This window comes from Streptomyces sp. NPDC046939 (assembly GCF_040644575.1).
In the GTDB taxonomy this organism is placed as follows: Bacteria; Actinomycetota; Actinomycetes; order Streptomycetales; family Streptomycetaceae; genus Streptomyces.
Genome location: NZ_JBEYWV010000042.1, coordinates 1 through 55,842 on the forward strand (window position 1 = coordinate 1; position 55,842 = coordinate 55,842).

Genomic DNA, 55,842 nt, shown 5'->3' on the forward strand with positions numbered 1-55,842 from the left:
CCGGGGTGACCGTCTCCTTCACCCGCTGTTCGCCCCAGCCGGTGAGCTGGGCGGCGCGGCCGATACGGCCGTGCGGCGGGCGCCCGGTCACGGGGCCGCGGGGCACGTAGGTGCGCAGCGCCTCGACGACGCGGGCCTCGGCCGCACGCAGGGCGGTCACGGCATCGGCGAGTTCACGCTCACCGTCTCTCCACGCGGGCCGCGGGCTGCCAGGGCTAAAAATGGCAGACGCGTGACGGTGCAGTGGCCTCTGCCGTGGAGGGTGAGCGCCAAGAGGGTGTGATTCCGGGCGAGGACGGGGAGGCCGTCCGGTGTCCGGCGGGAGATCAGGGAGCGGTACTGGCCGCTGGTGCGCAGTCTCCCCAGGATCAGATGCACGTCCCCGCGCTTGGCGCAGCCGGGGCTCAGGCGCGGCTCCTCCAGCGGCACCTCCGCGGAGCGCACGTACGTTGCCTGTGGCATGAGCGTATCCCCTGCTCGGTGTCCTGGGCGACGGAAAAAGATAAGCGGAGGCGCAAGTTCGGCCCTGGGGGTTGTTCAGCGCGCGCACAATGGCTCTCGTGGCGGACTGGATAGCGGCGGTAATCGGAGTCGCCGGTACCGGCGTTGGAGCCGGGGCGGCTATGTGGGGAGCCCGGACGGCGGCCCGGACCAGCCAGACAGCATTGGCGGTGCAGCTCCGCAAGGAAGACGAGCGCTGGAAACGCGACCAGCGGCACACGGCCTATCAGGCGATGATCCGTGCCGACATGGCACACATGGCGGCCGGGCAGGCAGTACGCGGGGAGAGAGTTACGCACGCCGATGTGTTGGCTCCGGAGTTGGTGGGCCAATGCGAGAGAGCGCAGGAGGAGTCGACGGCGGCCGTGTCCCTCATCGAACTGTGCGGGCCACTAAGGGTGCTTGAGGCTGCGCGGGAACTGCACTGGGCCGGAGAGGAGGTAATGCACGTTTTCGCCTTTCCGACGTCGCAGGTGGGCTATGAGTCCGCTGAAAGCGCCGTCATTGCGCGACAATACGAGGCGGTGAAGGCGTTCCGAAGCGCCGCCAGAGACGCCCTTGGGTACAGCGCATCAGAGGACTGGGCCCCTTCCCAGCCGCCTCGCCCCTGAGCTGTTGAGGGGCGCGGTTGGTCGCTTGCCCGCGCCCTGGGACCGCCGGCGCAACGAGCCCGGACGCGGCGATGGCAGTCCTTCGGCTTCCGGGTACGCGTGGCCACCACAGCCACCCGATAAGCGTTGGGACGCTCACCCTCACTACCACTTCCAAGCACGCAACCGTCGCGTAGACAAGCGCTGCGCCCGTAGCTCACGCGACAGCCACCGCACCGGCGCCGAGGAGCCGGAAACCTGTCGACCATCCATTCGGCCTGGAACAGGTTCTCCCACTGGGGCTTGGGCCTGGCCGGGACTTCACCTATGCGGCGGGGGTCATCGGCAGGAGCCGGGCGAGCCAGTCGGTGCGGGCTCGGCGGGCTGTGGCCGAGATGTGTGCCTGCGGGTACAGGGCGTCGAATCCGTGGAAGCCGCCTGCCCAGACGTGGAGTTCGGCTTGGCCGCCGGCCGCCCAGATGCGGAGGGCGTAGTCGGTGTCCTCGTCGCGGAAGACTTCGGCGGAGCCGGTGTCGATGTAGGTGGTCGGCAGGCCCGCCAGGTCGTCGGCCAGGGCGGGTGAGACGTATGCGGGTACCTCGTCGTCGGTGAGGTCGCCGAGGAGGCAGCGCCATCCGAATCCATTCATCTCGCGGGTCCAGACGCCGGGCCCCTTCGAGTACTGGAGGCTGGAGGTGGTGGTGTTGCGGTGGTCGAGCATGGGGCCGATCAGGACTTGGGCGGCGATCGTCGGGGTGCCGAGGTCGCGGGCCAGCAGGGTGACGCCGGCGGCGAGGCCGCCGCCCGCGCTGGCGCCTGCGACGATGATCCGGGCGGGGTCGATGCCCAGTTCGGCGGCGTGGTCGGCGATCCAGAGCAGTCCTCGGTAGCAGTCGTCGACCGGGACGGTGCCGGTGGACTCGGGCGCGAGCCGGTGGTCGACGGAGACCACGACGGCGCCGAACTCGTCGAGCCACTCCAGCGGGATGTCGATCTGTGAGAAGCGATCGCCCATGACCATCCCGCCGCCGTGCATCCAGTAGACGCAGGGTGCGGAAGCGGTGCGATCGCCGGTCGCGGGGCTGAAGACGGACAAGGGGATCGGGGTGCCGTCCGGACTCGCAACGGTGACCTCGCGCCGGTCGACAGCGCGGCCTTCGAGGAGGGGTTCGACGGGCATCGAGGAGAAGGGGCGTACCTGCGCCAGCACTTCCGGGCTGAGCCGGGACATCAGCGGCATGTCGGCCAGGAGTTCCTGCAGTTCGGGATCGAGGGAGGGGCGTGCTGTGGTCATGCTCGTTGCCTCTCGTGGGTGGTGGCGGGGCGGTCGGGCGAGGACGGAGCCGCCTCGGTGGGCACCGAGGCGGCAGAGGCCGGGGTGCGAGGTGTTCGACGGTTCAGAGGGCGAATTTGCCGCGGACCGGAACGTAGTCGGTGTACTCGGGGTCCTTGGTGAGCAGCGGGTCGACCTGCGCCACGATGGCCTGTGCGGTCTTGCCGGCGAAGACGCGGTGGTGGTCCTCCTCGCTGGTCCAGCCTTCGGCGACGTGGACGACGTCGGGGTCGGACGCGGAGCGGGAGACGAGGTAGACGAGGCAGTGTTCGCTCGCGCCGGGGCTGCCCTCGTTCAGTCCGGTCGGCAGCAGGTCGACGAGTTGGTCGCCCATACCGGGCCTGGCGGTCAGGGTGGCGCTGAAGCCGTACTCGGCAATCATTGATTCTTTCTCTTCCTCTTCGGTGAGGGTGCTGGAGTGCGGTGATTCCATTTAAGTGCGTTGAGCTGCGGAAACGTTAGACCGATGCTCGTTCGCACTTGCACGATCCTCTCGACTTCGGGAACCGCAGAGCGCAATGGTGCTGCAATGGACACATGGACCTCGAAGAACTCCGCACCCTGCTGGCCCGCCATGCGCGGCCCGACTGGACCACCGCCGTCGACGGCGTCCTCATCTCGAAGGTCGACCGCCCTGATCCGCCGACGCCTTCGATGTCCGGCACGCTCCTGGCGGTCATCGCGCAGGGCGCCAAACGCCTTGCCCTGGGTGAGCGGGTGTTCGAGTACGGGCCCGGGCAGTACCTGGTCGCATCCGTCGATCTGCCTGTCACAGGGCAGTTCACCCAGGCCGACCCCGAGCAACCGGCGCTGGGATTCGGTCTCGTCCTGGAACCGTCCGCCGTTGCCGAACTGCTGCTTGAGGCCGGGCCCGGAGGCGCCCTCCGGAGCAGCGGGGGCGCGCCATCGGGGATCGCCGTCAGCGACGCTCCGGCCGCGCTGCTGGACGCGGTGGTCCGGCTGTTGCGGCTGCTCGACGAGCCCCGCGACCGGGACGTACTGGCCCCCTTGGTCAAGCGCGAGATCCTGTGGCGTCTGATCACCGGCGAGCAGGGTGCGACGGTGCGCCAGCTCGGCCTGGCCGACAGCAGCCTCAGCCACATCTCGCGGGCCGTGCGCTGGATCCGCGAGCACTACGCGCAGCCCTTCCGGGTCGAGGACGTGGCACGGCAGTCCGGCATGGGCGTCTCCGCCTTCTACCGCAACTTCCAGGCGGTGACCGCGATGAGCCCCATCCAGTTTCAGAAGCAGATCCGGCTCCAGGAGGCCCGGCTGCTGCTCGCCACCCGCCCCAAAGACGTCACCGGAGTCGGCCGGCGCGTCGGCTACGACAACCCGTCGCAGTTCAGCCGGGAGTATCGCCGCCAGTTCGGCGCGCCCCCCAGTCAGGACGCCGCCCGCCTGCGTCAGGCCGTGCGTGCGCCGGCAGGTCTCCTGCCCTGAGCTGGATGGGCTTGCTGGAGGATCGTGCACGGAGCAGCGAGGATAGTTCTACTATCCCCGCAGGTCAGAGCGGTTCAATGGGATCACCGGTTCTCCCGTGGAGCAGGAAAGTGCCTGCCCGCCCGTATGGATCCCACCACATCGCAAAGGGGCTCGACATGAAGACAGTTCTGATCACTGGTACCTCGTCCGGGTACGGGCGGGAGACCGCCCTCCACTTCCACTCGCAGGGGTGGAACGTCATCGCCACGATGCGTACGCCGCGTCCGGGCGTCCTTTCTGAGTCGGACCGGCTCCGCGTCATCGAGCTCGACGTGACCATGCCCGAGAGCATCACCGCCGCGTTCCAGGCGGCCGGGCCCATCGACGTCCTGGTCAACAACGCAGGCGTCCCGTCGATCGGCGTGTTCGAGGGCACCCCCATGGCCCGGGTACGGGAAGTCTTCGAAACCAACACGTTCGGTGTGATGGCGGTGACACAAGCGGTGCTGCCCCAGTTCCGTGAGCGCGGCTCCGGGGTGGTGGTCAACGTGACCTCCAGCGTGGTGCTGGGCCACATGCCGCTCACAGCCGTCTACAAGGCGAGCAAAATGGCCGTCGAAGGGTTCACCGCATCACTCGCGCTCGAACTCGCGCCCTTTGGCGTCCAGGCGAAGACGGTCGAGCCGGGCGCCTGCCTGACGACGAACTTCGCAGCCAACGCGGCCAAGGCGGCGCACGGGGCATCGCTGGACGAACTGTTCCCGGCGCCCTACGCGTCATGGGCGAAGAAGGCCATGGGCGACTTCACGGCGCAGGACCTGTTCACCAAGGAGAGCGACGTCGCCGAGACAGTGTGGCGGGCCGTGCACGACACGACCGGCCAGCTACGATTCCCCGCCGGCCCCGACGCGGTCTCGCTCTCCCAGGCGAAGTGATCGGCCAGCGACCACGGCAGGTTATGGCGCCGGCACCCTTCGGCGAGGCAGTAGCGGGCTGCTGTTCGGGGGCCCGGTGCCGGTGGTGCATTTCAGGCTGAGGGTGCTCGGGCGTACTGGAGGTCTGCCATGCCCCGAACGAGTTGGCCAGGTGCCATCAGCTTCGGCCTGGTGACCGTCCCGATCCGGGTGGTGACGGTTACCGAGGACCACAGCATCCGCTTCCATCACCATCGTCGCGCTCCTGGCCACCCCAGAAGCAGCACGGCCCACCATTCCCGCAGCGCATCCGGACGTGATTCCGGTGTGACGAAGCTGAACTCCTTCGCAGAAAACTCACACGGGCTGCCAGTCGCAGGTCGATACCCTGTTCCGGGCAGACCCTGTGTTGGTCACCGCTCACCTAAGCGGTCGAGCTGGCCGACGCGCCAGGCAGCACGCTGGTGGTCAGGACCAACCAGCCGCATCCGAACAACTGGCTGATCGAGTCAGTCAGCGCGGTGGTTCCCTCCACAGTCGCCGACGGCGTCCGCACCGCACGAACCAACGGATGGAATCCCGGGAAACCTGGCTCTCCCTTCCATCTCGCCCCATCAGAAGGTTTTGTCGCGTCGCGCTACTGAAGTGCCTTAAATCGAAGGACTCACTGCTTTGTGACCGGTTAGTCCTTCAGCTTTCCGCTCCCCACGCGCCCCAACTGCCGGGCAGTCACCCGTATGCGGTGCCGTCCGCCGCCGCCCGCAGTCGGCCCGCGCGCAGATACAGGAACGTCTCACGCCGGAACGGCTCGGTGCCGATACGCAGGCCGATGGGCATCTGTACGTCGTCCATGCTGAAGGCGCCGCAGGAGAGCCGCCTACCGTCATCCGCTACCCGCGCCCTCGGGACGGCCGTCGCGGACGCGCACATCGGCGTAGGTCCGTCGCAAGAACTCATACCCGGCCTCCAGATCCGTCGTCTCGAACACGGCCCGTGCCACCGGCATCCGCTGAACCACCGGCACACCCTCCCCTGCACGCGCCCTGCCGCCGGTGGCCGGCCCGCCTCCTCGGGCGGGATCCCGACCCCAGCCGTACAGCATCAGCGGGGTCCGGGCTGACGGGCCATCAGCCCGCCGGCCGGGACCCCACGCCAGTCTCTCCGCCCGCAGCCGTGCGCAATACCCGCCGAACGAAGCGTCAGCAGCCGCACCACCGCCAAAAACACGAAAGGGACGTCGCCGCCGGCTCACCGCGGGCGGACTCAGCGCCGCGAGCTCGTTTCGTTTCCGGGCTGCGCGGCGAGGACGGCTTCGTTCGGCGGGCAGTCGAACCCTGCGGCCGACCGCGCGTACTGCCGCATCCACTGTGCGTTCTGCCGCGTCCGCGCTGCTGGCCTCCATGTCCTCGTTCCTGTCTTGGTATCCGGCAGCTGCGGCTGCCTCCCGTCGGCTGCTCCACTCCTTGCCCCGATCCTGCGGAAGCGTTTCGACCGTCTGCTCGATGAGGACCGTGCTGAGCGCAGGGGCCGGACACCGTCGGGGCCGTTGCCGGAGGCATCGGCTGCACTCCACCAGCAGGGACAGCCCCCATTTTCGCTCGGCTGCTCCGCAGCGTGACGCCCGCTTCGGCGGGTTCGTGGCTCTCAGCCCTCCGTGCTTGCCGGCCGAGGCTGGCGGGGGGCGGGCGGAGGTGCAGGGAGATCGCCGTGCGTGAGGACGTGCCGGGCGACCTCGGTGATCTTGAGGCGGTAGCGGCGGGCGTGCGCGCGCATGGTGGCAAAAGCGTCACCCCCGGAGGTCTCCTGGTGGACGGCGAAGGCGCCTTTGGCCTGCTCGATGGTGATGCGGCTGTGCAGGGCGGTGTGGAGCTGTTCATTGACCGCGACCGCGTGTTCGACGGTGCGTGCGTGTAGCAGGCTGATCGTGGTCGCGTCGGCGAAGGCCTGGGCGAGGTCCAGGTCGGCGGAGGGCAGCGGGTCAGTGGTGGTGCGCAGGAGCAGCAGGCTGCCCAGGCTCTCGTCGCGCAGGCGCAGGGGAACGGCGGACGCGTAGCAGTAGCCTGCGTCGCGGGCGGCTGTGGCGAATGGCTGCCAGGAGGCGGGGGCGGTGGCCAGGCGGCCGGGGTGGACGGCGGCCGCGGTTGTATGGGCGTCCTTCGCCGGCCCGCACGTGAGGGCCCGGTCCAGGACGCTCACCAGGGCGGGGCTGGGGTCACACGGCACCGGGCTGTACAGGTCGCTGCCGGGGTAGGCGAGCAGGACCGCGACGTCGGTGACGTCCAGGATGTCGCAGCAGTGCGCGGTGAGTTGCTGCAGGAGGTCGATGACGTCGAAGTCGCCGATCAGCGTGTCGGCGAGTTCCACGAAGGTGCGGATGATCTTCTCTTCCCGGTTCATGTGGGTGACTCCGTACATCCGGGCAGTTCGTCCAGGATGGTGTGGGCGGTGTCGGTGAGGCTTTGCCCTGAGGCGAACGCGCGGGCTCGCAGGCGCAGCAGTGCTTCGTCGACGGGGATGTCCAGGCGGGCGCTGAGGGCACCGGTGGCCTGGTGCACGGCGATGCGGTGCAGGTCGAAGACTCCGGCGGTCTCGGGCCCGTTGGACGGTCTGTCGCCGACGGGTCGCCAGGCCAGCAGGCGGTGGGCGAGTGCGTCGGCGATCCGCAGCCCGTCGTGGGCCTGACGCCAGGTCAGCGCTCCCGGTGTGCGGCGGTAGCCGGTCAGGTTGCCCAGCCGGGCGTGGCCGGAGCGAACCGGCCACACGAAGACCGCCTCCACCCCCAGAGGGGCGGCGGCGGCGAGGAACTGCTGCCATTCCTCGTGTTCGCAGGCCGGCAGGTCGGGCACCTGCAGCGGCAGCAGTTGGCCCGGTGCGCTGACCGAGGGGCCCTGGCCGAGGGTGGTCTGCAGGTCTTCCAGGCGCGCGCTGGTCTCGTTGCTGTACCAGATGAGTTCTGTGCCCTGGCTGACCGACATCGCCAGCCCGTGCAGCTGCAGCGCGGTGGCACAGCGGCGCGACCACGCGCCGAGCTCGCGCGCGCCCCGGCAGAGGTTGAGTTCGCTCAAGAGTGTCTGCACGCTCATAGGCGGCCGCCTCGGTTCTGGTGCCGGGCATGCCGCCGGTGTGCCCGGGTCCGGGCCCGGTGCCTGCCGGACAGCACGCGGAGGCTGGCAGCTGTTCATGACATGCCGGTGGTCCCCGTGCGGTGCGGGTGTGCCGGCGGGCCGGCGGCACCGGGCCAGAGTGTGCGGCGCCGGCAGCATGTGTCCCCCGTTTGCGCAGCGCCGGGCCGGGCCGACTGCGGTGCTGCCGCTCACTTGTCGCATACCGACAGCACACTTCGCGAACCCCTCCCCCGCCAAGCCGCATTGCGTCATGCTGGACCGGAAAGCGGCACCCCAGCCGCTGGAGGGGCCATGCCCACAGACCCGCTTCCCCATCCGCCGCCGGACGCAGGCATCTTCACGGCCCGTTCGCAGGACGTGTCCCAGGCGCGGCAGGTGATCACCTCGACGTTCCAGCTGGCCGTGGTCTACGAGCCGTCGGCGCACCGGGAGTGTTTCGACTTCAACCTCGCCGTGACCCACCTCGGCCCGGTCACTCTCGCCGGGCTGGGCTTCGGCACCGAGAGTCACTGGCACACCGGTCCGCCGGAGGACTGGTACAGCCTCAACATGCCCGCTTCCGGGACGGCGTCGTTTCGCCAGCACAAGAGCAGCAACCACGCCTCAAAGGCCGACGGCACCGTCCTCGCCACCCGCCTGCACGCGCCCCTGGACTGCCATTTCAGCGCGGACTGCTCGATGTTCTGCGTCTACTTCGACCCGCACGCCGTCCGGCAGGAGCTGGAAGCGGAACTGGAGCACTCGGTCACCTCCCCTCTGCTGCTCCCGCTGTCCTTCGACTGCCGCCGGCAAGCGCCGCTGCTGCACGATCTCTTCCAGGCGCTTGGCGCGGAGGCCGCACACCCCACCGGAGCCCTGACCCGCCCCCAGGTCGCCGAGCGGCTCGGCGCCGCCCTGCTGACCACCATGCTGCACACCACCCCACACCAGTACGCCGACGCCCTGGCCACCCCCGCCCCGGCCGCCCCGCGTCAGATCAAACGCGTCACCGACGCCATGACCGCCAACCCCGCCCACCCCTTCCCCACCACCGAACTCGCCCGCATCGCCGGTGTCAGCGTCCGCTCCCTGCAACGCGCCTTCCGCGACCACCACGGCGTCACCCCCCTCACCTACCTGCGCAACCTGCGCCTGGACCGCGTCCACAGCGACCTGCACACCGAACAACCCCCCGGCACCACCCTCGCCGACCTCGCCGCCCACTGGGGCTTCTTCCACTCCAGCCGCTTCGCCGCCTACTACCGCCAGCGCTACGGCACCCTCCCCTCCCGCGACCGCGACCACTGACCGCAGCCCGCGCCGGGCCGTCCGTCATCCGCTGGGCCGCGCGCGGCAGCCTCCGCTCGGCTCAGCGCGCGGGGCGGGGTTCGTCGTGCGGTGGCGGGAGCGCCACCACCGGCCGACATCGCCCGCCGGGTTGTCCACCGCGAGCTGCGGCTGACCGGCGAGGCACCGTAGAGGCGCCCGCACCAGGGGGCGTCGTCACCACGGGTGCGGACGGCCGCGGGCGCGGGGTGTGGTGCCTGGAGCCGCCCTGGCGCGCGCAGGCTGTGCGCGCCAGGGCGGCATCCCCTGCCTACTGACGCATCCGCGCGGCCTGCTGGGTACGCGGGCTGTCTCCTCGGCATGCTCCGGTGTCATCGCTCCCCGCCTCGTGGGCGGGCTGCTGGCCACTGCCGTTCTGCCGGCCGGGCCGGCGGCCATGGCCCTCAGCGACCCTGCGGCCAACGGCGTTGGGTGTCCCTGCGGCGGCAAAGGTGCGCATCGGAGCCGGAAGCGGTCGGTCCCAGGAGGCCGTGGCTTCCAGGTTCTTTCCTGGCCCGCGCGGTGGCCGGGTCCTCGGCAGAGGGTGCGGAGGCGGGAGGTGGGCGGTCGTCGGCGGCGGACGGCGCGTCATGGTCGTGTGGTGGGGCAGGTCTCGTGTGGTGTGGCAAGTCTCGTGTGGTGTGGCAGGTCAGCCGGGATCCAGGTGGAGGCGGTCGGTGACCACCTCGTGGGCGACCTCCCGCAGCGGCCGGCTGTGCGTCCAGGCGTGCGAGCGCAGCCGCAGCAGCGCCGCTTCGATGGGCAGGTCGAGGTGGACTGAGATCATCCCTGCGGCCTGGTGGACCTCGGCGCGCAGCAGGTCGGGGGCGCCGAGGCCGGTGTCGGTGAGGTGGAGGGTGGTGAGCAGAAGGGGGTGGATGAGGGCTGCGGCGAGAGTGGCGAGGGTGGTGAGCTGGTCGGGGGTGAAGGGGGTCGGGGTGGTGCGGCAGGCGGTCAGGACGGCCGGGACGATGACGCCCAAACCTACGGGGAGGGCGGCGATCGCGCGGGCGGTGGAGGCGGCGTGGGCGGCTTCGGCCAGGGCGGGCCATTGAGTGGTGGCGGTGTGCAGGTCGTCGGTGGTGACCGTGTGGTGGGTGCGGGCGGCGTCCCGGGTGGGGCCCTCACCGAGGGTGTACTGCAGATCTTCCAGCGGCACACCGATCACGTCGTCCGGGTCGGCCCACAGCACCTCGGCGGCGCCGCGGGCGGAGAGCAGGGTGAGGGTCAGGCAGTCCGCCGCTGTGTGGCGGGCGAGGGCGGCCGGAGAGAACGCGGACAGGCCGCTGCCGGTGGCGGCGGCCCGGCGCATCCCGGTCAGCAGCGTGGGAAGGTCAGGTGCGTCCATGGCCGGCCCCCGCCCGGTGCGGTGGGGGCCGGCGGGCCGGCGCACGGGCGGCCCGGCGCATCAGCGGGCCTGGTCGAGGAGGGCGTCCGGGAGGTCGCGGTTGGCGATGCGGGTGGCCAGCACGGTCAGGTGCTGCTGGGTGGCGCGGGCGTGACCGCGCAGCAACGTGAACGCCTCGTCCATGGTGAGCTTGAGGTGGGCGGCGAGGACGCCCTTGGCCTGCTCGATGACGATCCGGCTGTCCAGCGCCGTCTGCAGCTGCCGGATGGTCTCCTCCCGCCCCACCATGTCCCGGCGATGGGTGAGGGCCTGGGCGGCGGCATCGGTCAGCACTTGCGCCAGGTGCAGGTCGCGCTGGGTGGGCAGGGGCGGGCCGGTGACGATGAGGTTGAGGGCACCGAGCATCAACTCGGGGGTGTGCAGAGGAATCGCGGCCATCGCGATGACCCCGGCGCCCTGGGCGAGGGGGGTGAACCGCGGCCAACGCCTCGCGGCCTGGCTGCTGTCGAACAAGATGACCGGGAGCGCATCGTGGCTGCGGGCGCTGTCCAGGCAGGGGCCCTCGTCGAGATCGAGCTGGTCCTGCTGGAAGCGGCGGGACACCTCGTCCGAGGCGGTCAGGTAGGTGACGTCCCCGCCGTCGTCGAGGACGGTGATCCCGGCCCTCACGGGCAGGAACGCGGCCGCGTACGCGGTCAGATCGTGCAGCAGTTCCAGTACGTCCAGATCGGGCGGGCGGCTGACCAGGTCAAGGACCGCCTTGGAAGTGTCCAGTTCGCGTGTGGTGACCGCCATGCCCCATCCCCTGCCCCACAGGATTTGTGCTGTCGTCGCGTGCAGCGCGGGGGCAGGGCGGTTGTCCGGCGGAACGGTCCAGCCGCCTCAATCCGCTTCGGTGCAGGGCAGGTTCACGCCGTAAGCCCAGGCTACTCCCGGGGGGGCAGCGGGACCATGCAACGACACCACCGGTTCCGGCACGATGACGGACGAGCACAGCCCCCGCCACAACCGCCCCGCGGCTGTGGCTGGCCGCCATCTGCGGCTGTCTTCGGCAACCGCCCGGCGCCATGACCCCGGTCCGGCACCGGCCAGGTCAGTGCGCATGCCGCTGCAGGGCACGGCCCGCAGCGCGCGTGAGCGCAGACAGCACCACGGTGTCAGCACGACGGGCCAGCCGGTCAGGAGAGTGGTGGTGCAGGGACAGGACGCCCAGGGTCGGTCCGCCCGGCTGCCGCAGGGGCAGCGACAGCACGGCGCGGCTGCCGGCATCCAGCATGGCCTGCCGGCTGTCGTACGTGAACAGGGGGCTGGTGCGCACGTCATCCACCCACACCGCCCGGCCGCTCTCGACCGCCTGGCTGCACGCGGTGTGGCCGTCCACCAGCGAAATACTCCAAACACGGTGCGTCCATGCCGCGGTGGGCCTCAAGCCGCAGCCCCGCACCGGCCGGGAGCGCCTGTTGTGCATAGCACCGGTCCACGTCCACCACCTGGGCCACGCATCCCGCCAGCGCCTCCAGCAGATCCGTCGGCGCTGTGCCCGCCAGGAACTAAGGATCAAGAAAATTCAGGCGCGGAAACCGGCTCCGGTCCCGCGGATGGTCCAGCGCCGTGATCCGGCTCTGGCTGGCGATGTGGCGGGTGAACTGTTTCTCGTCACGCCGAACCGCCTGGGTCGGGCGGGCCACTAGAAGGGCATGTCATGCCCCAATCGCCGCTGAGCCGGACCGAGGACGCCAAGCGCCGCCGCGACTTCACTGGGGAGACCGCCGCCGTGACGGGCGGGCCCAACCGGCTCACCAGGGCGCCGTGGTATCCCGCGCAGGCCGGGGACCAGCTCGCCATCACGATGGAGGCGACCGACACGCTGCCGCAGTGGACCGAGGGCGACGAAGTCACCCAGGACGGGCGCGAGCTGCGGCTCGTCAGCAGCGACGCGCTGCACCCAGGGGATACCACCAGGCTGCCATCGCCCCCCCGCACGCCTGTCCGGCCAACCGCTCAACGCCCGCGTCGATTCGGACGCCGCCAGTCGGCTTGCTCAGCAGCCGGACCGCGGCGCCGGCGCGATGCCGTGCTGGTGGCCGTTCCCCGGCGCCCAGGCATCGCTGCGGGCACACAGTTGCCGGTGCAACTCGGTGCGCACCCTGGCGGGCAGGACGCCGCTCTGGGCCCAGCGGACGGTCAGGAGCGCCACCTGGCGCAGCTTGATGTTCGTACGCTGCGACACCTCCCGCAGCACATCGAAGGCGTAGGCGGGTGACAGGCGGGCGACCCCGATGAGGACACCGACCGCCTGGTCGACGTCCGCATGGGAGACCACCGCTTCCTTCAGCTGCACGACTTCCTTCTCCAGCTCCGCCACCCGCGCATCGGCGTCGTGCGGATTCGGGTCGGCGGGCTGTTGCGCTTCATCGAAGGTCACCTCTCGCCTCCGGGGTCCAGGGGGGCATCAGCGTCAGTCTTCTACCACCGTCCCCTACCCGGGCCCTGTGTCTGCACGCTCACCGTCCCGGCCACGGCCAGGGGCCCACCCCGTTCACGTCGCGCCCGTCGTGGCCCGGCAGCCGGCGCGTAGGGTGTCGAGCTGGTCCCAGCCGCGCTCCGTCAGCCGCTTGTTCAGGTGCAGTTCGGGGTCGGCGGCCAGGCACAGGTACTGCGGCGGGCGCAGGGTGCGGGCGAAGCCCACCAGGGTCACCAGTCCGCTGTCGGAGAGGTGGCCGACGCGCGTGAGGCCGACGGTGATCTCATCGGCGCGCTGCGCGCACTGCGCGATCGCCGAGGCCAGGGGGACCTGGTGGGTGCAGGCGACTTCCCCGGCCAGTTTCACCCCCTTCTCGTGCCGCAACGGGGTGATCATCAGGCGGTCGTCGACGAAGTACTCATCCAACACAGCAATCCCTGCAAAAAGGCCGTGCACCGCCGACACCCAACGAGGGGTGACGAAACCGCTCAAGGACCCGCCCACGGGCCCGAGAGATCGCCGAGAGAAGCGTTCGCCGCGCTGACGGCGATGCATAGTCCACGGACTGCCACCCACGCTACCGCCGCACCGGGTGCCGCGGACAGGATGTGTGGCCGACAGCCCCACCGCCTGCCGCGGTCCGGGTGCAGCACGACACCCGCGGCGGCCGGGCACTTTTTGTGAGCGTCGTTCGCTCGGGCTGGTCGTTGCACTCAATGGCGCAGCGGTGAATCGATTCGCCCCATCCGGCCGGGTGAGCCTTGAGAGTGGGGGCGGGGGCGGTGCGGCGGCCGGTGACAGCTTGGGCGGCGCGAGGGCGCGCCAGGGATGCGTCCCGCGTCCCTCCGAACAAGGAGATTTGCCCTCATGAAGACGTTGACGCGTCTGGTCGCCGTCGCCGCCTGCGCGATCGCGGCAGCACTGACCACGCTGCCCACGGCGCAGGCCGCATCCAGCACCCCCGTGGCACAGGCGGCCAGTGGCTGCCGCTACTACTACACCTCCTACTTCAAGGGTCCCGGCGGCGAGACCAAGGGCAGCGGCGAGTACGCCGAGGGCGACCACGACCCCGAAGGCCGGATCTGCCGCAACGGCTGGTGGGTCTCCCCCTACGACCTGGATGACAACTTCGCCTGACCTGGCGTTTGCGTGGGGCCGCCGTGCGGTGGCCCCACGCGGCTTTCCCGCTCGCCGGCACCTGGACCGCTCTCACAGCGTGCGCCGCCCCTGGGCGGGCAAGGCGCCGCGGGCGCAGAGTCGTTTGCACAGGCGGCAGGTGCCCCGCGCATGCTTGCGCAGGAAGTCTGTACGCCGCCGGGAGGGGCGGTGCACAGTCGGGGCTTGGCGTGACCTGGCTGTCAGCCAGACATTGACGTCAGCGGCTCCCCGCCCTTGCCCCCTCACTCACAGGCAGACCGACGAGCATGTGGGCACGCCCTTCCCGTCCGGCCTCCAGTTGCAGGTCGTCGATAGCGGTGACACCCTCCTGCTGCGTGTGAACGGCGAGCTCGACATCGCCACCGCACCGCTCCTGGAAGCCGCCCTCGCCCCGCTGACGCAGCGGCGCTGCGAACTCGACCCGTCTCTGCCCGAGGACAGGGCAGACCCGTAAGGCCCGCGCACCGACAGCACCACATGAGGGACCACAGCAGGCGTGCAGGCGCTGCACTGGGCGGCTCGGCTGATCGAGTGACCACGCCGCGCCTCGGGCGTGTGGGCCGGGAGGCGGGGGAAGACCGCCGCCATGAGCACAGACGCCGCATCGCCCGCCACGGTCCGCTCAGCGCTGGAGGAGATCGGTGCGGCAGGCGCTGGCGGGGCCGGTGAGGAGGGGCAGCGTCTTGTGGTGTGTCTTGCGCCCGCGTTGCGTCAGCTCCTCACGGCCCTGGAGGCCGCGCAGGGACACTGGGGCCAGGAGCCCGAAGCATGGGAGGCGGCGCGGAGCACGATGGTGTCGCTGGCCTCGGCGGTGGAGACGGCCGAGCGGCTGAAGCAGTCCCTGACAACCGGCCCGCACCCGGACCAGGCCTGACGGGCCGGGCCGGGCCGTGGGCAGGTGGTGCGGGGCGGTGGTGGTCGCCCCGGCACCGAGGCGGGGCGCCGGTCAGCGGGAAGTGACGGTCACCGACTCGATGACCACGTCCTGCAACGGGCGGTCCTGCCCGTTGGTGTCGGTGGTGGCGATGGCGTCGACGACCCTGCGGCTGGCGTCATCGCTGACCTCGCCGAAGATGGTGTGTCTGTTGGTCAGGTGCGGGGTGGGACTGACGGTGATGAAGAACTGCGAGCCGTTGGTGCCGGGGCCGGAGTTGGCCATGGCCAGTAGATACGGCTTGCTGAAGTTCAGGTCGGGGTGGAACTCGTCGGCGAACCGGTAGCCGGGCCCGCCCCTGCCGTTGCCAAGCGGGTCACCGCCCTGGATCATGAACCCCTCGATCACCCGGTGGAAGACCGTCCCGTCGTACAACCTGTCCCGGGTCCTCTCCCCCGTCTCCGGATTCAGCCACTCCCGCTCACCCTGCGCGAGCTCCACGAAGTTCTTCACGGTCTTGGGCGCGTGATCCGGCAGCAGCCGAAGCTCGATGTCGCCCTTGGTGGTTTTCAGAGTCGCATACAGCTCGCCCGCCATCACGGTTCCTTCCCACGTCATAACCCGTCGCGCCAGTGTGCTGGCCCGCCCGTGCAGCCCAGGGCGGCGACACGGCCCCTCACCCGTATGGGGACAACCTTGGAGCAGTTCGCTCTGGCACCCCCCGTGGCTGCACCGGGTACATTTCGATGCGGCGCAGCACGGCACCCAGGGGGCAGGGGTGAGCCGGGACCAGCGGTGTCGGCCGCAAGCGCTTCCTGCAGCGCGTCGGCCATCGGTGTTCTGGTGACCGGCCGACATCGAACGGGCTGATCTGCTGGTCAGTGGCGAGATGGAGCGGCTGACAAGGGCGGCCGGCGGGCGGATGCTGTGGCCACGCCGCGTGGGGAGGAGCGGGCTGATCAAGGGGCGCACACCACCGACCGCACCGGCCGCCCCCACACAACGGCAGGCCGTCACGGCCGGTGGTGCGCGGCCCAGGCGGCCGTGCCGCAGACGGCCGCGACATCGGGCCGGGGCCACCACGCCGCAGTACCCGACACCGCCCCGGGACGAACACGGCGCAGACGCACGAGACGGCCCTGAACCTGTCCGTCCACGGCCGAGTGCCCTATCTGCCCGCACCACCGCGCCCTGCGGGGAACACTTCGAGCTCCCCCTCGACGCCGACGGCGCCCTGGCGCTGCCACGACGGCGTCCGCCCGGCCTGGTCCGCAAAAAGCCGGGCGGTGATGGCCACACGATGTCCTACGCGCACGGGGTCCTGACTGGATGGTCGAGGCGATGGCCCCCGATACGGCTCTCGTTGTCTGTTCTGGGCGCGCCGTCGGCCCGTTCGGTGCTGCACTGGAGGGACCGTGTCCCACACCAGGGGATGCCGTGGCTGCCTTTGCCGAACTGCCCGAGCGGGCGGCCGCCGAGCTCGCAGAACGTCTGCACGACACCAGCGAGCTCGGCCAGATGATGGCGGTCACCGCCGACGGAGCAGTCCTTGCCGAGCAGGCGGTGCGGACGGTGCTGGACAAACGCGGCGGCATGGACCTCGTACGGGCCACCGCCCGGGCCCCCGCGCACCGCACCACCGTCCTCGACGCTCTGTGGACGGCCCTCTTCCCCGGCCGCGGGCACGGCCCGCACCCTCGCATCCTGTCCGAGGCAGAGCAGGACTTCGACGCCGAACTCAACCGCCGCACCCGCCCCGTCCTCCTGATCGGCGGCGCGCAGCAGCTACGCAGCGAGGTCTGGCAATGCCCGTAGGCTTATTCGGGGAACACGTTCTCCCGGACGTGCTCGAGGAGCCGGTCGGTCTCTTCCTGGCTGTTCTGGATGCGGGTGAAACGGTCGGTAGGCGCGTCGATTTGGTGCTCACTCATCCAGGCGGTGTGGTCGGCGTCCCGGTACGGCACGACGGCGGCCTGCTGATCCTTGTCCTTGGTTGCGGTGCCGTAGACGTCGTGCGGGGCCATGAGGCTGAGGGTGCCGCCGGGTGAGGTGAGCGGGGTGTAGGTGACGTCGGGCAGGTGGGGCTGGACGTGGTTGCGGATCCACTGGCCGTACTGCTGGGTGTTGACCTCGTCCAGGTCGATCCCGACGGGGGTGGTGTCGTGGTCCGTGACGCCGTAGATGAGCAGTCCGCGGCGGGTGTTGGCCATGGCGGCGACGTCCTCGGCCAGTTCGTTCCACTGGCCGCCCTCGGGCAGCCGGGGCAGGGACTGCTTCCAGTCCAAGTCATCGGACTCGGCGAGATTGCTGTCCGCTGCCTCTTTGACCATGTCGAAGGTGACGGGGCCAGGCGGGGCGCCGAGGTGCTGATGAAGTCGTGTCCAGAAACGGGCCGTCCCAGCAGCCTAGGGCTGACCACTGACATCGCCAGCGGCGCAGGCCGCTGCGCAGTGACGCAGGAGACACCGTCGCAGGCGCAGCTAGCAACCCCTAACAAAGCCGTTGGAGGTGTCGGTGGGTGATGACGCATACGGCGAGACCGAGGAGTGCTTCGTGGACGTCGTCGCGTGCGGAAGCCGTGGAGCCAGGCGATGGTGCGCTCGACGACGTAGCGGAAGATGCCCAGGCCGGTGCCGTGCGGCTCGCCCCGCCGTGCGATCACGGGCCGGATACCGCGCTGCCAGAGCAGGCGGCGGTAGATGTCGTGGTCGTAACCGCGGTCGGCCAGCAGAGCCTCCGGGCGCCGGCGCGGCCTGCCAGCGCGGCCCACGACGGGCGGGATCTTGTCGAGCAGGGGCAGCAGCTGGGTGACGTCGCCTGCGGCTAGGTGGCGGCCGGCGAGGTAGCTGTCGGGAGGCTTGTCGTTCCGGGTGGCGATGCCACGCCATGCCTTCATCTTGTTGATCAGCCGCTCGACGGTGTTCCTGTCCTTGGCACGTCAGAGGGCCATGCCTCCCGTTGCGTCGATGACCTGGCCGGTTATCCAGCGTGCGTCGTCGGAGGCGAGGAAGGCCACGATGTCGGCCATGTCTTCCGGCCGCCCGATCCGGCCGAGGGCGGCAAGAGACACCGCTTGCGCCTCGGCCTGCGGATCGCCCAGCAGGGTGGCCGCGCTGGCATCGGTGAGGACGGTTCCGGGGGCCACCGAGTTGACCGTGATGCCTCGGGGGCCCAGTTCCTTGGCAAGGGCGAGACTGAAGTTGTCCAGGGCCCCCTTGGTGGCGCCGTAGGCGATCATTCCCGGCGTGGCCAGGCGGGCCACGGAGCTGGAGATGTTGATGATCCGGCCCCCGTCGCGCAGGCGCGGCAGTCCCTGCTGCGTGACGAAGAACGGTGCACGCACGTTCACGGCGAAGACCTTGTCGAAGGCGTCCTCGGTCAACGACTCCAGGGATGCGAAGTCCCCGATGCCGGCGTTGTTGACGATGATGTCGAGTTTCCCGTCGGGCGCGTGCTCCGTGCCCGCGGCGTCGAAGGCGGCCCAGAGGCGGGCCGCGTCGCCGCGTTCGCCCAGCCCCGCCTGGAGTGCGAAGGCCCGTCCGCCGTTCTTGCGGATGTTCTCGACGGTCTCGCTCGCCGCCGTCTCGTCGCGTGCGTAGGTGACGCCGACGGCGGCGCCGTCCTGGGCGAGCCGCTCCGCGATCGCCCGGCCGATGCCCCGGCTGCCGCCGGTGACCAGTGCGACCTTGTCCTCGAGTGCTCTTGCAGACATGGCGGAAGACCGCCTCCCGTTCGTTGAGTCGTCTCTTGAGTGCTGTGGAGCGCCTAGGCCAGCGGCTTGTGTTCGGGCCACCACCGCTGGACGGCTTCGACAGCCGTCGTCGGGCTGACGTTGAAGCAGAGCTTCGCGCCGGGTGCCAGCTCGTGGGTGGTGTTCACCAGCACCTCCAACAGCGGGGTCAGCTCCGGGTCCAGCCGGACACCGGCGCCGATCAGCACGATGTCGTAGTCCTTGGCGGTCAACGCGGCGCGAAAGACCGCCTCGGCCGTGCGGCCGTAGTCGAGCAGGCAGACATCGACACTGAGGCCGAGCTCCTCGAGCCGAGCCCGGCCCGCGGCCATTCCGGCCCGGACCGCCTCGGCGTCGATCTCAGGGAACGCCGCCCGTGACGAGGGCGCGTCGTCCACCAGCGCTGGATCCAGTCCGACGTTGAGCATGGACGGGGACATGTCGTGTACCTCCGGTGACCTGGGGTTTCTCGGACCCACGATAGGTACCTGGAGGTCGGGCGGCCCTCCCACATTTCTGGGATACCGTGGCAAGGGTGAGTTCCCCGATGGTCCGGCGCGAGACCGTGCGCGACATCGAGGCGATCTGCCGTCTCGACCTCGACTCCCGAATACTGCGCCGCCGGATCGCCGACCGGCTGACACGCCTCATCCCGGCCGACTCCTACTGCTTCAGCACGATCGACCCGATGACGCTGCTGACCGCCGACCAAGTCAGCGCCGGGCTCGTACCGGAGGCGGCCGCGGCCGCCGCGCACAACGAGTACCTGGTGGACGACGTCCTGAAGTTCGCGGCGCTGGCCCGCTCCGAGGTGTCCGCGGGCACGCTCGGTGCGGCCACCGGCGGTGATCCGGAATCCAGCCACCGCTACCGGACCGTGCTGCCGATGATCGACGCACGGCACGAGCTGCGGGCGGGCTTCGTGGTGGACGGCCGCTGCTGGGGCGTCGTCGCCCTCTTCCGCGGCGGCCGGCTGCCCGACTTCACCCCGGCCGACGTCGGCGTCCTGCGGCGGCTGTCCGCCCCGGTCGGTGCGGCCCTGCGCCGCGCCGCCCACCGGGCACCCGACGACACCGCTGCGGGCCCGTCCGAGGCCGGAGTGCTCCTGCTCGACCAGGACTTGCGGCTGTTTTCGCAGAACCTGGCCGCGAAACTCTGGCGGGACGAGCTGGGCCCGTCGCAGGCGGAACTGCCGTCCGCGATCCTGGAGGTGGCCGCCCGGGGAAGAGGCGCTGAGCTGCCGGCGTACGGACGCATCCGCGGCCGCTCGGGCCGGTGGCTCACCGTCCAGGCCTCGCCGCTGAGTGGTGGCCCGCACCCGGCGGCCATCGCCGTGACGGTACATCCGGCGCCGGCCGCCGACGTGGCCGAGATACTGCTGCTCGCGTACGGGCTCACACCGCGCGAGCGGGACGTGCTGGCGCGAGTCGTCGCCGGTCTGCCGTCGCGGACCATCGCCGCGGAACTGCACATCACCGCGGCGACCGTGCAGGACCATCTGAAGAGTGTGTTCGCGAAGACCGGTGTCCGCAGCCGCAGCGAACTGGTGGCGAAGGTTCTGGGCCTGTGACCGGACGAGTGATCACTGAGTTTTTCGTCGGCACTCCAGCAGGATTTCGCTGTCTGACCTGTGGGGTTGGCCGGGCGGCTGGAGTGTAGCGGCCCGGACCATGGTCAGGGACGGTCTCCCGGAGGCAGCCCCTCCAACGGGTGACCCCGTCGCCCGTAATGACAGCGACGAGCGACTGCCTGGCGTCGCCGGCGCCAGTTCGACCAGTTCACCGGCGTGGGCGAGCATGGCCGGGGTGATGCGCCGGTACCAGCTCACGTAACGGCGGAGTCCGTACTGGTCCAGCCCGCATTCGTTCTTCGCTGCCTGGGAACACTCCTCGATGGCCCGCCGCGCCCCGGTGATCCGCATCAAGTCCTGGACGGTGACCTGCAGGGGGCGCTGTAGGCGAGGTAGTAGGCGGTCTCGTCCGGGCGGGACCGGCTGCGGCGGGCCAGCGCCCACCGCATTTGGAACGGTACGTCGCCCTGGTAGTCGAACTCTTCCACGGCGGGCAGACGGACGGCGGCCCAGTGGTAGATGCGCGGTTCCTTCGCCCCGTCGCCGCAGGAGAGCTGCTGCCATGCTTCGGCCGGGGCCTGCGCGACGAGGTGGTCGATGTGGGGACAGCCCACGGTGAACTGGGACTTTGGCACGGCCAGCACGTAGCCGACGCCGGACTGTTTCAGCATGCGGCGGAAGTGATCTTCCTGCCCGTAAGCGAAATCCGCAGTGCCCCAGGTGATGGGCAGGGCTGAGGCCAGGGCCCTCAGTACCTTGCGTCGTGCCAGTTGCCCCTTCGTGGCGAACACCCGGTCATCAGGGATTCTGGCCGCGCGGCAGCGTTCCTGGTCCTCGGTCCAGGACTTGCGAAGATACAACTCCCGGACCAGCAGCACCCGCAGTGCCGGAGTACTGGCGCTGCACCCCGGCAGAGGTGGGTGCAGCGTGTCGAGTTGGCAGCGGCCGAGTCATCGTGGGTGGTGCCGTCGGTGACCGGTCACCGTCTCGTTTCATCACACTGGACGGCTTCACTCCCCCATATTCCTTGACACGAATATTCGTCAAAGGGAATGCTTGCCGTCATGGACGCACTCCTCTCCGCACTGGCCGACCCGGCCCGCTGGCGGCTCGTGAACCTCCTGGCCGAGCGGCCCCGCCCGGTCGGCGTCCTGGCAGAGCTGGCCAGGGCACGTCAGCCGCAGACGACCAAGCACCTGCAGACCCTCGAGCGAGCCGGTGCGGTCACCTCCCAGCGGGTCGGCCAGCGCCGCATCTACGCGCTGCGTCCCGCCCCTCTGCGGGACCTGGCGGCGGCGCTGTCCGTGCTGGCCGACCACGCGGACCGCGCGGACGGACCGCGCGCGACCTTCGACCGGTACGGCCTCGCGGCGCACGCGGAGCGGCTCGCCGCGCAAAGCCCCGGGTGGGCCGACGGCCGTTCGTTCAGGTTCCGGCGAACGCTCACCGTCCCTCCCGGGCCGCTGTGGCGCCATCTGACCGACCCCGGCCTGCTGGCCCGCTGGTGGACGCCGGACGACCTGCGCGTGTCCGAGCTGGTCTTCGAGGCCCGCCCCGGCGGGCGCATTGTGCAGGAGTACCGCGACGCCGAGGACATCGACGGCTGCGAGCCGGTCGTCGGGCGCGCGGAAGGCGTCGTCGACGCTGTCCGTCCCGGCGAGCACCTTGCGTACCGGATCTCACCACAACTGCCCGACGGCAGTACCGCGTTCACCGCCCGCGTGGATGTGGACCTGCGCCCCAGCGACAGAGGCACGGAGCTGGAAGTCCACTACCGGGTCACGGACAGCACCGTCGACGCGGCCGGCTTCATCGCCGGCATCGAGATCGGCTTCGGCCAGAGCCTCGACAAACTCGCCGCAGTCTGCGCGAGCACAGCGGCAGACGGCGACACCGAACACGCCAACCGCGACGGCGATCACGACGCCGCCGACCACACCGACTCAGGGAGCACATCATGACTCAGCCAACCGGCGGCCGCCGCGTCGTTGTGAACATCGCCCTGTCCCTTGACGGCCGCTACGCCAAGCCCGACGACCCGCTGGACATGAGCTGGGTGATGCCGTACGCCGTCACCGACGTCGCCCGCGACCACCTGACCGGCCTGTGGAAGTCCGCGTCGACGGCCCTCCTCGGACGGGTCAACGCGGAGGGCTTCCTGGGCTTCTGGCCGACCGTGATCGGCACCGAGGGCGCCGACCCGCGCGACGAAGGCTTCGCCAAGTGGCTCGTCGCAAGCGACAAGGTCGTCCTCTCCTCCACCCTGCGCGAAGCACCCTGGGAGCAAACGACGCTCGTCGACCGGCCGACCGCCGAGGTGGCCGCGGAGCTCAGGGCGACCGAGGGCGCGGACATCCTCGTCCTGTCCAGCGCCAGCGTCATCAAGGCACTGCTCGCCGCCGACCAGGTCGACAGACTGGCTTTCACCGTCTTCCCGGTCACGCTCGGCGGCGGCCCCCGGCTCTTCGACGACGGCCTGCCCGCGGAGAAGTGGACGCTCGTCAGCCACAGCGCCGGGGAGCACGGCACCCTGGCCCTCATGTACGACCGGGTGCGCTGAGTACGCCAGTCGAGCCTGTACGCTACGCCGGCCCGCCCGAGCAGATCACAGGACGGCTGCGACGACAGCCCCAGCCCATCTTCGGCGGCCAAGATCATGACCGCCAGCGCCGTCGCCATCGCCGAGCGGCAGCGCAGGCAGGCAGCTCCACCCGGCGTCCGAACCATCTGGTGCCGTTGCAGGAACCGATGCACAGGTTTCCGATCCGCGCGGGTATCAGACAATGAGTATTTTCGGAGTGGCCCCCGGGGTGCTCACCGACGAGCGGCGCAAGCTTCTCGATGACGTCGACCCCGGGGAGTGCCCGCCTGGAGCCCCGGTCGGCAGCGGTGCCTTCTGTTGCTGCAGATGCACCTGGCCGGTGGCGGTAGCCTGCCGACGAAGACTCGCGACGTGTGGTCCGGGGCAAGACCTCGGACGCTGGGTACAGGCGCAGCACCTTCGGTTCGAGCAGCTGCCGCTCGTGCAGCAGTGGCTGCTGGCGAACACGCTGGGCCTTGAGCCGGCCACGGAGGCCGAGCGACCGGTGAAGCGGCAACAGGAGCACAAGTGCGCACTTGACCTTGCGGCTGCTTGCCAGGTCCACAGGGAGGAAGGGCACCTGAACGTGTCCCGCACGTCGAAAGCCCTGCCGGTGGGGCTGGCGGACCCGCCCCCACTGAACGCTGGACCACAGTCGACGGCAACGTCCTGTCGACCTGGGCATGTGGACCGCCAACGGCCCGGACCGGTCCAGCCCCGCCCGGGTCACCGCCTCCCGCTGCCGATGCATAATCGTGACTCCGCGCCGCGCAACTTCACGCCACACCTGATGGTCACAGAGGCACACCGGAGGAGCGACTTCCGGCGTCTTTCCGTGCAGATCAGCGCGCGCATGAATACAGAGATCGGGGTTCAGGTGGGGAAGAGGGTTCGGAGAGTCCTTGTGGCTGGCGGGGCGGCGGCAGTGTTCGCTGCCGTTGCGGCAGCACCGGCGGGCGCGGCCGAGGGCGGGGTGTCGTTCTCCCGCATCAAGGTGAACGGCGGCAAGCCCATCGTGATGGGCGTGGGGGCGGTCAGTGCGCCCACCTCGTTCCGTATGACGACCACCCACAAGTGGAAGTGGCCCGCGGTGTTCCTGTACCGGGGCAGTACGGGCAACGCGCTGTGGCACGCTGTCGGGACCAGCGACTGCGTCCCTGCGGGTCCCGGCGTCTGTGACTTCACCGGGACGATGGACTTCGACCCCCGCGTGTGGGACACGCTCAACAGCCAGGCCGGGGCCTGGAAAGTCGGGGCCCAGGTGGTGTTCTCGGGCGGAGGCGGTGACACCGACGGCACGGACCTCACGGTCTACCTGAAGCGCAACAGCCGTCTGACCGTCAATGCGGCCCCCGAACCGGTGGTCAAGGGCAGGACGATCACCGTGACCGGCAAGGTCACGCGGGCCAACTGGGAGACCAAGAAGTATGCGGCCTACGCGGACCGCCTGGTGAGCCTCCAGTTCAAGCCCAGCGGTTCCTCCTCCTACACCACGGTGAAAAAGGTGCACGCAAACAGCTCGGGCGCCCTCAGGACAACCGTGAAGGCGACCAAGACGGGCACCTGGCGCTGGGCCTACTACGGCAACACCACCACCGGCCCCTCGACCTCACCCGGGGACAACGTCGTGGTGAAGTGACGACGTCCGGCTCGCTCCCCGGCTCCCTCGTATGCCTGAGCGGGCGGGGGGGGGTGAGCCGGCAGCCGACCTTGCATACCTGATGCCCGGCGGGCCGCCGCGGTCGCCGGTGCGGCGAGCGGACCAGGTCCAGGGCGGCACGGACCGCCGCATCGGGGGATTCCGTCGCCAGCAGATCCATCCGGTCGCTTGGCCTCGGCATCGAGGCGGCCGAAGCCAACGAGCGGCCGGTGAAGCGGACCCAGGAACACGTGTGGGCCCTCAACCTCGCCGCCGCCCGCCAGTTCCATGCCCGCGAAGGCCACCTCAACATCCCCCCGCAAACACGTCGAGGAGTTGCCGCTGGAGGCGGCCGGGCCCGCCGCCACCGGACGCGAGACCGCCCCGGAGGGCACCGTGCTGGTTAATCTGGGGATGTGGACGGCGAACGTACGCCGCCGCGCCGACAAGCTCGCCGACGAACGGCGGGTGAGCCTAGATCAGCTCGGCATGCGCTGGTAATGCTGGAACAACCACGATCTGGTCTTCGTCCTCGTAGACGATCGTGCCTGGGTTCGAGGATTCCAGGCGGCGACATGCAATGCCGTGTGCGGCCAGAAGTGCCTGGTACCCGTGCACGCGTTCGATGAGGTGAGTGGCCGAAGCCTTGAACCATGCCACGGCGCCCGGGTGCACGGCCGGGTCGTAGATCCTCGCATCGACAGTGGTCGGATTGGTGTAGTTCGCGTCGTACCAGTCGTTGCTGCTCCGCCAGAAGCGGTACTGATCGCCGCTCAGCCGACCGCTGGCGGCCAACTCGTTGGCGAGCACAAAGATGCCGGGGAAGTGCCCCCGCGCATGACGTACCGTCCCCTCAAAACGGACGTACTTCGCCTGTTCCATAGACCCCTCCACGCTGCTGACGACGTGGACAGATCCTAGACGGGGCGCGTCGAACCCTTACGGGCCGCAAGGGGCGCAGGGCATGCGCGATGCCGCCAAACTGGCTCCGGCCAGCAGCCCCCCGAGCACCGCCATGACCACAAATACCGTCCCCACACCGCGTCTTCGTGCGCCCACCGCCATGAACCCACCCCATGAGTCGATGATGCGGGATCATATGCCGCCGGCCAGCCTGGGCAGCGCGCCCGGCCACCGCGAGCACCCCCTCCAACTAGGCGGCTCGGGTTCGGCCTCGGCACGGTGCGCGGATCGTCAGTGATTTCTCATGCGGCTTGTCGCGCCGCATGAGAAATCACTGGCCGTCCGTCCTCATACGAGGCGGTGAAGCCAGGACGGGTCTTAACGAGTTTCTGCTTGTCCAGGGTGCGCTGCAGGACGACGCTCCGGCCTTCGCTGCGCAGGGTGTTCAGGTCGGTCTTGGACTCGGCCTTCTGGCCCTCCAGGGGCGGCTTGGAGTCGAAGTCGGTGCCGCGGGAGCCCGTTTTTTTGCAGCGGGGCGGGCACACGCGTCTTGACCTGCACCTCAATGGAGTTGCAATACCCATGGCGGGCGCCTGGGGGAATAGGCCCCGCGGCTGATCGGCCTCTACAGACAGCCTCACTCCGCACGCAGAGCTGCGTGCCATCGCGAAGCCCACTGAGGAGGCGGCCGGCCCACTCGGCGAGATGGAGAGCAGTCGCCGCTCCAGTGACTCGCGTAGGCGATCGCGAGGACCGATACAAGAACGTACTCGAGCGTCCGAGCGTCGTTCGTCTCCCACCCGTTGCCGATGGCGGCCAACAGGACGGCTAGGACTACGTAAGCCCAGCTCGTCGACTTCCTTGAAGGCTGCTGCGACATGACCCGATCTCCTTTGCGGGGCTTGACTGCGTGGCACCCACGGCACCCACGGCACCCACGGCACCCGCGATGAGATTGATCGAGATAGACCACAGCCGTGACGCCGATCATCCCAGGGGAATCTCGAACAAACCAGAGTTGACCTGGGGCAATGGCACGATTGCGAACGGCTCCTCCTGAACCATTCGGAAGTAGCGTGACACCAGGGGGACCCGCGTCGTTCGGGCAGCGGGGCTGGCAGGGACCGACCCGTCTACTTCTCTTGGTCTGGGAGGTGCCGGGCGAGGATCTCGGCGAGGTGCAGCACCGACCAGCGACGAGCGGTCCTTGATGAGCGCGGCATGCGGTGGTGAGGTGCGGTATTCGGTGCCGGAGGTTCCGTCTGGCAGATGTCTACTGTGCTTGTGGGCGTGCTGTCGTCAGTTGTGCGCCTGGGCAGTCAAGCGCGACACCCTGTGGCTGGTCCCCGCGTCATCGACGAGGAGCACCGACAGGCGCTGGGTCGGTTCGGCGGACGAGGAGTGCACGCGTGAGGGCGGACAGCACCGCCGCTTCGTAGATGGGCGGGAAGGGAAAGTCGGTCGCCAGAATCCGCAAGAGTACGGCTGTCGCGACGACGCATCCGCAAAGAACCGTGGTCCATCCTCTGTGCCGATGCGCAAGCACCCAGGGGGCCGGCGTGAGGCAGAGGATGCCGAGCAGTTTCAGTCCTGCCGCCGGCGAGCCGACCATCCAGAAGAGGGCGATCTCCACATAGCGCAGGGAGACGAAGCAGGCTGCCGCTGTGGCGCTCGCCAGCGCCGCCAGGACGCTGTCCCCCAGGCGGTGGCGGCGCAGGCCGACCGCGAGGCCGATGACGATGCACAGACCGATCAGGGCCCCGTAGACGTACATGCTGGCTCTTTCTGTGGAAATACGGGGGTGGCTCCGCGCAAGCCGCGCTGAACCAGCTCGGGGTGCGCTGGTGAGACTGGCCGCAGGGGGCCGGTGCCTACAAGAGCGAGCCTCGCTCCGAGCGGATCCAGCACTGCTCGGCCAGCATCTCAGCCGCGTCGCCCCGGGCGAGGAAGGTCGCCCATGGCTCGGTTCCTTGCCTGCCGAGGCGTTCGATGCGCGCGGCCTCGCGGGACTGCAGGGCCTCCAGCGCCTCGATCACGGCTACCGGTTGTTCTCCGTAGGCGGTGCAGAGCGCATGGAGGCGGGCCTGCAGGGTGCGCGCGCCAGTGACCGATGCCCGTCGCTGCTGCTCCATGGGTCGCAGCGGGATGGCGTACCAGGCGAGTTGGGCCACGTCGTCGATGGCGTGGCCGGGTGCCGCGAAGTCCCAGTCGATGAAGCCGATGAGCCGGCCGGTGTCCCAGATTGCGTTCCATGGCCCGAGGTCTCCGTGTCGGATCACCATGCCTGGCTGCCACTCCTCCTCCTGGCCCTGCCAGTGGGCATCGGTCGGCCGCCGGAAGGTCCGGACAGCATCGTGGTACCGCCGCAGCCAGCGGCCGAGCTCACCGACTCCGCCTGCGGAGCGCAACGCTTGTGGCCAGGGCGTGAATGCGGGCTCGCCATAGAGCATCGACAGCACCTCCTCGGTGCCGTCGGTCCCCAGCACGCGGGGAGCCCCGCTGAATCCCACCGCCTCCAGGTGGCGCAGCAGTGCGTGTACGGCCGGTGTCCACGCGCCTGCCGGCCTGTGGATCGTCGCTCCGACCCGTCGCACTGTCGTGACACTGCCGCGGTCTGTCGAGCCATCCTCAATCACTGGGCCAGCGTAGTCCGGATACCTCAGCAGGCGCCTGGCTCATCAGCGCGCCCAGCCTGCTTTTCACGTCCGACTGGTGATCAACAACGTGAACAGCAAGCACCAAGACAGCAACGGGACGAAAGAGACCGTCCGCCTGTCCGGCGAATCATCAGGTAAGTGACTCAGCCCGGGGCCGCTGCTTGAGCCGGGCAGGCACCATGGGGCCATGCACTCGAACACACCGGGCGACGTAGTCGTGGAAGCCGGCTGGCAGGCCGTGAGGGACGACGGGCGCGTACGCGCCGAGCTGATCGAAGCGGCCTACGCACAGCCCTGCCTACGGCAGCTGTTCCCCTGGACGGGGATGGGCGAGCTGCACTTCAGCCGCTGTACCAAGTGGCGCTGGACCTGGGACATCCCCTACATCCAGCCTACCGCTGAAGGCGCCTACTGGGTCTCCGGCCCCGCACGCGAGGAGTCGGTGGGCCCGGCCGCCACAGCGCACGAGGCCATCGCCATGGTGGTCGGACGCCTGCCGGCACACTGTGGCCCCGCGTTCGCCGGAACGCCAGAAGAACTCGCAGCTCACGAAACCACAGCCCAGAAGCCGTAGACGGGCTGGAGTACGTCCGCTCACGCTGACGCTGCGCGTACGGCGACAGGAGACCGCTGCCAAGGCGCGCTTCCTGCCGCCTTCATCGGCGCGCGGCGGCGCCGTGGTGCTCAATGGGTGGGAGGTGGCGCCGTGCAGCCGGTCTCCGGGTAGTGCCCGTTGACGTCGATCCAGATCCGGGTGGTGCTGACTGCGCCCGTGACGCAGGCGGTGTCACCGACGAAGATGCCGAAGTCGCTGCCCTCGGCCGGGGTCAGCGCGGTACCGACCATGCGGCCGCTGAGGACGAGCCGACCCGGGCGTGCCAGGCGCTCGAGGACGGGGCGTACCTCCTCAGGGGTGATCTGTCCGCGCTCCTGCTGCACTCGCAGGGCGTGCTGGATGCTGCGGGCCCTGCGCTCGGCCTCCTGCCGGTCGCGGAAGCTCATGCTCCTCGGGTGGCGGACGCGGTTGTTGTCGGCGTAGTTCGGCGGGGCATCGGCCGCGGGCGGCTGGAACCCGGCGGTCGTGGAGGGGGTTGCCGTGATGGGCGGATTCGGGTCCAGGTTCGAGAAGAGGTCGTCAGTGGCGGAGCATCCGGTCGAGGCGAGGATGGCGACGAGGGTTCCCAGGACGGCGGCGGTTCTGCGTGTCGGCATGGTGACAGGCTCTCCGACCCCGCCCGATCACGCCTGAGTACGCGTACCTACCCGGCAGAAGGCCGCTGGCGCGACGGCCTCTCCAACGGCCGTGGCCGTCTGGCTAGTGCTCTGACCGGGAAGGTCACCGGCTTGGTGAAGCCGTGTTGGTGCCGGGTCATCCAGCCCGCCGGATTGCCCGATCGACCAACTGAGTTCAGGTATTCCTAATCGCCGCCAACCGCTCCGGGAATTGATGGTGACCATGCGGATCCACCAAGCCGGCGGACAGCTCCGGGGCGTAGGCGGCTTGGACTACTTCATTTTTGTGCGTCACGCGTCGGGACCAGGTGCAGAAGCTCGCGGTGACCGGTCTTGCTCCGCGATAGCCCCAGCAACCTCTTGGATGGCGCCGCGAAGAAGGTTGCCGTAAGGACCTTGAGGAAGGCTGGGTGCGTGCGTTTTGGCCGCGTTGATGTGCTCGGTGGCGGCTTCAAAGGAGCCGAGTCGGCGGTAGTTGTCGGCGAGGTTGAGGTGCAGGGATGGGTAGAAGCCGGCGATGTGGAGGCCGGCGTGGTGCTCCTGTACGCGCTGTTCGGTCACGGCGTCGGCGGCGTCCAGGGCGCGAATGTCCCAGGCGAGGGCCTGGGCGGGGTCTTCGTGGAGATCTGCCAGGCAGTGGGCGAGCGAGCAGCGGTGCAGAGGGTCACCGGTGACACCGATCGCAGACCACAGGCCCAGCAGTTTCTGGCGGGCGGAAGCACTGTTACCGGCTCGACTCTCTGCGACGGCGTGGCCTATTGCTTCCATGGTCGGGTCGGGGCTGGCGGGTGCGGTGGTCATGGACTGTTCCTCATCGTTCTTTTCAGGCGGAGTCGTCGGACTTGATGGGCATGGCCAGAATGGTGAGATCACCGCGGTCGGCGGAGCGGATCGCGACGGGTCGGTCGTGTCCCCGTAGGTCGAGCAATACGTCGGGGCCGATGGCCGTGCTCACAGCGGAATAGAGCGTGGTCAGCTCGAACCAGATCCGGCGGGCCTGGCCCGTCACGATGGCGGTAAGTGGGACGTCGGGGTGCCCGTCGTCCGCTGACATGACGCTCACTCCGTGGTTGGCAACATGCAGCCCGAGGCGCTCACCGGGGTGCTCTTCCAGGGCTCGTAGGAACAGATCCTTCGAAACCGTCGCGCGAGTCGTGACCTCGCCCAGCGACGCGAGCATCATCCGATAGTCGGGAAACTCCTCGGGCAGCAACCGACAGTGCCGGTCCTCTCGGTCGGCCACACGGAACCAGATGCCGTTCGAGACCGCTTCCAGTCGCACCAGCGGGCTGCGGCGGCTCGCCGCGACCGCAGCACGCAACTCGTCGCCATTGACCGTGCCGGCCCACGTCTGGCTCGATGGTTCAGTCGGCACAAGGGTTCGAGTAGAGAGCCGGTATCGGTCCGTCGCGGTCAGGGTCACCCCCTCACGACCTGCCTCGATGCGCAGACCGGAGAGCGCCGGCATCCCAGACTCATGCGCGGCCGCGGTCAGGACCTGCTCGACCGCATCTGCCAGCACGGGACCTTTCACCACCGCGATGGGAAGACCTGGCGCATTGCCGAGCGCAGATTTGATGGCAGCAGCCTTCTGCTGCACAGCTGCCGCATCCCCGACGACCTTTGCGACATGCTCATCGAGTAGCCGGGAAGCCTCGTCGGCTTCGGAACCAAGTACCGCCCCGACAGCAGCCAGGGGCATGGCGAGCTCGCGAAGCTGACGCAGCGCGGTCGCCCGAGCCACCTGGTCAGTGCTGTAGTAGCGGTAGCCCGAGACTGGGTCGACTTCGGCAGGGGACAGCAGCCCGGAGTCGGCATAGAACCGCAACGCGCTGGAGGTCAGACCACTGCGTTGGGCGAAGGCCCCGATCGGCATCAGCTCATCATTTGGCACCGCGCCATCATCAAGCTTCAACCAACTCGAAGGTCAACACCGATGAGCAGCGACACCCACCTCATGGCCAGCAACATCTAGTTGTAGATATCGCGTCCGGGGGCGCACAGGGGGTCGGTGGGTGCGTAGTCGCGTCGGATGTAGGTGGTCCACTCTCCGCCCTGGATGGGAATGACCCAACAGAGGCGAAAGTACTTGCGGAGTACTGCCCGTTTCGTGGCCTCCGCCGGGGTCTGGTCTTGTGGCTGGCCTGGGCGGTCCCGCAGAACAGTGAGTTCCGGATAGTGGAGCATGCGCCTGCGGATGACCTCCGCAGGTTCCTCGACCCCGTACAGCGTGCCGGAGGCCTGCGGTGTGTGCCGGAGGGCGATGTCGTCGAGCGGGCCGTTGTATGCGGGACGGCCAAGGATCCAGGCCCGGCGCCGTGCGGGCTGGAAGATGACCGGGTTGCGTTCTCCTGGCGCGGTGGCCGTCAGTCCCCAGAAGCTTTCCACGGTGTCGACCCGGCTCGAGGGCAGCCTGTCCTGCCAGTAGCCGGCCCCCAGCACGGATGCTCCGGCCACGGCGCAGGCTGTGACGCACCGCAGGATGCGACGGCGCCGCCGCGGATCCGCCACAGCGCGCAGGGCCAGTTGGCCTTGTCTGAGGGCGGTCCCGGTGAGCAGGGCCAGGCCGGCCATGCCGTAGAGCACGTAGCGGTCGACGTACCAGGGGTGGGCAAGGGAGACGGTGAGCAGGAACCCGGCCGGGGCGATCAGCAGCGGCAGTCCGACCGCCGGAAGGGACACCGGCCCGGCTGCAGCGCGCGGGCTTGGGTGGCGTCGCAGGACGACGGCCAGGGCTGCGGCGGCCACGGCGGGGAGGGCATAGCTGAGCCATTCGCTCAGGCCGGGGCGCCCCAGCCAGTTGAGTTGGGCTGCTGCCTGGCCGGCGCTGATCACGGCGAGCGGGCTCACCGCGCCGACGGCCGCCAGGCTCGCCGTCAGCCACCAGCGGCCGTGCAATGTCCTGCGGCCACTGTGGCATAGGGTTACCGCGTGGGCGAGCAGGACGAGGAGAGCGAACTCGTGCAGCCAGCCGGCCAGGACCAGCAGTCCCGCATACCCCGCCCACCACCAGCGTCGCTCATCTTGCAGGGCTCGTACGAGGAACCAGGTGGCCCACACCACCGCGGCGGTGACCAGGGCGTAGGAGCGGGCCTCCTGGGCGTAGAACTGCACCTGTGGGATGCACAGGAAGGCGGCGCCGGACAGGAAGCCGGTGGCCGGGTCGGCGAGGCGGCGGCCGATCGCGTTGACTCCCAGGACGGCGGTCACCGTGGCGGCCAGGGACACCATGCGCAGGGACAGCGCCCCGCCGTCGACGATGCCCAGGACGATATGGGCAAGGAAGTAGTACAGGCCGTGGACGGCATCGATGTTGTGCAGCAGGTGCCACAGCTCGCCCAGCGAGCGGCGGCCGGCCGCAACGCTGACGGTCTCGTCCCGCCACGACATGCCGTTGCGGTCCAGCTTCCACCAGCCCAGCAGCAGCGTCAGCAGGACCAGCAAACCGGCCAGGGAGGACCGGTAGCGGCGCTCCACACGAACGGGGTCACGCCACGCAGAGTGGAGATCGCCTGTCCCGCGTGTGTGCACGAGCATGAGACGGACAGCGGCTGAGACCGCAGCCCATGTGCTGGTTAACGGCCCGCCCCGTGAACTGTCCGTCCCCAGCCCGGCTTGCCTGCCGTCGCATCCTGCCCTGGTCATCGGCAACCCCCGCCCCTTCCCTGCACCGCAGCGCAGGAAGCTTCTCCTGTCACCGCCCGTTGGCAGCCCGGCGAACCATAGCCGGGCCGGGTCGGCCGGGGGCAAGGACTCAGCCAGGGCCGGCCGCGGCCTGCCCAACCACTACCGCGCCGGTGCAAAAGGCTGCCCGAAAGCGGCAGTTGGTGTGGGACCGGATCCACAGGACGGCACGGCCGGACCCCGATCACGGGGGCCCTGGCCGCTGAACCCTTCGCAGTGCTGTTCGACAGCAGTCGGACCGCTGTGCACCGCACCCTGCTGAAAGTCAGGAAACTACTTAAGGGGCACAGCCTCATCATTGCGCCAGCGGCCACTCCGCCCTGCGCCATGACCGCTCGCGAAGCTCGGGTACGAGAGCTAAACGACAACCCCAGCATGATGATCGAGACGGCGTGTTGGTGATCGTCAGCCCTTAAGTATTGCTAGCCCTAGTAGTACCGAAACTCGCACTCTCCGGGACTCGCTCCTCGGCGCTGAAGGAAACATCATCCTGGGCCTGTCCACGGAATACCCACGTGCGGTAAGCCCAGAAGCGAAATGCCGCCCCCAGCGCAAGACCTACTACATTCTTAGCCACGTTATCGGCCATCGTCGATGTGTAGCCGAAGCCGTAGTGCGACAGAGCGAGCGCGCCGTTCTGGATCACCATCCCAACGCCACTGAAAATAACGAAGGAGACGGCCTCGCGGCTACGGCCGCTCTTGGCGCGGTCACGGTAGGTCCAGTACCGGTTCCCGATGTAATTAGTACCGATCACCACAGTGTTGGAGATGAGCCCGGAACGGACAGACTGCAGATGGGCAAAATGCAGGCACAGGTTGAACACCGCAGTGTCCACTACCCAACCGACTGCACCCACGACACCGAATTTGGCAGCCTCGCTGCCGCCCCGCTGCAGTTTCCCAAGCAGTCCCGTTAAACCACTGGCACTCAAGATTTATGCCTCATCTGTCGACAACCTGGCCAGGTTCATGGTTACCACACGCTTCGCCGCGGCCGTTGACGGCCCCGCCGTGTGCGGTGGTGCGGTCGGCGTCCAGGGTGGGCGGGGCATCGAGGATGCCAAGGCAGTCCACGATCCCGGTCCGTTCGCGTTCGGCCTTCAGCGCGCACACGATCGGCCCCCACGGCCGCACGGTCGGTCGCCGGCCGCGACGTGGACGAGGCCGGAGACCTGCTTGCGCCCGCCCAGGGCCAGCAGGGTTGCGGTGTCCAGGAGGTAGTGATCGAGGATCACGCCGCCTCGCCGCGGCGTGCAGACGGGCCTCCAGGCCGGGCCGACCGATGCCGGTGTCCTCAGGCAGGAAGAGGGGGGCAGAAGTCCATCTCGGTGACGGCGAGGAGCCCGCCCGACCGGCCCAGCCTCCACTCACGAACACTCTGCCCAACAAGCCATCCACCACATCCACATCGCGGCCCGCTGCCGACCAACCCACTGTCGCAACGCCGAGCATTCACGCACCTGGTAGCAGCACGGAGCTGACGGCAGCGCCGAAGTAGCTGCAAACCGAATGGACTTCAAGGGAGGAAGATCAGATCCACCCCCGGGGCTCGGCGCAGGCGCTGCTGCTCTGTTGGGGCAGAGTCGCCGGTCATACGGTCTTTATGCCCCGGTCACGGGTACACGAGCCAGTTCGAGGCCGGTGTCGATGCCGGATGATTGCCAACTGCGACTGAGGTGTCGGGCCATCAACCGTAGGTCCGCCGTGTCCAGTTGCGGTCGAGGTACACCGTCGTGGACCAGGTTAAGTACGGGTGCGAGCAGGTCGGAGAACAGCTCACACCAGTCCGTGAGGGAAGGGGCCTCGCGTCGGCCGATTTCGATGATCCCTTGGGAGAATCCAAGGTACGTGATGGTTTCATCGAGGTCTGCAGCAAGTTCGCCAAGGTCGCGGTTGTCGAATGCCGACGGAGCCGGTGTGTCGAAGATTTCCAGCCAGTCCGGTCCGTCGCGCAAGGCGAGAGTCAGCAGGAAGCGATATTTCGCCAGCTCGAGCTCGGTATTCGCCCAGTTGTAGCTGATGAGATCGTCGAGGTCGACCAGGTCCGTCACCCACCGGTAACGCGGCGCGCGGCGTGAACCGAGACAGACCTCCAGGAACTCCCGGACGTGACGCACCGGGCCGGAGCAAGCGGCGTCCGGCGTGAGGAATACCCCGCGGTCCTCTGTCTCGTGGAGGAAGTCGTCCGGGCTCGGCGCCGATGTGTAGTCAGCGCCGGCGAGCATGATGTGTTCGGGAGTCATCGCCATGCCGAGGCTTGGCTTGTAGAGACTGGCGACCCGGCGCGGGACGACGGTACGGCTTCCTTCGCCGGATTGCCGTGCGTACCAAGTGGGCAGCGTGGTGAGCACCCGGCCGAACATCCACGCCCAGCGCCAGTCCAGCTCTTCGTGGCCGTAGCGGCGGTGGAAAGCCTCGCGGATCTCCGCGAGGCCCTCGAGAACGTCGGGTCAGTCAGCTTGCATGCTGCGCAGCGCTGAGACGTTCATCTCGTAGCCGGATCGGGATCCGGTGTAGGGGCAGCGGCGCATGTCGTACGGGACGCCTTCGCGTACTCGGGCGGCGGCGTATCGCTCGCCGAGGGGGCGGCCGTCGTCGCTGTAGAGCAGCCGGGCGGCATCGAAGCCGAGGATGTAGAACTCGCAGAGTTCCCAGACTCGGTCGGGCGACGGCGGCTGCCCCTGGTTGGTCAGGTTCTGTATTGCGGACACGCGGGTTCCTCCGAGTGGTGCAGGCGCCAGAGTCGGCTGGTTACGGGGGGACGAGGGTATGCCGGGACAAGTCGTCACCGCTGAGCTTCACCGGCATCGGCAGCAATACCCGCTGCCAGGAGCGCGGCGTGAAGCGCCAGAAGCGGCCGTTGCCTTTCGATCGTTCCGTCTCCCCCAGGGGCCTTCACCCGTGAGGAGACACAGGCGCTGCTGGCCCGGCGCGGAGGAGCGTTCCGGAGGTGGTCGATGCCGTGCTGCGCGTGTCCATGGGACTGCCACTGCTGGTGGACCTTCTCGCGCAGACTCGGCCGGTGGTTGTTGCTGCGGTGGAGCCGGGCGGCGATCTGGTGGAGCAGGTCGTCAGACGCTTCCCGCAGTGGAGGATCCGTGCCGGACCGACGGGCGGGAGCCGGTGTCAGCCGGCCGGGGCGGGGGTCAGTCGCCGGATGGTCATGGGCTCGGCGAGGATCAGGTCCAGTACCTGCTGGACGTGGTGGAAATGGTCCGTGGTGAAGTGCTCGGCGAGTGCCTGGGGGCCGGCCCATTCCTCGACAACCACCATGCGGGCGGGCTGGTTGGGGTCGGCGTAGGGCTGGTAGGCCAGGCAGCCGGGTTCCTCCAGGGAGGGTTCGATCATCGCTTCCAGAGCGGTGCGGAGCCGATCCTCCCGGCCGGGTGCGGCGAGGCACTCCGCGATGACGGTGACAGACATGTCGGGTTCCTTTATTTGCTGCTGCGAGGTGCGGAGGTTCATGGGCGGGCGGGACCGGTGCCGGCCCCCGAAGCGGTGATCGCCGCGGTGATCTCGTCGAGGTCGGCCTCTGCCAGCCGCAGGCTTCCCGCCCCGATCCAGCCGTCGACCTGTCCGGGCCTGCGGGCCCCGACGATGGCGCCGGTGATGCCCGGCCAGGCCAGGACCCAGGCGAGGGCGACCTCGGCGACGGCGGCACCGTGGCGGTCGGCGACCGGGCGCAGCGCGTCGGCCAGCCGGAGGTTGGCCGCCAGGTCGGTGGTGAAATCGCGGTGGGCGCGACGCCAGTCGTCGGTCGACAGGTTCGCGGCGCGTTCGGCGGAGAAGGAGCCGGTCAGCAGCCCGGACTGAAGGGGCGAGTAGACGATCACGCCGGTGTCGTGGGCACGGGCCCAGGCGATCTCGGCCGCGGCCGAGCGGTTGATCGCGGAGAATGGCGGCTGGACGACGTCGACGTGGGCGATCCGCTCGGCGGCCTCAAGCAGTTCGGGCGAGTGGTTGGACAGACCGATCGCGCGGACCTTGCCCTCCGCCTTCAGATCGGCCATGACCTGCCAGTACTCCTCGATCGGCGTGGCCTTGGGCGACACCGCGCCATGACCGCCGCCGGCGTACTCCAGCGACTCGCCGGTGTCCGGCCAGTGCACCTGGTACAGGTCGATGCGGTCGACGCCGAGGCGCCGCAGCGAGTCCTCGGCCTCGCGGCGCACACTGTCGGGGCGCATGATCCGGCGCGGCGCGGCCTGCGGGTCGGCCGGGTCCCAGACCAGCCCGGCCTTGGTGAAGAGGTACGGGCGTTCCGTCTCCGGCAGGCCGGCGACCGCCTTGCCGACCAGTTCCTCGGAGTGGCCGAGGCCGTACACGGCGGCGGTGTCGATCCAGTTGACGCCGGACTCGACCGCGTGCCGGATCGCGCTGACGGATTCGGCGTCGTCGGTGGCGCCCCAGCTGAAGCGCCAACCGAGTCCGGACACCGCCCACGAGCCGAAGCCCAACCGGGTGATGTCCATGCCCGTGGTACCGAGGGGGCCGTCGGCAGTTCGGTGGTGGTCATGTCGCAGAACTCCCAGAGGTGTCGGGGGACCGGGTACCCGATGGCTGTCCGGTGCGCCGGCAGTGTTCCGGCGCACCGCCACTGTGCCGGTCCGCGCGGACCTCACCCAGGGCCGGACGGTGCCTGGGCATGGCATGACCAGGCAGACGCCACCACGGCCGGGTCGGTGCCGCGATACTTGCCGCATGCCATTGGACAGACGTAAAGAACTGGGCGAGTTCCTGCGTTCCCGCCGCGCCCGGTTGCGGCCCGAGGACCTGGGGCTGGCGCACTACGAAGACCGCCGCCGGGTGCCCGGGCTGCGCCGGGAAGAGCTGGCGCAGCTGGCCGGGGTGAGCGTGGACCACTACATCCGCCTTGAGCAGGGCCGCACCTTGCACTTCTCCGAGGCCGTCCTGGACGCGGTCGCCCGTGCCCTGCGGCTTGAGACGGTGGAGCGCGAGCACCTCTACCGGCTGGCCCGGCCCTGGTCCGAGGCGGATCGCACGGCGGCGCCGGCGCCCCAGCAGGTGCGGCCCGGTCTGCGCCGGCTGCTGGACTCTGCGGCCGACGTCCCGGCCTATGTCGTCGGCCGAACCACTGACGTCCTGGCCTGGAACCGGCTCGCGGCGGCGCTGATCACCGACTTCGGGGCGCTGCCGCCCGAGCAGCGCAATCTGGCCCGTCTGGTCTTCCTGGACGAGGGGATGCGCAGCCTGTACGCCGACTGGCACGGCAAGGCGAGAGACGTGGCCGCATATCTCCGGGTCGATGCGGGACGCCACCCCGACGATCCGCGTACCACCGAGCTGCTGGGTGAACTGTCCGAGGCCAGGCCGGAGTTCCGCCAGGCGTGGGCCGAGCACGGGCTGAAGGACAAGACGCACGGGCGCTATGTCTACCTCCATCCCGTGGTCGGCAGGCTGGACCTCGGTTTTGAGACGCTGCGCCTGCCCGACGACCCGGACCAGGCTCTGATCGCCCACACCGTCGAGGAGGGCTCGCCTTCGGAGACCGCGCTGCGGCTGCTGGCCGCCTGGGCCGAGGAGAGCGCGCAGTCCACTCCCCGGCCGCCCGGCACGCGCTGATCGCGGCATGCACTGTCAGCGGGTGCGCGGCAGCAGGCTGGCGCCTCGGTCTCGTGCAGCCAGCTTTGTCGGCGGGCGGGTACGGAGGTCGGAGCCGGGCGGGCCTTCACCTACCGCGTTCTCCTCGCCCCGCGCGAACCGCTCACCGGCCTCGAGCCGGATCTGGTCGCGCAAGCGCTGCCGCTCGGCGGTCAGCCCGCCGCCCTGTGCGTACCGCGACCACCGGCCTACCGGTCTACCGCAGGGGGGCATCGCCCGTCATCCACTACGACAACCCCGGTCAGGGCGGCCAGGTTGCCGTGGAGAGTGGAGGTTTCGATCGCGGCGGGCGTGACGTTCGACGAGGGGTGGTCATCCCCCGGGCTGCACCGGGGGCCAGCCGGGGGGCCGAGGGGAGGACAGCTGGATGGGCGTGGGCCTCCGGTGTTGGTGGGATAGGAGAAACGGATGGGGGAAACACCATGCGCGTACCTGTTTCACGCCGGGCTGTCCTGACCTTCGGTATGGCCTCGGCCCTGGCGGGCTTCACCAGGGGAACGACGGCGGCGTCGGCACTCGCCTCCAGGGGCCCGGCCACACCCTCGGCCGCCGCGACGAGCGGCGATCTCCGGAGGCAGGTGAACGCGATCCTGGCCACCGGCGTCGCGGGAGTCGGCGCGGAGGTGATGTCGCCATACGGCCGGCGCCACGCATTCGCCGGGACGCCGCGCGAAGGGCGGTTCCGGATGGGGAGTCTCACCAAGACGTTCACGGCGGTAGTCGCACTCCAGCTTGCCGAGCTGAAACTGGACACCCTCGTACGGCACTGGCTGCCGGAGGTTGCGCGGGACATCACCGTACGCGACCTGTTGCGCCATACCAGCCGCCTGCTGGACCCTGAGATCCCGGCGCTGACCAGCGCAGAGGGCTACCAGGCGGAGCGGCTGCGAAGTTACACGCCGGAGGAGCTGGTGGGCGCGGCATTGCGGCTCGGGACGGCACCTGAGAAGTGGTCGTACGCCAATACCAACTACCTGCTCACCGCGATGATCATCGAGCGGATCACCGGCCGGAGCTGGGCCGCAGAAATCACCGACCGGATCATCCGCCCCTTGGACCTCTACGCCACCAGCGCCCCCGGTAAGTCACCGTTCGTCCCCGGCCCGCACGCGCCCGGCTGGGCATCGTTCGGCACCAGGACGCCGCTCGACGTCACGCTTCTCAACCCCAGCATGGCTGTCGGCTCTGGCGCCCTCATCAGCAGCGTCCGCGACCTCAACGTCTTCTACGCCGCGCTGCTCGGCGGGAAACTGCTGCCCCCGGCGCGGCTCGCCGAGATGACCGCCACCGTACCGGCGCCCGGGATCGGCATCGAGGGCGCGCGGTACGGCCTCGGCCTCGCCGAACTGCCGCTTGCCGGCGGCGGCAGCTTCTTCTCCCACTTCGGCGAACTGCTCGGCTACCACGCCTGGGCCGGTGTCACGGCGGACGGATCGCGCACGGCGGTCGTGTATGTCACCGGGGATGTCACGGGGGCGACCATGGGCGCGATGTCCGCACTCATCGAGGGCGGCGTCGGCGGCATGCGCTGACCGCCCTGATTACGAAAGGGAGACCGACAGACCCCGACCCACAGAGGGCAGTTCGTTGATTTTGGTGGTTCTTTCATTTCCTGAAGCCGCGGGCCCCCATTCGGGCCGGAAGTCTAGGAGTGATCGGTGAGGAGGTTGGCGGCGAAACCGAGGAAAGCCACGCCGGTGATTTGTTCGAGGCGGCGGTGGAACGCGGGACGTTGGATGCGTTCGCTCAGCGCCGAGGCGGCACGGGTAAGAAGCCAGTACCAGACAGCCAGCTCGAACACGTCAATGGCGGTGAAGAGCAGCGTCGCGCTGAACATCTGTGCGTCCCGTGGGACGAACTGCGGGATCAAACTCATATAGAACACGCCCGCCTTGGGGTTGAGGAGATTCGTTCCCAGGCCGACGCGAAATGCCGCGAAGCGGTCGGCCGGGACGGTGGCGCGCCTTGCCGGCTCGGGGTCGGCCGGCTTTCTGGAATGCCAGAGTGCCATTGCTCCCAGGACGACGAGGTAGGCGGCGCCGCACACGCGGAGGGTGTTGTACGCCAGGCGGGACGCGGTCAGCAGGGCCGTCAGACCTGCTGCTGTCGCTAGGCCCCAGCCCATGCAGCCGGTGAGGATACCCAGGACGGCGGCCAGTCCGCCTGGCCTGCCCTGAGTCACGGACGTTCGGACAACGAGCAGCGAGTCGGGACCGGGGGCCATGTTGATGAGCATGGCCGTGCCGGCGAAGGCCAACCCGGCAGTGATCAAGGTGTGCGTTCAGGGGCTCCCAAGGGCATGGTGCGGAGGTACGAAGGAAGTTCATGAGAGCACGGCCGCAATGTACAGGCAATCCGCACAGGGGGTCAGCGAGCAGGTGAAAGCAGCGGTGCCGCGCTAGTGCTCTGATCGCATAGGTCGGCCGGGTCGTTGGTCGTGGCGGTTGGACGTGCGGTGACGTCCGATCCGATCGCTGGAGGCGCGGTGGCTGAGCCTGTCCGTGTGCGCAGACTGACCGACCAGGAGGGCAGAAGCTGCAGCGGATCGTGCGCCGGGGCGGCACCAGCTCGGTGCGCTATCGGCGTGCGATGGTGCTGCTGGCCTCGGTCGGCGGGAACCGGTGCCTGTGAGCGCCCAGCTCGTGCAGGCCGATGAGGACACTGTCCGGGACGTGATCAACCGCACCCGCTGGCTACTCGTCAGATCCCCACCCCCCACAAGAAGTGATCATTCACGACCAAGATCGACTTTCGCGACAAGCCCCAAGGCGGAAGCCGGATGCCCGGGAAGGGGGCAACGTCCAGCTCCAAAGAGACGGCACGTGCTGTCTGCCGCCTCGGTCTCGTGTCGTCCCAGCGTCGGACACCCTCTGACGTGGCAAGGAGGGCTGGCTGTGCTGGAAGCCGTGGGTGTGAGCGCGTTCAACGAGAGCATGTACCGGGCGGTGTTGTCGGAACCACAGTGCACGGTGGGCGATCTCCGTTGCACTACACCTCGGCGGACGGGGACGGAACCGGCGAGTACGGCTGCACGGCCATCCGGTTCGCGGCCGTGGACGCCTCCCTGCCCGGCTCCGTGCTGACCGAGACCGGGCCGCTTGATACGGGGCAACCATCCCGCCGTACGTCCGCCTCTCCCCCGCCCGCTGCAGCCGCACTGGAAGCTGTCCCGTCTCATCGAAGTTCGGCCGGTCTCAACGACGTTCGGCCCGGGGCCAGGGCTTCGGTCCCCCGATCGAAAGATGCAGCTAACCCCCGAGTCGATCAGGGGGTTTAGCGGATGGTCCGGTGCGTCCCCGCGCAGCGAGAGTAAGGCCCATGAAAACGCACGCGGTCCTGCTCACCGCCCTCCTCGTCCCGCTCGGTGCCACCCTGGCCGTCGCCCCGGCCGCCTGCGCTGCCACCCCGTCGGCCCCCGGCGCCGTACCGGCCTCCTCCACCGCGCCCGTCGATCCGGGGGCGGCCTCGTCCGCCGCTTTCCGTTCCCCCGAGGCGGCCCTCGGCCAGGTGGCCCACCCGCTGCGCACCACCGAGCCCCGCGGCAGCCTGACCGACCTCCGCCCGTTCGGCAGGATGGTCGGCGACGCCCGGGTGGTGGGCCTGGGCGAGGCCACCCACAGCTCGCACGAGTTCTTCACCGTCAAGCACCGGGTCTTGCGGTATCTGGTCGAGGAGAAGGGCTTCAGAGCCTTCGCCCTCGAAGCTCCCTGGAGCACCGGGCTGCGCCTCGACGCCTACCTCCTGCGCGGTGAGGGCAACCTGAGGCAGATCATGGACGAGGAGTTCCGGGGCACCTACCAGTTCTGGAACAACGCCGAGTACCGCGATCTGCTCCAGTGGATGCGCGCCTACAACGTCAAGCACCCCGAAGACCCGGTCCGCTTCGTCGGTGACGACAACGGGTTCGCCGGTGCCGAGCTGTACGACAAGGTGAGTGCCTACGCCGCCGTGGCCCACCCTGAACTCACCTCGCGCCTCAGCGAGCTGTACCGGGGCCTGCGGCCCACCACCGACCCCGACACGTACGTCAACGAATACCTGGCCAAGCCGCTGGCCGAACGCAAGCAGCTCGCCGAGCGGACCGGCCGGGCGATGGACCTGCTCAAGCAGCGGCCCGGCAAGGGCGCCGACGTCGACGCGTACGCCTGGGCCCTCCAGCACGCCACCGCGATCCACCAGATGACCACGCTGTACGCCTTCGACTGGGACGACCCTCAGGCCGTCCCCGACGCCATGCGCTACCGCGACCGCGTCATGGCGGAGAACGTCGCCTGGTGGCAGCGGCAGACCGGCGACAGAATCGTGCTCGGCGCCCACAACAGCCACGTCGCCCTCAGGACCTACGCCCCCAGCAGCCATCCGCAGGTGCAGGGTGAGTTCCTGCACGAGCAGTTGGGCCGCGGCTACCTGAGTATCGGCCTCACCTTCGACCGAGGCTCATTCAACGCCCTCGGCCAGGACGGCAGCGTTCACCGCTCCGCCGTGGGGCCGGCCGCGCCCGGCACCGCCGAGCACACCCTCGACCGGGTGCGATACCGCGACTTCCTGATCGACCTGCGCGACACTCCGGCGGCGGCCCGCGCCTGGCTCGCCGCACCGCACACCGTCAAGAACATCGGCGCCACCTACCCCGGGATCGCGGACGCCCCGCAGATCCGGCTCGCGGAGACACACGACATCGTCATCCATCTCCATCAGGTGGAGGCAGCCCATATGCTCCCGTAGCGCCGGGCCCCCGCAGCGCGCGGTGGCGGCGCGGTAGGCCAGCCGGTCCGGTATCCCGCGCCACCGCCGAGCCCTACACCCCCTGCTGCTTTCGCGACGGCCAGCGTCCCGGCCGCAGTGCCGACGTCACGGTACAGGCCCAAGCAGCGCCGGTGACGCCTGAGTGCACAGGAGTTGGTCCGGGCGCAGGGTGCGGGCGAGGCCGACCACGGTGGCCGGGGGCACCTGGTGCGCGAACCTTGATCATGCCTACTTTGAGTGAGGCGGGATAGCCCGCGTCAGCGGTCCCGACGCCGGCGTGCCAGATCGCTCACGGTGGTCGACTGGACCCACCAGCTTGTCCCGGCCCGCTTCCCGTTCACCGAGATCCACGCCTGCGAGGCGTCACCGCTGCCGCGGCGGTCACCGCAGTACCCACGATCAGCGGTGTGATCAGGACAACCAGCAGCCACCTGGGAACGTCCGGGTCGGGGGTAGTGCGCCACATGATCCCGCAGCCCACGAGCAGGGAGAGGCCGATGCAGGCGTTGAGCACCAAGAGCGCCCGCGCCATGCGCCGGGCCGCGGCGCGGCTCGCGGGCCGGTTGAGCACGGAGGCGGAGCGCGTGCCGAAAACGGCGTGCTGCTCGTCCAGTTCATCGCGCGGGGTCGTGCGCAGAACCAGTTCGGCACTGGCGGCTGTCAGCGCCGTCACCCCGACGTAGAGGAAGACCAGCGCGAAGGCGTTGGCCACCGAGCGGCCGGTCCAGGCATCCACCCCGCCGGTGCCGATGTGCTGCGGTATTCGTTCCGGGAGGTCGTCGTAGCGCGCCGTGCCCCAGATTCCCATGACGGCAAGGAGGACGACGCTGGGCAGGAACCACAGTCGGTACGGCGTGGACAAGACCATGGCACCGATCATCCACCCACTGCCTGAGCGACAGCGACCTGTCGGCGCCGTGCGCTCACAAGGTGGCGTCCCTTTCTTGGTGCGGCCGGGGCAGGGCGGTGCGCGGGGTCCCGGGTGGTACTTCGATGCCCCGGCCACTGGTGGGCCTTTCAGCGCGGCGACAGAGGCTGTCGACCCGGACAGCTTCACGGTCCGACCCCGAGCGGCTGCGCCGACCGCTGCGGCTGGGAGGCCGGGAGGCCGGGCGCTGAGGGCAGCGACTCTGCCCCCGCAGCCCTTACCGCTCGCCAAGGCGCGTGGCACGGTGGATCGGGCCTGCCCCACCCGTCCCGCAGGCGATGGAGGAACCGATGCCACGCGCCCGACGTCACCGGGAGGCCGAGCCGCGGGGCGCCGCAGAGACGGGGCGGCGGCAGCCGGGTGCCGAGGTCGAGGCCGGTGCGTCGCACAGTCGGGCGGCGTTCTCTCCCCAGGGCGCCCTGGCCCTGCAGCGGACCATCGGCAACCAAGCAGTGGCGGAGTTGATCGCCACTCAGCGCGCGTCCGGCCCGGCCGCAGCCGCCTCCGAGGTCGCGGACGTCCTCGACCAACCCGGCTCCCCTCTCGACACCCCGCTACGGGAGGAGATGGAGGCGCGGTTGGACGCGGACTTCTCCACGGTCCGGGTGCACGACGGTGTGACGGCGCGGCGGTCGGCCGCCGACGTGGGCGCCCGGGCGTACACCTCCGGCGAGCACATCGTGATCGGCGAGGGCGGTGGCGACCGGCACACGATCGCCCATGAGCTGGAACACGTGAAGCAGCAGCGTCTGGGGCCGGTGGCGGGGAGCGACAACGGCGCGGGCCTGTCCGTCAGCGATCCCTCGGACGCCTTCGAGCGCGCCGCCGAAGCGACGGCGACGGCCGCGCTCGCCGGTCCGGTGCCCGACCGGGGCGCCGCCGCGGCGGTCCAGCGGGCCCCGGCACGGGGGTACGGAGGCGACCCGCGCGGGTTCGCGGTCCAGCGCGCCCGGATCTCCGACGTCCGGCCGGGCCTCTCCCAGGCCGAGACGTCCGCCATCACGAACTGGCTGGCCAGCACGGAACTCGACGTCCCGGTGTCCATCCCCACAGGGAACCCGGGCACCCGGTCCGCGACGGCCAACAGCGGCCGGGCGAGCGACCCCCGGCTGCACCCGGACCTCAGGTTGGCCACGATCACCTGGGACCAACTGCTGCGCGGCACCCCGGTACGCATGGCTTACGGCGTCCGCGACGTGTACGTGACGCCGAACAGCGGTGACTCCCTCGGCGCGGCGGTGAGAGACCTCATGGAGTTGCAGGGCCTCTCGCAGATCGCCGATGACCCGGTCCTGCAGCCGTTCACCGACGCGCTGATGAACTGGCTCGTGCACCAGCGGGGCAACCGCGGCGGTGACCTGGAGGTGGTGACGACCGCGACGACGTCCGACGCGGGCCCCGGGGCCCGCGTCGTGATGGGCGGCCGTCCCGGTTGGGACGACACGGCCAACGAGATCGTCACCGCCGACGACGAGGACCGTCGGCACATCATCGCGTGGCACACCCTGCGTGACGCGTTCCAGAACGTCTTCGACCAGGCGCTGGCGCCCGGCGAGGGCATCCGTGACCGGATGCGCCGGCTCAACGACGTACTGGTGGCGGAGAGCACCTGGTCCGAACTCGACGCCGCGGAGTCGGAGACCGGTTCAGCCGGCGATGTGGAGATGACGAGCGCCCCGCAGTCGCAGGAGGGCGGCTCCTCGAGTCAGCACAGCGCCATGAGCGGCGTCGTCACCGGCCGCAGCCCCTCCCCCTCGGTCTCGGAGACCAGCAGCACGACCTCGGAAGGGCTGCGCAGCCGGTTGACCGAGACCATCACCCGGGTGATGGCCCTGCTGTCGAACAACCCGTACAACCTGTGGGCCGGCGAGAGCCTCGCCAATCAGTCGATCAACCGTGTCGGCCAGCAACTCTCAGCCCGGCTGGGGCAGTTCGAGGACGACGACGAGCTGATCGAGGAGGTACGGAGGCGGGCGGCCGAAGGTGCCGACAACGCCAACCAGGACCAGAACGTGTGGACGCGGGTCCGGGACACCCTGGAGGGCGTGGCCGCCGCCGACGCCCGCACATTCATCCAGTCGATCGTGGACTCCTTCGACATCGACATCCCGGTGACCGGCGAGGACGAGACGTCCAGCACGTACGGCAGTCTGGCGGACCAGGCGGCCGTCGTCCGCAACGTCCTGGCCACCGGCCTCGCCCAGGAGGTGCTGCAGATGAGCGGAGGTACCCTGCCCGACGACTTCGACGACCTGATCGCGCACGTGGGCGACTGGCTGCGGCGGTACCTGCGCCCGCAGACCCTGCAGACCGGCATGAACCGGGGACGCCGCCTGGTAGGCGCACGGAGCCAGCAGGGCGAGACGAGTTGATCCCTCGCCGGCCGCAGCGCCGGTGGCAGCCGAGCGGCGGGCGGACTCCAGCAGCCCTCGCCGGTCGGCGTTCACCGGGTTCGGGGGGCACGGCTGCAGTCGCCCCCGTCCCTCTCCTTTTGTCGCGTCCGTTCATGGACGGATGAGGGCCTGCTCGATCAGATCCTGGCGGTGCCGTCAGCAGTGAGGGCGAGGTGTTTGGCGCGGCGGTCGGTGGGATGCGCGTGGCGCTCGACCAGCCCCTGTTTCTCGAGCTTGTCGACGATGAAGGTGGTGTTGGAAGGCTCGCAGCTCATGCGCTCCGCGAGGTCTCGCATGGTCATCGGCCCGGTCATCTCACGCAGCGCGGTCGCCTGGGCTGCCGTCAGGCCAAGTCTGGGCGGCATTCGCGTACGTGATCGGCGATCTGCTGAGCCAGTCCGCTCACCAGACCGCACGGCTCTCGCTCTTACGGTGGCGTAGTCGCCGCCGGAAGACGCCGCGACGAGCTGACCGTGCCGAACGGGGACGTGCGACTCGCGCCGCGCGGCTGGCCGCCGAACACCACCGACGAGGTGTGGGCCGGACGCCCGGACTTCGCCTACACCGAAGGCGTCGGCAAAGGAGTCAGCCCCCTGCCCCAAGCCTGACAGCGATTTCGCATGCCGTTTCGTGATGACTCCGGGGGCGACGGTGGGGAGGTGGCGCCCGGTGAACGGCAACTGCCTCGTCCTGACCATCCCGCTTCAGGGGTAACGCCCAGTTCCGGCCAAATTATCCGCGTACCCGACTGCGCCACCGGGGCGGCGCAGTCGGGTACGCGGACGTTGAACCAGAACATAACTCGCTCAACCGGACATCCGGCGGAGACCGCGGCAGGCCCGCTTTTCGGACGCCGAGCAACCGCTTCCCTTTGCACGGCGCCTCGTCTCCCCGACGATGGAGGTGACGCCCGGTTCAATTGGTGTTGCTGAGCACCCCGCTCACGTTGAGCACTTCGTGGCATTCCTGCGCACGGCGCCCCGTGGCGGGCGTGCCCGGCTTCGCACAGGTCACCTGGGCCGTCACCGTGTCCTTCTCAGTGATCCTGATGGGGGTGACCCAGTGGTAGTCCTGATTCCGGAACGTCTCCAGCGCGATCGTCGTGATCTTGCGCTCGCCGAAGTTGATGGTCACCACCCCTTCGTCGCCCTGGAAGTTGGCGACGACGATGTCCGTGATGCCGAAGACCTTGCCCTCGGGCACCGTGTAGGTGCCGGTCTCGCTCGCACCGCCGGCGGTCTGCAGGTCGATGGTGGCCGAACTCTGCTGTCCGCCCGCGCTCCCAGTTCCCGTACCCGCACCTGTCCCGGTGCCGGTCCCGGTCCCGTCGCCCGATCCGCCGCCGCCTCCTCCCGGCTGGGAGCCCGAGCCGCTGCCGCCGGGCTGCTTGTCGGCGCCGGTGCCGCTCCCTGTGCCGTTCGAACTGCCTGGTGTCGGGCGCGGCTGGATCACCTCGTCGGCCGCCTCCTTGGCGGTGCTGCGCACGGCGGGCCGCACCAGGGTGAACCAGGCGAGCAGCAGCGCGAGCAGCGCGGCGACCACCGCGAGCAGCCACTTCGGGAAGATCGGGATCTGTACGAACTCGGCGTCCAGCGGCGCCCGGAAGTCCAGCGCGGCTTCGGGCTCGCGGTCGGCGGCGGCCTCACCGGTCTCCGCCACGGTGACCGTGAAGGGCCACACGACGGGGTTGCCGAACCACACCGGCTTCCCTGTCCGCACCCGCAGGCCCACCTCGTCGGACTCGCCCGGCTCCAGCTTCCGTTCCGTCGGACGGAACGCGAAGGCGAGCTCCTCGCCGGGCTGGGCGGGCGTGCAGCCCACCTGCACGGGGCAGTTGCCCTCGTTGCGCAGGGCGATGCGGTAGCGGCCGCGCAGCCAGCCCCGGCGGCGGCGTGGCGCGATCTCGGTACGCAGTTGCCTGAACTCCGCCACCCACACCGTGGTCTCGGGCACCCGGACCGCCTCGGGGTGCTCCGTGGGCAGGACGCGCACGGCGAGCGGCTTCTCGCCGGCCCGCACCTCCGGGGAGCGCGGGGGCGCCAGCGTGATCGTCACCGTCTCGGACGTGCCCGGGTACAGGGAGATGCGCTCCGGTTCCACGGTCGCCCAGGCAGCGCACTCGCCGACGACTTCCAGGCTGTACGCCTCGACGATGTCGCTGTCGTTGCGGACCGTCAGGCTGGTGGATGCGGTGCTGCCGGGCGTGACTGACACCTCGGGGATGTCGAGGCCGGGCGCACCGGGGCTGGGGGAGGCTGCTGGAGACGTCACGCGGCGACGCTATGGCACGGCCGGGGCCCCTTGGAGAGGCGCGAGGGCAAGGCGGCGTGCAGCCGCGGTGCCCCGGGCAACGCTCGCCGGCTCCCAAGGGAACGCCCGTGGATGGCCCCCGCCGGCGCACACCGACTCCCACGGGAACGCCCATGGTTGGCCCCCGCCGACGGCCCGGAGGGGCCGGGCGCCCCCGCCATCGCCAGCGCACCCGCCCCGTCACAGAGACCGGAACCCCACCCCGCCTCACGGCACACCCTCGCCCCCCGCGCAACAAGGAACAGGTAACTGACCATGACCTGCCCTCACGCAAACACCCCTGCCTCCGCCTCCCCCACGCGCCACGCCCGCTGGACGACGCCGACCGAGCAGCCCGAACGGGTGTCGGTCGCCGTGTACGCACCCGATCCCGTCCTGTACGTGGGTGTCGTGCAGCAGTTACGGCAGCGCCCCGAGATCGACCTCCTCGACGACGCCGACGCGGACGGCGCGCGGGTGTCGCTCGTGACCGTCGACACCGTGGACGACGAGACGACCGCGCTGCTGAACCGGCTGCGCCACAACCCCCACACCCGTACAGGGCTCGTGGTCGGCACCTTCGAGTCGGGCGACGCCCTGCAGCGCGCCATCGACTCCGGCGTCGCCGCGGTGCTGCGGCGCGTGGAGGCCGACCAGGACCGGCTGCTGCACCTGGTGCTCGCGATCGCCAACGGCGAGGGAATGCTGCCCGGCGACCTCCTCGCGAAGCTGCTCAGTCACGTCGGCAGCCTCCAGCGCTCCACGCTCGATCCGCGTGCCACCTCGCTGTCCACGCTGACCTCGCGCGAGGCGGAGATGCTGCGCCTGGTGTCGGAGGGCCTGGACACTTCGGAGATCGCCCGCAAGACCTCGTACTCCGAACGGACCGTCAAGAACGTGCTGCACGAGGTCATCACCCGCCTGGAACTGCGCAACCGGGCGCACGCCGTGGGGCACGCGCTGCGCAACGGCCTGATCTGACCTCGTCCACGGGGGCCGGGTGCCTCGTCCACGCGGGCCGGGTGCGGCCGGTCCGCTGCCCGAACGCGCACCCGCCGCTTCCCCCGGGTACGTCCGGCGGGACCTGCTGCGCCGGGGTCTTCGCGTCCCAGGATGGGCGTCGTACGTGCGGTCGCACGCGCGAAGGCGGTTTCGGACGGTGAGGTGGACCGTGGCAGACACGGAGGGGCCCGGGGGCCGCAGGCTCCGCACGGGGCGTATCGGCTCGGCGTTGCTGTTGCTGGTGCCCCTGTTCGCGGTGACCGCCGCCGCCGGGCCCGGCACGGTGGGCACCAGGGCGGTGGCGGCGGACGCGGGCGACACCCGGATCGCGTACGCCGGCACCCGGCACCGCAGCCTCGGCCGGGTGGCGACCACGACGTCGAGCACCCCGCTGTTCGGGGACGGGCCCGCCCACTTCGACACCCAGCCGGCCGCGCTCGGCGACCAGTTGGTGTTCGCCGGCCGTCGCGACGAGAAGAAGCCGCAGGTCTACCTGCGGGCCGCCGACGGGTCGGTGCGCAAGCTGACCAGCGGGCGGCACGCGGCGCATCCGCGGCTGACCCCGGACGGACAGGCTGTGGTGTTCGACTCGGCCGAGCCCGGCGGGCCCGGCGGCGGGATGCAGCGCGACCTGTGGCTCGTACGCACCGACGGTTCGGGGCTGACCCGGCTGACGGACACGCCCGCCGACGAGGAGTGCCCGACGGTGTCACCGGACGGGCAGCGGCTCGCGTACTCCGGTGACGCCGATCCCGCGGCCGGGCAGCAGATCTACGTACGGCCGCTGACGGGCGGGACGGCCCGGCGCGTCACCGACCCGGCGGACGGCACGGCGAGCGAACCCGTCTGGAACCCGGTGGACGACGCCGAGAACCGCGACGTCATCGCCTACACGGCGGCGGGGTCCGACGGGCCGCGGCTGCGCTGGGCGGCGGGCGGCGGGGGTGGCGGCGGTCCGCTGCTGTCCGGGGCGCAGGCCGGCTGGCGGACCCACGGGGCAGCGTGGTTGCCCGACGGGGATGGTCTGGTGTTCCTCAGCCCGGATGTCACCTGCGAGTGCGAGGGGGACTGGGACCACGTCTTCCGTACGACGGCGCACTCCGACGCGACGCCTTCGCTGGTGCTCAGCGAGGACCGCGAGATCGGGACGGTCACCTGGCTCGGTCCTGTGGAGGGCGGTGGGGCGGTCGTGGACCGCACGTCCGCCGCGGGACCGCACGTGGTCACCCTCCAGGACATCCGCTCCGACGGTTCCGACCCGCGCGACCTCGGCCTGACGATCCTGAAGGAGGACCCGGCGGCGGACACCAACACCGACCCGGCGAAGGATCCGCTGTTCGGGCCCGCCGCCGGTTACGACCCGTGGACGGAGCGGCAGAACTACACGCCGGACGGCCGCCGCATCGTGGTGACCCGGTTCGAGGACACCGACGCCGGGCGGATCGAGCGGATCTGGCTGGCCGACGCCGACGGGACGAATGCGCGGGACCTGCCGCTCGCGGGGCGCGGCGCCAAGGACTGGGACACCGATCCGACGTTCTCGCCCGACGGCAGGTTTCTCGCTTTCACCCGGACTTCTCCCGGCGGGGTGGGTGACGCGGCGGGACCCAGCCGGGTCCTCATCGCTAACGCCGCGACCGGGGCGCTCCGGGGTGAGATCACTCCGCCCGCCGGTGAGACCACCGGCGGCGACGCCCAGCCGACCTGGTCGTCCGACGGCACCACCCTCGCCTTCACCCGCAGGGAGACGATCGGCGGGAACGGCGGCAACAAGCACATCTGGACCGTGCCCGTCGACCGCCTCGACCGCCAGCGCGACCTGAGCGCCACGGACTGCCCGGGCGCCTGCGACGTCATCGACGACAGCCCGGCGTTCTCACCGGACGGACGGACGATCGCCTTCAACCGGAAGAACGGCGGCGGCCGCGTCGACGAGCACAACGGCATCCTGCTCACCTCACTCAGCGGGGACGACTGCCGGGTCCTGCTGCCCGCCGCCGCGCGCGACCTGCCCGGAGCGTGCGGCCGTGAACTCCCCGACACGACGGCCACCGGCCCGTTCCAGCCGCGCGACGCCGCGTGGGCCGCCGACGGCCGGAGCCTCATCGTGAGCTCCCGTGCCGAGGTGGCCGCGAACAGCCCGGAGAAGCTGCACCAGGTGGACGTCGGCTCGGGCGCGATGACGCCGCTCACCGACGATCTGCCCGGGCGGCAGAAGGAACCGAGCGTGCAGCAGTCCGTGGACCTCGCGGTCCAGGCGCCCGACACCTCCGGGAGGGTCGTCGTCGGCCGCACCGGCACCGTCCAGGTCGACGTCGTCAACCACGGGCCCGCCGCCTCCCCCGGCACCCGGCTGACCGTGGCCCCGCCCCTGGGCGTCACGGTCACCGGTCTCACCGCGCCCGGCGCCACCTGCGACGCCGCCGCACTCACCTGCGACCTGGGCGTGGTGCCGCCCGGCGGCACCGTCCCGGTGACGGTCACCCTCACCGGGGTCACGCCGGGCAATCAGCCGGTCGACTTCTCGGTCACCGGCTCCGTCATCGACCCGAACCCCGGGGACAACACCGACCGGACCCTGGTGCCGGTGAGCGAGGCGCCCGCCCCGCCCGACCCGACTCCGAGCCCCACGCCGCCCGATCCGACGCCGACTCCGGCCCCGCCCACGACGAAGCCGCCGACCAACCCACCCGCGTCATCCCCCGCGCCCCCACCACCCGCCGCCCAGCCACCGGCCCCCGAGGCAGGACCCGGCGTACGCGTCACGGCCCAGCCGAACCCGGGTTACGTGGGCGGCCGCGTCGTCGTCACGTACACCGTGCGCAACGGCCGCAACGCGCTGGCCACCGGCCTGCGGCTGCGCCTCGGGCTGCCCGTCGGCATTCCGAACAACGGGCCTCCCCCGGGTTGTGACGATGACCTGCTGTGCGCGCTTCCCGATCTCGAACCGGGCGCGCGGGCCACGCTCACGGTCGTGCTGAGCCCGAAGAGGGCGCTCACCACGCAGGTCACGGGCGCGCTGACGACCAGTGGCACGGACGCCGACCTGCGTGACAACTCCGCCCGGCAGCGCCTGCGGATCCTCCAGCCGAAGATCGTCGCCGTCCCGCCGATCGGCAGGCCCGGCTTCGTGACCTCGGTGCGCGGCAAGGACTTCCCGCCGGGCGTTCCCGTCCGGTTCCGCTGGAAGCCGGGCATCACCGCCGCCGCGGCCCCGACGGTGCCGAAGGCGGACGGCACGTTCATCGGGCAGCTCCTTATCCTCGCCAAGGACCAGACGGGCCCGCGGACGATCACCGCACGCGGCCCCGGATTCTCGCCGGTGAAGACCGACTTCCTGGTCGTCAACGGCAGTGTGCAGCCGCCGGACGAGGTGACCCGCCGGTGATCCACGAGGTCGACGAGGCGCTGCGCGGGCTCCTCGACGGGTCCGGGCTCGCGGCGTCGGGCGTCGAGGTGGTCTTCGACGCCCCGACCCGCGACTGGGCGGCCCGGCGCAGCGCGCCCACCGTCTGCGTGTTCCTGTACGACATCCGCGAGGACAACACGCGGCGCGGCAGCAGCGGCGGGGAGATCTACGACGACGAGGGCTTCGTCGTCGCGCGGCGCGCCCCGGCCCGCTGGTTCGAGCTGACGTATCTGGTGACGGCGTGGGCAAGCCGCCCGCAGGACGAGCACCGGCTGCTCTCGCAGGTGCTCGCCCGTCTCGTCTCCACCGACACGCTCGGCCCCGAGCTGCTGACCGGTTCGCTCGCCGAACTCGGTTTGATCGTCGGCCTGGACGCGGGCGGCACCGGCCTCGACGCACCGGCCGCGTCCGACGTGTGGTCGGCGCTGGGCGGGGAGCTCAAGCCGTCGCTGGGAGTACGGGTGCGCGCGCCGCTGGCCGGGGTCGTCCGGGCCGTGGGCCCGCCGGTCACCGACGGGCTCGTGGTCCGCTCCGTGCCGCACGCCGCCCCGGACACCGCCGACGCTTCACGCCGCCTGCGCTACACCGAGATCGACGACCCGGGCGGGGAGGGCTTCGGCGGGTCCCGGGAGCGCCGTCCGCAGCCCGCCCGCCGCCGACGAGGAGACCGCCAGCCGTGACGTACACCGCCGAATCGGCCGCCCCGGCCGACACCGACCGCACGCCGTTCCTGTGGCGGCGGTTGCGGAAGGTGGAGGAGCGGGTGCGGCAGGCCGTCGCGGCGCGCCGTGCGGGCGACCCCGACCCGGACGACCCGTACCGGGGGCAGTACCTCACACCGGACGCGGTGGCCCGCATCCTCGACGAGCCGGTGGTCCCCGGGCTGCCCGCACCGCCCCCGGACGAGTCGCCACCCGGCTCCGTACTCGGCCGTCTCGTACGGGACTTCGGGCTCGCCCCGCTGGACGTGGACCTGCTCCTGGTCGCCCTGGCCCCGGACGTGGACGCCCGCTTCGAGCGGCTCTACGGATACCTCAACGACGATCTGACGCGCCGCCGGCCGACGGTCGGGCTCGCGCTCGAACTGTGCGGACACTCCGGTCTGTCGGGCGCCCGGTTCCGGCTGGCGCCCGGCGCGCCGCTCCTCGCGGGCGGCCTGATGGAGGTCACCGAGCCCCAACGCCCGCCGCTGTCCCGGTTGCTGGTGGTGCCCGACCGCGTCACCGGACACCTGCTGGGCGATCCGGGCCCCGACGCGCGCCTCCTACCGGTGCTCGGCGAGGACACGGTCGACCCTGCCGTGGATGCCGTACAGGTCCGGCAGGCCGCGGCGGCAGCCGTGAGCGGCACCGGGCACGTGCACCTGCGGGCCCGTGGCGGTGCCCCCGAGGGCCTTGCCGGTGCCGCCCTGCGCGCGGCGGGCCGCCGGCCGCTGGTCCTGGACGCGGCAGCGCTCGCCCGGCGCCCCGGCGACCTGCCCGAACTGGCCGCGACGGCCGCCCGGGAGGCCCGCCTGACCGGCGCCGGTGTCGTCCTCGGCCCGCTGGAGGCCCTGCCCGACCAGCCGTCCGAACGCGCGCATGCCCTGCGTACGTGGTGCGCGGCCCTGTCCGGCGTCCCGTTGTTCACCTACGGGGGCCAGGGCTGGGACCCCGACTGGGCGGCCCGTACCCCGGTGACCCTGACCGTGACCGGCGCCTCCCCCGGCCAGCAGGCCACCCGCTGGCGGTACGCGCTCGAAGCCGCCTCCGAGGAGAGCGCGCCGGAGGCGGACGTGGAGGCGCTCGCCCGGGCGGTGGCCGCACACCGGCTCGACTCCGGGCAGCTGCGGCGCGCGGCGCAGGCCGCGGTGCGCGCGGCGGCACTGGCGGGCAGGGCCGTGAGCAGCGGCGATCTGCGTGCCGCCGTGCGCGCCCAGAACAGCGCGGGCCTGGCCCGCCTGGCCCGCCGGGTGGAGCCGGCGGTCGGCTGGGACGACCTCGTGCTCCCGCCCCCCACCCGGCGCGGACTGCGTGAACTGGCGCTGCGCGCCCGCCACCGCGACCAGGTGCTCGGCCAGTGGGGCATGCGGCCGGGCGGCGGCCGGGGACACGGGGTGATCGCCCTGTTCGCCGGGGAGTCGGGCACCGGCAAGACGATGTCCGCGGAGGTCGTCGCCGCCGATCTGGGCATGGACCTGTACGTGGTGGACTTGTCCACCGTCGTCGACAAGTACATCGGGGAGACCGAGAAGAACCTGGAACGGATCTTCACGGAGGCGTCCGCCGTCAACGCGGTCCTGCTGTTCGACGAGGCCGACGCGATCTTCGGCAAGCGCTCCGAGGTGAAGGACGCGCGCGACAAGCACGCCAACATCGAGTCGGCGTACCTGCTCCAGCGCATGGAGTCCTTCGACGGCATCGCCATCCTCACGACCA

53 protein-coding genes and 7 pseudogenes (1 of these 60 only partly in view) are annotated in these 55,842 nt (G+C 70.3%); 26 read left to right on the forward strand and 34 right to left on the reverse strand.

Going from position 1 to position 55,842, the window contains the following annotated elements; translation table 11 throughout:
* Positions 1-671 precede the first annotated feature (671 nt).
* Positions 672-1,112, forward strand: a complete 441-nt coding sequence (locus ABZ877_RS34265; protein ID WP_361079517.1) for a hypothetical protein — start codon at positions 672-674, stop codon at positions 1,110-1,112.
* A 304-nt stretch (positions 1,113-1,416) separates the two neighbouring features.
* On the opposite strand, the gene ABZ877_RS34270 is transcribed toward ABZ877_RS34265, so the two are convergent.
* The gene (locus ABZ877_RS34270; RefSeq protein WP_361079519.1) at positions 1,417-2,385 is read right to left on the reverse strand and encodes an alpha/beta hydrolase; all 969 of its coding nucleotides are present in this window, start codon (positions 2,383-2,385) and stop codon (positions 1,417-1,419) included.
* Between the two features lie 103 nt (positions 2,386-2,488).
* Entirely contained in the window at positions 2,489-2,806 is a 318-nt protein-coding gene (locus ABZ877_RS34275; protein ID WP_361079521.1) for an antibiotic biosynthesis monooxygenase, read from the reverse strand.
* A gap of 155 nt (positions 2,807-2,961) precedes the next feature.
* Here ABZ877_RS34275 and ABZ877_RS34280 point away from each other — a divergent pair, with 155 nt between their 5' ends.
* The 3 genes and pseudogenes from ABZ877_RS34280 to ABZ877_RS34290 all read left to right on the forward strand — a co-directional run.
* Positions 2,962-3,867, forward strand: coding sequence for an AraC family transcriptional regulator (locus ABZ877_RS34280; RefSeq protein WP_361079522.1), 906 nt, complete (start codon positions 2,962-2,964; stop codon positions 3,865-3,867).
* A 158-nt stretch (positions 3,868-4,025) separates the two neighbouring features.
* Positions 4,026-4,784 (forward strand): SDR family oxidoreductase, encoded by a 759-nt coding sequence (locus ABZ877_RS34285; RefSeq protein ID WP_361079524.1) that lies wholly within the window; start codon positions 4,026-4,028, stop codon positions 4,782-4,784.
* A gap of 129 nt (positions 4,785-4,913) precedes the next feature.
* Positions 4,914-5,012 (forward strand): annotated as a pseudogene (locus tag ABZ877_RS34290) (Ku protein); the annotation flags it as partial.
* A gap of 480 nt (positions 5,013-5,492) precedes the next feature.
* Here the strand turns inward: ABZ877_RS34290 and ABZ877_RS34295 are convergent.
* From ABZ877_RS34295 to ABZ877_RS34305, 3 genes are all read right to left on the reverse strand, one after another.
* Positions 5,493-5,615, reverse strand: a complete 123-nt coding sequence (locus tag ABZ877_RS34295; protein ID WP_361079525.1) for a hypothetical protein — start codon at positions 5,613-5,615, stop codon at positions 5,493-5,495.
* 792 nt (positions 5,616-6,407) lie between these two features.
* On the reverse strand, positions 6,408-7,160 hold the full coding sequence (locus ABZ877_RS34300) for a GAF and ANTAR domain-containing protein (RefSeq protein ID WP_361079527.1): 753 nt from the start codon (positions 7,158-7,160) through the stop codon (positions 6,408-6,410).
* Positions 7,157-7,846: an ANTAR domain-containing protein gene (locus ABZ877_RS34305; RefSeq protein WP_361079529.1), complete on the reverse strand. Its 690-nt coding sequence runs from the start codon at positions 7,844-7,846 to the stop codon at positions 7,157-7,159. The genes ABZ877_RS34300 and ABZ877_RS34305 overlap by 4 nt, the downstream gene beginning before the upstream one ends.
* Positions 7,847-8,179: 333 nt before the next feature.
* On the opposite strand from ABZ877_RS34305, the gene ABZ877_RS34310 reads away from it, so the two are divergent.
* Positions 8,180-9,175: an AraC family transcriptional regulator gene (locus tag ABZ877_RS34310; RefSeq protein WP_361079531.1), complete on the forward strand. Its 996-nt coding sequence runs from the start codon at positions 8,180-8,182 to the stop codon at positions 9,173-9,175.
* 667 nt (positions 9,176-9,842) lie between these two features.
* On the opposite strand, the gene ABZ877_RS34315 is transcribed toward ABZ877_RS34310, so the two are convergent.
* The 5 genes from ABZ877_RS34315 to ABZ877_RS34335 form a co-directional block, all read right to left on the reverse strand.
* On the reverse strand, positions 9,843-10,541 hold the full coding sequence (locus tag ABZ877_RS34315) for an ANTAR domain-containing protein (protein WP_361079533.1): 699 nt from the start codon (positions 10,539-10,541) through the stop codon (positions 9,843-9,845).
* Positions 10,542-10,601: 60 nt separating this feature from the next.
* On the reverse strand, positions 10,602-11,336 hold the full coding sequence (locus ABZ877_RS34320) for a GAF and ANTAR domain-containing protein (protein WP_361079535.1): 735 nt from the start codon (positions 11,334-11,336) through the stop codon (positions 10,602-10,604).
* 298 nt (positions 11,337-11,634) lie between these two features.
* A complete protein-coding gene (locus ABZ877_RS34325) occupies positions 11,635-12,009 on the reverse strand; it encodes a GAF domain-containing protein (protein WP_361079537.1) in 375 nt (124 codons plus the stop codon).
* Positions 12,010-12,582: 573 nt separating this feature from the next.
* Positions 12,583-12,966: an ANTAR domain-containing protein gene (locus ABZ877_RS34330; protein ID WP_361079539.1), complete on the reverse strand. Its 384-nt coding sequence runs from the start codon at positions 12,964-12,966 to the stop codon at positions 12,583-12,585.
* A 114-nt stretch (positions 12,967-13,080) separates the two neighbouring features.
* Entirely contained in the window at positions 13,081-13,431 is a 351-nt protein-coding gene (locus tag ABZ877_RS34335) for a hypothetical protein (RefSeq protein ID WP_361079541.1), read from the reverse strand.
* 441 nt (positions 13,432-13,872) lie between these two features.
* Here ABZ877_RS34335 and ABZ877_RS34340 point away from each other — a divergent pair, with 441 nt between their 5' ends.
* From ABZ877_RS34340 to ABZ877_RS34350, 3 genes are all read left to right on the forward strand, one after another.
* Complete coding sequence (locus tag ABZ877_RS34340; RefSeq protein ID WP_361079542.1) at positions 13,873-14,142, forward strand: hypothetical protein; 270 nt, start codon at positions 13,873-13,875, stop codon at positions 14,140-14,142.
* A 289-nt stretch (positions 14,143-14,431) separates the two neighbouring features.
* Positions 14,432-14,617: a hypothetical protein gene (locus tag ABZ877_RS34345; RefSeq protein ID WP_361079544.1), complete on the forward strand. Its 186-nt coding sequence runs from the start codon at positions 14,432-14,434 to the stop codon at positions 14,615-14,617.
* 132 nt (positions 14,618-14,749) lie between these two features.
* Positions 14,750-15,037 (forward strand): hypothetical protein, encoded by a 288-nt coding sequence (locus tag ABZ877_RS34350; RefSeq protein ID WP_361079547.1) that lies wholly within the window; start codon positions 14,750-14,752, stop codon positions 15,035-15,037.
* 72 nt (positions 15,038-15,109) lie between these two features.
* Here the strand turns inward: ABZ877_RS34350 and ABZ877_RS34355 are convergent, their stop codons facing one another.
* The gene (locus tag ABZ877_RS34355; protein WP_361079664.1) at positions 15,110-15,634 is read right to left on the reverse strand and encodes a peptidylprolyl isomerase; all 525 of its coding nucleotides are present in this window, start codon (positions 15,632-15,634) and stop codon (positions 15,110-15,112) included.
* 840 nt (positions 15,635-16,474) lie between these two features.
* On the opposite strand from ABZ877_RS34355, the gene ABZ877_RS34360 reads away from it, so the two are divergent.
* Complete coding sequence (locus ABZ877_RS34360) at positions 16,475-16,852, forward strand: hypothetical protein (protein ID WP_361079549.1); 378 nt, start codon at positions 16,475-16,477, stop codon at positions 16,850-16,852.
* Positions 16,853-16,854: 2 nt separating this feature from the next.
* Here the strand turns inward: ABZ877_RS34360 and ABZ877_RS34365 are convergent, their stop codons facing one another.
* The 5 genes and pseudogenes from ABZ877_RS34365 to ABZ877_RS34385 form a co-directional block, all read right to left on the reverse strand.
* Positions 16,855-17,367, reverse strand: a complete 513-nt coding sequence (locus tag ABZ877_RS34365; RefSeq protein ID WP_361079551.1) for an ATP-binding protein — start codon at positions 17,365-17,367, stop codon at positions 16,855-16,857.
* A 160-nt stretch (positions 17,368-17,527) separates the two neighbouring features.
* A pseudogene (locus ABZ877_RS34370) lies at positions 17,528-17,852 on the reverse strand (transposase); the annotation flags it as partial.
* A gap of 3 nt (positions 17,853-17,855) precedes the next feature.
* Positions 17,856-17,957, reverse strand: a pseudogene (locus ABZ877_RS34375) (IS5/IS1182 family transposase); the annotation flags it as partial.
* Positions 17,958-17,975: 18 nt separating this feature from the next.
* On the reverse strand, positions 17,976-18,749 hold the full coding sequence (locus tag ABZ877_RS34380) for a glucose 1-dehydrogenase (RefSeq protein ID WP_361079553.1): 774 nt from the start codon (positions 18,747-18,749) through the stop codon (positions 17,976-17,978).
* Between the two features lie 53 nt (positions 18,750-18,802).
* Positions 18,803-19,207, reverse strand: a complete 405-nt coding sequence (locus ABZ877_RS34385; protein ID WP_361079555.1) for a hypothetical protein — start codon at positions 19,205-19,207, stop codon at positions 18,803-18,805.
* A gap of 95 nt (positions 19,208-19,302) precedes the next feature.
* Between ABZ877_RS34385 and ABZ877_RS34390 the strand changes: the two genes are divergently transcribed.
* Positions 19,303-20,337 (forward strand): helix-turn-helix transcriptional regulator, encoded by a 1,035-nt coding sequence (locus ABZ877_RS34390; RefSeq protein WP_361079557.1) that lies wholly within the window; start codon positions 19,303-19,305, stop codon positions 20,335-20,337.
* Between the two features lie 350 nt (positions 20,338-20,687).
* Here the strand turns inward: ABZ877_RS34390 and ABZ877_RS34395 are convergent, their stop codons facing one another.
* A complete protein-coding gene (locus ABZ877_RS34395; protein WP_361079672.1) occupies positions 20,688-21,008 on the reverse strand; it encodes a hypothetical protein in 321 nt (106 codons plus the stop codon).
* Positions 21,009-21,017: 9 nt separating this feature from the next.
* Positions 21,018-21,215 (reverse strand): annotated as a pseudogene (locus ABZ877_RS34400) (transposase); the annotation flags it as partial.
* A 186-nt stretch (positions 21,216-21,401) separates the two neighbouring features.
* Here ABZ877_RS34400 and ABZ877_RS34405 point away from each other — a divergent pair.
* The 4 genes from ABZ877_RS34405 (at position 21,402) to ABZ877_RS34420 (ending at position 25,058) form a co-directional block, all read left to right on the forward strand.
* On the forward strand, positions 21,402-22,298 hold the full coding sequence (locus ABZ877_RS34405; protein ID WP_361079559.1) for a metalloregulator ArsR/SmtB family transcription factor: 897 nt from the start codon (positions 21,402-21,404) through the stop codon (positions 22,296-22,298).
* A complete protein-coding gene (locus ABZ877_RS34410) occupies positions 22,295-22,897 on the forward strand; it encodes a dihydrofolate reductase family protein (protein ID WP_361079561.1) in 603 nt (200 codons plus the stop codon). Before ABZ877_RS34405 ends, ABZ877_RS34410 begins: the two co-directional genes overlap by 4 nt.
* Positions 22,898-23,795: 898 nt before the next feature.
* Positions 23,796-24,557: a hypothetical protein gene (locus ABZ877_RS34415; protein ID WP_361079666.1), complete on the forward strand. Its 762-nt coding sequence runs from the start codon at positions 23,796-23,798 to the stop codon at positions 24,555-24,557.
* 288 nt (positions 24,558-24,845) lie between these two features.
* Positions 24,846-25,058 carry a hypothetical protein gene (locus ABZ877_RS34420; protein WP_361079563.1) on the forward strand — a complete coding sequence of 71 codons (213 nt, stop codon included), beginning with the start codon at positions 24,846-24,848 and terminating at the stop codon, positions 25,056-25,058.
* Here ABZ877_RS34420 and ABZ877_RS34425 read toward each other — a convergent pair.
* The 3 genes from ABZ877_RS34425 to ABZ877_RS34435 form a co-directional block, all read right to left on the reverse strand.
* On the reverse strand, positions 25,032-25,439 hold the full coding sequence (locus ABZ877_RS34425; protein ID WP_361079565.1) for a hypothetical protein: 408 nt from the start codon (positions 25,437-25,439) through the stop codon (positions 25,032-25,034). The genes ABZ877_RS34420 and ABZ877_RS34425 overlap by 27 nt on opposite strands.
* Positions 25,440-26,811: 1,372 nt before the next feature.
* Entirely contained in the window at positions 26,812-27,234 is a 423-nt protein-coding gene (locus ABZ877_RS34430) for a hypothetical protein (RefSeq protein ID WP_361079567.1), read from the reverse strand.
* Positions 27,235-27,331: 97 nt separating this feature from the next.
* Positions 27,332-28,096, reverse strand: coding sequence for an aminoglycoside phosphotransferase family protein (locus tag ABZ877_RS34435; RefSeq protein WP_361079569.1), 765 nt, complete (start codon positions 28,094-28,096; stop codon positions 27,332-27,334).
* A 208-nt stretch (positions 28,097-28,304) separates the two neighbouring features.
* Between ABZ877_RS34435 and ABZ877_RS34440 the strand changes: the two genes are divergently transcribed.
* Complete coding sequence (locus ABZ877_RS34440; RefSeq protein WP_361079571.1) at positions 28,305-28,691, forward strand: DUF6193 family natural product biosynthesis protein; 387 nt, start codon at positions 28,305-28,307, stop codon at positions 28,689-28,691.
* Positions 28,692-28,801: 110 nt separating this feature from the next.
* On the opposite strand, the gene ABZ877_RS34445 is transcribed toward ABZ877_RS34440, so the two are convergent.
* The 4 genes from ABZ877_RS34445 to ABZ877_RS34460 all read right to left on the reverse strand — a co-directional run bounded on the left by ABZ877_RS34445 (position 28,802) and on the right by ABZ877_RS34460 (position 32,827).
* Positions 28,802-29,329: a hypothetical protein gene (locus ABZ877_RS34445; protein WP_361079573.1), complete on the reverse strand. Its 528-nt coding sequence runs from the start codon at positions 29,327-29,329 to the stop codon at positions 28,802-28,804.
* A 312-nt stretch (positions 29,330-29,641) separates the two neighbouring features.
* Complete coding sequence (locus ABZ877_RS34450) at positions 29,642-30,151, reverse strand: hypothetical protein (protein ID WP_361079575.1); 510 nt, start codon at positions 30,149-30,151, stop codon at positions 29,642-29,644.
* Between the two features lie 22 nt (positions 30,152-30,173).
* The gene (locus ABZ877_RS34455) at positions 30,174-31,244 is read right to left on the reverse strand and encodes a MerR family transcriptional regulator (RefSeq protein WP_361079668.1); all 1,071 of its coding nucleotides are present in this window, start codon (positions 31,242-31,244) and stop codon (positions 30,174-30,176) included.
* 77 nt (positions 31,245-31,321) lie between these two features.
* Entirely contained in the window at positions 31,322-32,827 is a 1,506-nt protein-coding gene (locus ABZ877_RS34460) for a glycosyltransferase family 39 protein (RefSeq protein WP_361079577.1), read from the reverse strand.
* A 399-nt stretch (positions 32,828-33,226) separates the two neighbouring features.
* Here ABZ877_RS34460 and ABZ877_RS34465 point away from each other — a divergent pair.
* Positions 33,227-33,436, forward strand: a pseudogene (locus ABZ877_RS34465) (ISAzo13 family transposase); the annotation flags it as partial.
* Between the two features lie 10 nt (positions 33,437-33,446).
* Here the strand turns inward: ABZ877_RS34465 and ABZ877_RS34470 are convergent.
* The 5 genes from ABZ877_RS34470 to ABZ877_RS34490 form a co-directional block, all read right to left on the reverse strand.
* Complete coding sequence (locus tag ABZ877_RS34470; RefSeq protein ID WP_361079579.1) at positions 33,447-33,968, reverse strand: GtrA family protein; 522 nt, start codon at positions 33,966-33,968, stop codon at positions 33,447-33,449.
* A 669-nt stretch (positions 33,969-34,637) separates the two neighbouring features.
* Complete coding sequence (locus ABZ877_RS34475) at positions 34,638-35,387, reverse strand: hypothetical protein (protein ID WP_361079581.1); 750 nt, start codon at positions 35,385-35,387, stop codon at positions 34,638-34,640.
* A gap of 99 nt (positions 35,388-35,486) precedes the next feature.
* Complete coding sequence (locus ABZ877_RS34480; protein ID WP_361079583.1) at positions 35,487-35,747, reverse strand: hypothetical protein; 261 nt, start codon at positions 35,745-35,747, stop codon at positions 35,487-35,489.
* Positions 35,748-36,162: 415 nt separating this feature from the next.
* On the reverse strand, positions 36,163-36,459 hold the full coding sequence (locus ABZ877_RS34485; protein ID WP_361079585.1) for a putative quinol monooxygenase: 297 nt from the start codon (positions 36,457-36,459) through the stop codon (positions 36,163-36,165).
* Between the two features lie 38 nt (positions 36,460-36,497).
* Positions 36,498-37,508 (reverse strand): aldo/keto reductase, encoded by a 1,011-nt coding sequence (locus ABZ877_RS34490; protein ID WP_361079587.1) that lies wholly within the window; start codon positions 37,506-37,508, stop codon positions 36,498-36,500.
* A gap of 229 nt (positions 37,509-37,737) precedes the next feature.
* On the opposite strand from ABZ877_RS34490, the gene ABZ877_RS34495 reads away from it, so the two are divergent.
* Complete coding sequence (locus ABZ877_RS34495) at positions 37,738-38,619, forward strand: helix-turn-helix transcriptional regulator (protein WP_361079589.1); 882 nt, start codon at positions 37,738-37,740, stop codon at positions 38,617-38,619.
* Between the two features lie 461 nt (positions 38,620-39,080).
* Positions 39,081-40,190, forward strand: coding sequence for a serine hydrolase domain-containing protein (locus ABZ877_RS34500; protein WP_361079590.1), 1,110 nt, complete (start codon positions 39,081-39,083; stop codon positions 40,188-40,190).
* Between the two features lie 113 nt (positions 40,191-40,303).
* Here the strand turns inward: ABZ877_RS34500 and ABZ877_RS34505 are convergent, their stop codons facing one another.
* A complete protein-coding gene (locus ABZ877_RS34505; protein ID WP_361079592.1) occupies positions 40,304-40,915 on the reverse strand; it encodes a LysE family translocator in 612 nt (203 codons plus the stop codon).
* A gap of 228 nt (positions 40,916-41,143) precedes the next feature.
* On the opposite strand from ABZ877_RS34505, the pseudogene ABZ877_RS34510 reads away from it, so the two are divergent.
* Positions 41,144-41,342: pseudogene (locus tag ABZ877_RS34510) on the forward strand (IS630 family transposase); the annotation flags it as partial.
* Positions 41,343-41,976: 634 nt separating this feature from the next.
* Positions 41,977-43,383: an erythromycin esterase family protein gene (locus tag ABZ877_RS34515; protein WP_361079594.1), complete on the forward strand. Its 1,407-nt coding sequence runs from the start codon at positions 41,977-41,979 to the stop codon at positions 43,381-43,383.
* 358 nt (positions 43,384-43,741) lie between these two features.
* Here ABZ877_RS34515 and ABZ877_RS34520 read toward each other — a convergent pair whose 3' ends face one another.
* Positions 43,742-44,272, reverse strand: coding sequence for a DUF1648 domain-containing protein (locus ABZ877_RS34520; RefSeq protein ID WP_361079596.1), 531 nt, complete (start codon positions 44,270-44,272; stop codon positions 43,742-43,744).
* Positions 44,273-44,622: 350 nt separating this feature from the next.
* Here ABZ877_RS34520 and ABZ877_RS34525 point away from each other — a divergent pair, with 350 nt between their 5' ends.
* Complete coding sequence (locus ABZ877_RS34525; RefSeq protein ID WP_361079598.1) at positions 44,623-46,704, forward strand: DUF4157 domain-containing protein; 2,082 nt, start codon at positions 44,623-44,625, stop codon at positions 46,702-46,704.
* A gap of 167 nt (positions 46,705-46,871) precedes the next feature.
* Here the strand turns inward: ABZ877_RS34525 and ABZ877_RS34530 are convergent.
* Positions 46,872-47,134: pseudogene (locus ABZ877_RS34530) on the reverse strand (MarR family transcriptional regulator); the annotation flags it as partial.
* Between the two features lie 64 nt (positions 47,135-47,198).
* On the opposite strand from ABZ877_RS34530, the gene ABZ877_RS34535 reads away from it, so the two are divergent.
* A complete protein-coding gene (locus tag ABZ877_RS34535; protein ID WP_361079600.1) occupies positions 47,199-47,333 on the forward strand; it encodes a hypothetical protein in 135 nt (44 codons plus the stop codon).
* Positions 47,334-47,640: 307 nt separating this feature from the next.
* Here ABZ877_RS34535 and ABZ877_RS34540 read toward each other — a convergent pair whose 3' ends face one another.
* Positions 47,641-48,996, reverse strand: a complete 1,356-nt coding sequence (locus ABZ877_RS34540; protein ID WP_361079602.1) for a hydrolytic protein — start codon at positions 48,994-48,996, stop codon at positions 47,641-47,643.
* 294 nt (positions 48,997-49,290) lie between these two features.
* Between ABZ877_RS34540 and ABZ877_RS34545 the strand changes: the two genes are divergently transcribed.
* The 4 genes from ABZ877_RS34545 to ABZ877_RS34560 form a co-directional block, all read left to right on the forward strand.
* On the forward strand, positions 49,291-49,995 hold the full coding sequence (locus tag ABZ877_RS34545; protein WP_361079604.1) for a response regulator transcription factor: 705 nt from the start codon (positions 49,291-49,293) through the stop codon (positions 49,993-49,995).
* Between the two features lie 190 nt (positions 49,996-50,185).
* Positions 50,186-53,404: a hypothetical protein gene (locus ABZ877_RS34550; protein ID WP_361079606.1), complete on the forward strand. Its 3,219-nt coding sequence runs from the start codon at positions 50,186-50,188 to the stop codon at positions 53,402-53,404.
* Complete coding sequence (locus ABZ877_RS34555; protein ID WP_361079608.1) at positions 53,401-54,105, forward strand: DUF4255 domain-containing protein; 705 nt, start codon at positions 53,401-53,403, stop codon at positions 54,103-54,105. The genes ABZ877_RS34550 and ABZ877_RS34555 overlap by 4 nt, the downstream gene beginning before the upstream one ends.
* On the forward strand, positions 54,102-55,842 hold the 5' portion of the coding sequence (locus ABZ877_RS34560) for an ATP-binding protein (RefSeq protein WP_361079610.1). It continues 347 nt past the right edge of the window; 1,741 of the gene's 2,088 nt are visible here — the first part of the coding sequence; it begins with the start codon at positions 54,102-54,104; the stop codon falls past the right edge of the window. Before ABZ877_RS34555 ends, ABZ877_RS34560 begins: the two co-directional genes overlap by 4 nt.

Bases quoted from the DNA above. Each gene is read 5' to 3' on its own strand.
- ABZ877_RS34270 (WP_361079519.1), bottom strand. From the start codon at position 2,385: ATGACCACAGCACGCCCCTCCCTCGATCCCGAACTGCAGGAACTCCTG.
- ABZ877_RS34275 (WP_361079521.1), bottom strand. From the start codon at position 2,806: ATGATTGCCGAGTACGGCTTCAGCGCCACCCTGACCGCCAGGCCCGGT.
- ABZ877_RS34280 (WP_361079522.1), top strand. From the start codon at position 2,962: ATGGACCTCGAAGAACTCCGCACCCTGCTGGCCCGCCATGCGCGGCCC.
- ABZ877_RS34285 (WP_361079524.1), top strand. From the start codon at position 4,026: ATGAAGACAGTTCTGATCACTGGTACCTCGTCCGGGTACGGGCGGGAG.
- ABZ877_RS34295 (WP_361079525.1), bottom strand. From the start codon at position 5,615: ATGGACGACGTACAGATGCCCATCGGCCTGCGTATCGGCACCGAGCCG.
- ABZ877_RS34300 (WP_361079527.1), bottom strand. From the start codon at position 7,160: ATGAACCGGGAAGAGAAGATCATCCGCACCTTCGTGGAACTCGCCGAC.
- ABZ877_RS34305 (WP_361079529.1), bottom strand. From the start codon at position 7,846: ATGAGCGTGCAGACACTCTTGAGCGAACTCAACCTCTGCCGGGGCGCG.
- ABZ877_RS34310 (WP_361079531.1), top strand. From the start codon at position 8,180: ATGCCCACAGACCCGCTTCCCCATCCGCCGCCGGACGCAGGCATCTTC.
- ABZ877_RS34315 (WP_361079533.1), bottom strand. From the start codon at position 10,541: ATGGACGCACCTGACCTTCCCACGCTGCTGACCGGGATGCGCCGGGCC.
- ABZ877_RS34320 (WP_361079535.1), bottom strand. From the start codon at position 11,336: ATGGCGGTCACCACACGCGAACTGGACACTTCCAAGGCGGTCCTTGAC.
- ABZ877_RS34325 (WP_361079537.1), bottom strand. From the start codon at position 12,009: ATGCACAACAGGCGCTCCCGGCCGGTGCGGGGCTGCGGCTTGAGGCCC.
- ABZ877_RS34340 (WP_361079542.1), top strand. From the start codon at position 13,873: ATGAAGACGTTGACGCGTCTGGTCGCCGTCGCCGCCTGCGCGATCGCG.
- ABZ877_RS34350 (WP_361079547.1), top strand. From the start codon at position 14,750: ATGAGCACAGACGCCGCATCGCCCGCCACGGTCCGCTCAGCGCTGGAG.
- ABZ877_RS34355 (WP_361079664.1), bottom strand. From the start codon at position 15,634: ATGGCGGGCGAGCTGTATGCGACTCTGAAAACCACCAAGGGCGACATC.
- ABZ877_RS34365 (WP_361079551.1), bottom strand. From the start codon at position 17,367: ATGGTCAAAGAGGCAGCGGACAGCAATCTCGCCGAGTCCGATGACTTG.
- ABZ877_RS34380 (WP_361079553.1), bottom strand. From the start codon at position 18,749: ATGTCTGCAAGAGCACTCGAGGACAAGGTCGCACTGGTCACCGGCGGC.
- ABZ877_RS34385 (WP_361079555.1), bottom strand. From the start codon at position 19,207: ATGTCCCCGTCCATGCTCAACGTCGGACTGGATCCAGCGCTGGTGGAC.
- ABZ877_RS34395 (WP_361079672.1), bottom strand. From the start codon at position 21,008: ATGCTGAAACAGTCCGGCGTCGGCTACGTGCTGGCCGTGCCAAAGTCC.
- ABZ877_RS34405 (WP_361079559.1), top strand. From the start codon at position 21,402: ATGGACGCACTCCTCTCCGCACTGGCCGACCCGGCCCGCTGGCGGCTC.
- ABZ877_RS34410 (WP_361079561.1), top strand. From the start codon at position 22,295: ATGACTCAGCCAACCGGCGGCCGCCGCGTCGTTGTGAACATCGCCCTG.
- ABZ877_RS34420 (WP_361079563.1), top strand. From the start codon at position 24,846: ATGCCCGCGAAGGCCACCTCAACATCCCCCCGCAAACACGTCGAGGAG.
- ABZ877_RS34425 (WP_361079565.1), bottom strand. From the start codon at position 25,439: ATGGAACAGGCGAAGTACGTCCGTTTTGAGGGGACGGTACGTCATGCG.
- ABZ877_RS34430 (WP_361079567.1), bottom strand. From the start codon at position 27,234: ATGTACGTCTACGGGGCCCTGATCGGTCTGTGCATCGTCATCGGCCTC.
- ABZ877_RS34440 (WP_361079571.1), top strand. From the start codon at position 28,305: ATGCACTCGAACACACCGGGCGACGTAGTCGTGGAAGCCGGCTGGCAG.
- ABZ877_RS34445 (WP_361079573.1), bottom strand. From the start codon at position 29,329: ATGCCGACACGCAGAACCGCCGCCGTCCTGGGAACCCTCGTCGCCATC.
- ABZ877_RS34450 (WP_361079575.1), bottom strand. From the start codon at position 30,151: ATGACCACCGCACCCGCCAGCCCCGACCCGACCATGGAAGCAATAGGC.
- ABZ877_RS34485 (WP_361079585.1), bottom strand. From the start codon at position 36,459: ATGTCTGTCACCGTCATCGCGGAGTGCCTCGCCGCACCCGGCCGGGAG.
- ABZ877_RS34490 (WP_361079587.1), bottom strand. From the start codon at position 37,508: ATGGACATCACCCGGTTGGGCTTCGGCTCGTGGGCGGTGTCCGGACTC.
- ABZ877_RS34495 (WP_361079589.1), top strand. From the start codon at position 37,738: ATGCCATTGGACAGACGTAAAGAACTGGGCGAGTTCCTGCGTTCCCGC.
- ABZ877_RS34500 (WP_361079590.1), top strand. From the start codon at position 39,081: ATGCGCGTACCTGTTTCACGCCGGGCTGTCCTGACCTTCGGTATGGCC.
- ABZ877_RS34515 (WP_361079594.1), top strand. From the start codon at position 41,977: ATGAAAACGCACGCGGTCCTGCTCACCGCCCTCCTCGTCCCGCTCGGT.
- ABZ877_RS34520 (WP_361079596.1), bottom strand. From the start codon at position 44,272: ATGGTCTTGTCCACGCCGTACCGACTGTGGTTCCTGCCCAGCGTCGTC.
- ABZ877_RS34525 (WP_361079598.1), top strand. From the start codon at position 44,623: ATGCCACGCGCCCGACGTCACCGGGAGGCCGAGCCGCGGGGCGCCGCA.
- ABZ877_RS34545 (WP_361079604.1), top strand. From the start codon at position 49,291: ATGACCTGCCCTCACGCAAACACCCCTGCCTCCGCCTCCCCCACGCGC.